Genomic DNA, 55,939 nt, shown 5'->3' on the forward strand with positions numbered 1-55,939 from the left:
CCGCATCGCCCTCGACCTCATCGTCTGGCTGGCCGCACGCAACATTCCAGGGCGGCCAGCCGGACGGATCACCGACTTCCAAAACACGACCTAGTGCCTGCATACCGTTCTCGTCGATGAGGATCACACCGGCCAGATCGTCCACCGCGCAGGCCCGGTCGTAGTCGTCTGGATCGGTGGCGTCTCCCGCCATAAGACCACTCCCCGTACACCCGCCCCAGGAGGGCAGGGCGGAGACGGGGACGACGATCAGAGGGCCGCCCATCGACTCCACCCAGACAAGGGAGGGGCCGGAGGCATCGTCTGTGGTGGATGAAGAGGTGGTCATGCAAGTCAGTGTGCCCTCGCCCACTGACAACTTCCCCGCGCTCATCTGAACCCAACACGGGGAATGGTGGCGACGGCCTGGACAGCGTGGTGGAGGCCGTCTCCTTTCTGGCGGCAGTCGCGGAGAATCTTCCAGTTCTTCATCCGGGCGAAGGTGTGCTCGACGCGGGCACGGACGCGTCGGTGTTCGGCGTTGTCTTCTTCCTGACCGCGCAGGAGGGGGCGTCCGGCTCTCTTGCGGTGGGGAACGATCAGGCCGGTGCCGAGGTAGGCGCCGTCCGCGATGACCGTCGTCCCGGCCGCGGCGGCCGGCAGGCCCGACTCCCGCCACACGTGGGCGTCGGCCTTGTTGCCCGGCGCGGGCCAGGCCGAGGCGATGACCAGGCGGCTGTCCGCGTCGATGATGACCTGCACGTTCGCCGAGAACCGGTAGTTGCGGGAGGAGGCGCCCACCTTCCGGTCACGGACCGGGATCAAGGTTCCGTCCACGATCCACAGCCGGTCCACCTCGGCGACCGGCCGCGGCGCGGGCTCCAGGGCCAGCAAGGGGCGCAGGCGGTGGATGACCCGGCAGACGGTGGCCGGGGAGATCCCGAAGAGCGGGGCGAGCTGCCGCATGGTGAGGTTCGTGCGGTAGTAGACGGCCACCAGCAGCACCCGGTCCGCCAGCGGCAGACACCACGGCCGGCCACCACCGGGACCGTTCCCGCCCCGTTCCTTCACCACTTTCACCAGCTTCGCGAACCGCTCGATCCGCAAACCCGTGAACGTCTCGACCCACACCGACTCAGCCCGCAACACCCCACCCATTCAGGAGAAATGCCCGTAACTGAGCCTTCTGCAACACCCTTTAGTGCGCTGACAGCGAAGTTAGTCGCCGCAGGTTAGCGCGCAGCGGACAGCTGGGTTCGTTGTCCAAGGAAAGAACTGTCCGTTGACGGCGAAGCTGGTCGGCCGGATGCCGCTGACCCGCGACGAACAGCTTCGTCGTCAAAGCGATTCCCGCCCCTGGCCGTGTATAGCATCGGCGCCCTGCGGGAGGGGGGAAGATGAGCTTGTCATCCCCCTACCGTCCGCCACTCACTCCCGGTTCTCTACCTCCCGCCACTGCCGACGCTCACGACGCTTGCGCTCTTGCTCTCGCGCGCACTGCCGCTGCATCAGCAGCTCCTTGCGGTCACTCGATCGCTGCGGCCAGACCGCGCGCAGGACGACCCCCACACCGGTCACGACGATGAACAAGAATGCGATGCCCAAGACAGCCCACCACGGGGCAGAGTCCGGCAGAAAGAACACGACTTGAACCTTCCGACCTACAAGGGTCGGCGGGTCGCTTAAGCAGCTAGTACGGCGCTCCCCAGCACGCTGCGCCCGCCCCGAAGATCGATCATGGGGAAGGCGGGGTTCGGGCCGCGAGGAGCGACTTGGGGTGATGTATCAAGAGGGCGCGGTGCCCAGTTCACGCAGTCGGTCGGCCTCGGCGTCAACGACGCGAGTAGAGCCATCAAGCTGTGGCGCTGAAAGCTCACGTAATAGGCGAGCAGATCTGTTAGGGCAGCAAGATATTCCGATACGAGACTTGGGTCGTGGACACCTTGCGCGTCGCGCAGGGCGTCCGCCGCCTTGGCGAGCCGGGTCTTCGCGCTTCCGACACGCGTGTACGTGAGTGCAGGACCAGCGTGAGCCTTGCGGCCCAGTAGCTGCTCTTCGAAGATCTTCCGGAAGGCGTCAGACTCCCAGCCCAGGACCGCCGCCTCACGAACTCGCGGGTCACGAACTGCTAGCCGAAGCTCATCTTCGAGGATTAACAATTCAACGCCGGTGATGTCGAACCCGACCTCCAGCCGGTTGGTGGCGATCACCATCTCGAGGTCACACGCTCCTGGCGTTGGCCGCTCGGACTCGCTCATCTTCCTCCTCACAGTGTCTCGTTCGTCAAGATCGGCAGAGTCTATCTCGCCGGTCCGACATCACTGCGAAAACGGCCGAGGCGACAGGGTTCGTTGGCAAACGACTCAGTTGGATGCCAACGGACAGGAACTGCCGGGAGCGACTTTCGCGTGACACGGGCAGATGGGCGGGCCACCTATGCGCGGGCCGCCGCCCAGGCTGCCCCAAGCTCCACGAGCCTCCGGCGGAGCTGACCTCGCCGCTCCTCCAGGACCAGCGAGGTGGGCGATAGGACGAAGACGTTGTCTCGGTAGGGGAGGAATCCGAGCCGCTCCCACCCTCTGGCGATCTTGGTCGTGACGCGGTCCCACTCGGCTTCGTTCCGCAGGCGATCCGCGCTCAGGTCGGAAACTCCGGGAGCGGCATGCTACGGCCCTGCATCCGGGCGTCAGCCGGAAGATGGCTTCGGAGGCGAGGATCACGCCCAAGCCTCGCCCTCTCCATTGCTCGTGCAGGGTGACGCGATCCATGATGAGCAGGGCGGAGCTCTAGGATCCGCCTGCCCGTGAGCAGCGGGTGCTGCGGAGACGCCGTATTCCACGCTTCGCGAGCAGCACCGCATTCGCGGCTCAGTGAGCAATCCCGACGTTCCCAACCGCTGACAGCGCGACTCCCTGTAACCGGGCGCCGACAGCGTGGTGAATGTATTGGCGCGGCTGGCCCTTCACCTTCTGCTCAGGGTGCCTGTACCGCTCCTCCGCCCCGGGATCGGGGTTCTGTCGATACGCTACGGGCGTCTCACAGGCCGATGTCGGCAAGCTATTGGTCGGGCCGCAGATGCTCGCCAAGGTAGTGGCCGGTGATGCTCTCGGGGTGTTGGATGATGTCGTCGGGGGTGCCAGTGGCGACGACTGTACCGCCGGATGCGCCGCCGCCCGGGCCCATGTCGATGACGTGGTCGGCGTTGGCGATCATGTCAAGGTCGTGCTCGATGACGAGGACGGTTGCGCCTTTGTCGACCAGACGCTGCAGGACGTCCAGAAGCGTGCGGATGTCCAGGGGGTGGAGGCCGACGCTGGGTTCGTCGAGGACGAACAGGGCGTTTCTCTGGTCGCGGGTCAGTTCGGTGGCGAGCTTGAGGCGCTGGGCCTCGCCGCCGGAGAGGGCGGGGGTGTCCTCGCCGAGGGTGAGGTAGCCGAGCCCGAGGTCGTTAAGAGCGTTGAGGCGGGTGCGTACGGGGCGGATGTCCTCGGTGTGGGCGAGAGCCTGGCGGACGGTGAGGCCCAGCAGATCCGGCAGGCTGATGCCGTCGGATCCCGGGTCTACGGGCGTGGGCCGCAGGATGTCGTGGGCCGCGGGAGCATAGCGGGTGCCATCGCAAGTAGGGCAGGCGATGTCGACGTCGGGCAGGAACTGCACATCCAGGGAGATCTGTCCGGTGCCCTCGCAGCGCGGGCACCGCAGCGAGCCGGTGTTGTACGAGAAGTCCGCGGCCGTCAGGCGCGTTCGACGGCTGCTGGAGTGCCGGCGTATTCACGACGAAGGTCGTCCAGGATGCCGCTGTAAGTGGCGACGGTGGAGCGGACGTTGGTGCCGATGGGAGTGGCGTCGACCATGTTCACCCGGCTGATCCCGGCCGCGTCCAGGGCCTTGACATGCTCCGGCAGCGGCTCGTCGGCGGCCTGCGCCTTGAGGCCGGGGACGAGACTCTCCAGGATCAGGGTGGTCTTGCCGGAGCCGGACACGCCAGTGACAGCGGTCAGCTTGCCCCGCGGGACGTCGACATCCAGGGCGTGCACGGTGTGCAACGGGCGAGTGGCCAGGTGGATGCGGCCGCAGTCGTACACCGTGTCGCGGTCCGCCCGTGTCCGTACGAGCACGGGTTCGCGGCCGGTCAGGAAGCCGCCGATGAGGGAGGCGGAGTCCTTGCCCAGGCCGCGGGGATCGCCGGTGGCCAACACAGTGCCGCCCTCGGCGCCCGAGCCCGGACCGATCTCGATCAGCCAGTCAGCCTCACGCAGGACCTGAACATCGTGGTCGACGAAGACCACCGAATTGCCGTCGCGCAGCAGGTCACGCATCACGCCGAGCAGGCCGTCCACATTCACCGGGTGCAGGCCGATGGACGGCTCGTCCAGGACATACAGCACGCCGGTGGTGCGGTTGCGCACCGCGCGGGCCAGCTGCACGCGCTGCCGCTCGCCGGTGGACAGAGTGGAGCTCGCCCGGTCCAGGGTGAGATAGCCCAAGCCCAGTTCGGTGAGCCGGCGGGCAGCGCCGAGCAGGGTGGCAATCAGGTTGTCCGCCATCTCTCGCATCTCGGGCGGCAGCGCGCCGGGCAGCGTCGGCATCCAGGCGACGAGGTCGTCGAGGGTCTTGGCGGTGGCCTCGGCCAGGTTCGTGCCGTCCAGGAGAGTGCCGCGGGCCGCCTCACTGAGCCGGGCGCCGTGGCAGTCCAGACAGATTTGCGTGGACAGGAACTTGTTCACCCGGCTCAACCCGCGCTCAGTGGCGGCATTGTTCAGGGCTTCTTCGACCGCACGGCGGGCGTTGCGGTAGGTGAAGTCCAGCTCGAACAGCTTGCCGTTCTTCGACCGGACGCTGATGTGCCGCTTCTCCTCAGGGCCGTGCATCACGATCCCCCGCTCGGCCGCGGTCAGGTCCGCGTACGGCATGTCGGTGCGCACCCCGAACTCGGCGACGACCTGCGGCATCACCGTCAGCCCGAACATCGACCACGGTGCCACCGCCCCGTCCGCGATCGACTTCGACGCATCGGGCACCAGCGCCGCCTCGTCGACCTCGCGGACCATGCCGGTGCCGGTGCAGCGCGGGCAGGCACCGTCGGAGTTGAACGCGAACGACTCGGCCCCCGGCGGATACCACACCGCCCCGCACACCGCGCAGGTCAGATCCATGTTGGCGGCCACGTCGACGGTCGGCTCGTGCCGGTGGCCGTTCGGGCACAGATGCGCCCCGAGCCGGGAGAACATCAGCCGCAGCACATTCAGCAACTCGGTCGAGGTGCCGAAGGTCGAGCGCACCCCGGGCACGCCCGGCCGCTGCCGCAGCGCCAGAGCGGCCGGCACATGGTCCACCTCCACCACCGCCGCCCGCGGCGCCTGCGCCATCCGCCGCCGGGTGTACGTCGACAGCGCCTCCAGATAGCGCCGCGAACCCTCCGCGTACAGCACCCCCATGGCCAGGGACGACTTCCCCGACCCCGACACCCCGGCCACCCCGACCAGCCGCCGCAGCGGCACGGTCACGTCGACGTCCTTGAGGTTGTGCACCCTGGCTCCGCGCACCCGGATCGCCAGCGGCTGATCGCCTTCGGCCGTCCCCTCCCACGCCTCAGGCTCTCCAGGTGCCGTCACAGTTTTCTCCCTCCGTCAGGTACACACACTCGGAAGTTGCTTCCATGGAATGTATCTGCTTTCCTGGAAGTGCATCAAGTGAAGATTCGCCCACTTTGCCCCCCAGGGCGACACGCACCAGCGAACGGAGCCACCGCCATGACCGACACAACCAGCGACATCGCCCGCAGCTACTTCCAGGCCATCCAGAGCGGCGACCTGGACACCGTGGGCAAGCTCCTCGCCGACAACGTCGTCTGGCACCAGCCCGGCGGAAATCAGTTCTCCGGCGTCCGCGAGGGCCGTGACGCCGTCTTCGCCCTGCTTGGCGGGATGATGGAGGCCAGCCAGGGCAGCTTCGCCATCGACCAGGTTCACGCTCTGATGGGCAACGGCGACCTCGTTGCCGCCACCATCCACTTCGCGGGACGCACCGACAAGGCATCGATGGCGATGGACGGCGTCGACCTGCTGCGCATCCAGGACGGCAGGATCGTCGAGGTATGGCTGTTCTCCAGCGACCCAGACGCCGAGGACGCCTTCTGGGGCAAGTGAGCCCTGCGGGAGAGGAATGATGACTGACCTGAAGCCACTGTTCGACGCCGTGATCCGCCTCGAGACCGAGGTGTGGAACGGCGTCGATTCGGCCCTGCGGGCCGCCTGCGATCTCCCGATGACCTGGCTCGACATCCTCCGAATGCTCGAGCGGACCGACGGATGCCGGGTCCAGGACATGGCCCAGGAATTCGCCATCACCATCGGTGGCGCCAGCAAGGTCGTCGACCGCGTCGAGAAGGCCGGATACTGCACCCGCCGCGCCAACCCCGAGGACCGCCGTTCCTCCATCGTTGAACTCACCCCTGCCGGACGCCAGATCCTCGACAAGGCCCTGCGGGTCTTCGACGAAGAACTACGCCGCCGCTTCGGCCCGGCGCTCGACGACGGCGAGGCGGAGAAGCTCACCGCCACGCTTACGCGGCTACGGTCTGTCGGCCACACCGGTGACGCAGGAGGCGAAGCCGGGCAGCGACTTCTTCCCGCGATACGCAAGTCGGTTCAGCGCGATCAACCGAGCGCATAGGCGCGGACGCGAACACCGGCGCAGGGCCGGTCCGACATTAACTGCCGCACCCGGCCCTGCCCTCACGGTGTCTCGGAACGGGGTAGTTCGGCGTCGCCCGCGATGCGCAGGATCCGCTGGTCTTCTCGCAGGAAGTCGCGTCCGCGGGGCGTGGGTGCGAGGGGGCGGGTGTCCCGGTCGATGACGCGGAAGCCGGCTCTGTGCTCGATGGCGCGGATGCGGGCGTCGAGGGTGGCGTGCCTGCCCCCCGCAGAAGCTGTCGGCGGCCGCGGGAATACTGTCGTGGTGCCTGAACGGCGGCCTCCGGCTCATGAGCCGGAGGCCGCCCGACCGCTGCCCGGCCTGGCGGTCCGCGGCGACGAGCACGGCGGCGCCATAGAATTCCGGGCCGTTCAGGTTCACGATCACGTTCGCCGGGTTACGGGCGGCGACGATCTCGTGCAGGCACTTCCCGAGCCATTCACGGGTCTCGAAGCCGATTTCGCCCGATAACACCACGACGGGCCAGCCTGGCATCAGCTCTCCGGCCGCGACGCGATCTGCGTGACTCCCCGGCCAGCCGGGGTATACGCGGGAGATCAGCGCATCAGGGCCTTGGGGTGGCCCGGTCTGCTGTACTCGCCTCGGCGAAGCGTGCGATGGCCTCGGCCGCCAGGGCGAGGGATGCGTCGCTTGCCGGGGCGCCGGGGCCGTCGACGATCCTGAGTTCGGCACCGGGCCATTCCTGCGCGAGTTCCCAGGCTGTGACGGGCGGGTGGGCGAGGTCAAGCCTGCCGTGGATGAGGATCCCGGGGATTCCGGCGAGCTTGGCGGCGTCGCGGATGAGGGCGCCCTCGCCGGTCCAGGCGCCGTTGGCGTGGTAGCGGGCGCAGGTGCGGGCGACCGCGGTCTGCTTGTCGAAGGGCAGTTCGCCGAGTGCGGCGACGCCGGGCTGGGTTCCGCCCGCGGTATGAACGGTGTCGTGCCAGCGGCCCCAAGCGCGGACCGCGCGTTCCCGGACGGCGGGGTACGCGTCCTGGGTGTGGCGCTCGTAGGCGCGGACGACGTCGTCGTACGGTCCGGCGTCGACGGCGGCGAGGAACTCCTGCCACTGGCCGGGGAAGAAGCGGTTCAGGCCGCGGTAGGTCCAGTCGGTCTCGGCGCGCCGGGACGTGGTGACGCGGGAGAGCACGATCTCGGTGACGCGCTCGGGGTGCGTCTGGGCGTAGGCGAGGGCGAGGGTGGAGCCCCAGCCCTCCGCGTACAGCAGCCACTGCTCGATGCCGAGATGCTCGCGGAGACGTTCGACGTCGTCCACGAGGGTCCAGGTCTTGTTGTGCCGCATGGCGGTGGCGGGGTTGGCGGCGCTGGGGGTGGAGCGTCCGGCGCCGCGCTGGTCGAGCAGGACGATCCGGTAGCGGTCGGGGTCGAACAGGCGGCGCTGTTCCGGCCGGGTGCCCGCTCCTGGGCCGTCGTGGACGACGAGGGCGGGCTTGCCGCCGGGATGGCCGGAGGTCTCCCAGTGGACGAGGTTGCCGTCGCCGACGTCGAGCATGCCGCTCGCGTACGGCTCGATCGGTGGAAACAGGCTCGTCATGGCGGGGGTGTCCTCTCCGTGCTCATCCGGGCGGGATGCCGGGATCACCCTGCCAAACATCATGGAAAACATAATTATTTCCCGTGATGATCCACAGGTTCAGTCCGCGGTGCCGCTGCGGCGGGCGTAGGCGCGGGCGGCGCGGACACGGTCACCGCAGCGTGTGGAGCACCAGTGGCGCCGGCCGTGGGTGCGCAGGAGGAAGCGGTCGCAGGGAGCTGATCCGCAGGAAGCGAGGATATCGGCGTCGGGGCCGGTGAGCAGGTCGGCGGCGTCGGCGGCGAGGGTCGCCAGTGCGTGGTTGACGGCCTGGTCGGTGGGGTGCGCCTGTATACGGCGTAGTCCCTGGGCCCCGCCCCAGGCGAGGAGGGGTGCGGTGGGCACGGCCGTGAGGGCCTCGTTCACCGCGCGCAGTGATTCCTCGGGCGGGGTGGTGGTGTCGACGCGGGCGGCGAACAGGGCGCGGATGTGATCGCGCAGCGTGCGCATCCGCTGCGCGCACACCTCGTACAGCTGCACGTCCGGGGTCGTCAGGTCGTGGGCGGTAAGCCAGCGCATGGCGGTTTCCGGGGCGGCGAGCAGGTCGTAGCTCTGGCCGGCGGGCAGGGTGGCGGCAGTGTCGGCGAAGTCCAGGGAGCGGTACCGGTCGGCACCCGGTGCCGGGGGCAGAGCGGTCGGGGCAACGTCGGAGGCCAGGGTGTCGTCCATACCTCTCATGGTAGCGCTTGCGTTTTTCCGTGATACCTGCCTAACCTGGTGTCACGTTAACCGCATGTTTTTTTCGTGAGAAATGGAGATGTGATGTCCCAGCTCGACGCCAACCAGTTCCCGGTCCGCACGTTCGGCGGTCCGACCGCCCTGTTCGAGTACGGCGGCCTGCGCTTCCTGACCGACCCGACCTTCGACGGCCCCGGCGACTACCCCGCACCCGGTGGCCCGACCCTGGTCAAGACGGCGCCCTCCACCGCTACGCCCGCCGATGTCGGCCCCGTCGACGTGGTCCTGCTCTCCCACGACGAGCACGCCGACAACCTCGACACCTCCGGCCGCGCCCTGCTCGCCGACGTCCCCCTCACCCTCACCACCCCCGGCGGCGGCAAGCGCCTTGGGGAGAAGGCCAAGGGCCTGGCCGACTGGGAGACGGTCGAACTGGAGCGTCCGGGCGGCGGCACCATCACGGTGACCGGCGTCCCGGCCATCCACGGCCCCGGCGCGCGTGAGGAGATCGAGCCCGTCGCCGGCCAGGTCGTCGGCTTCGTCCTGACGGGCGAGGGCCTGCCGACGGTCTACGTCAGCGGCGACAACGCCTCGCTCGACGCGGTCAGGGAGATCGCCGACCGCTTCGCCCCGATCGACACCGCCCTCCTGTTCGCCGGAGCACCCCGCTTCCCCATGCTCTTCGACGGCAACCTGATCGTCCTGGACAGTGCGCAGGCCGCCGAGGCCACCCGGATTCTTGACGCCCGCCGTGTCGTCCCGGTCCACCACGACAGCTGGGCCCACTTCACCGAGGGCCGCGACGAGCTGGAGGCAGCCTTCGCCGCCGCGGGCCTGACCGACCGCCTGGACCAGGACTGGGCGCAGCGCGCCTGAGCCCGGACCGCAGCTCAGGAACCGAGACCTCCTCCCAGGGCCGGGGCTCCCCTCACACCGAGCCCCGGCGGGTAAGTCCGGTGAGCGGTCCAGCTGCGCAGCCGTATGCGCGCATCACGTTGGTACTGCCCGACGACCAGACCGTCGAGGTGCGCCTATATGAGCGTTTGCAGACCACCGGACGGTTTCCTTGGCGGTTTCGAATTGGCGTCCCGTCATGGGTGGCGACCGAGACGGGGGTGGAGCCCACCGAGTATTCGGTCTGGGTCACGGACCGGCAGCTGCGGCCGATCGACGGGGTTGATCTGTCAGTCGTCCCGACGCATCGACGCCTGGAGGCTCCGCCGCCGACAAAGCCTTCCGGCTGGGTTGTGCGCCCCGATCCTCAACGCCGTTGCGGCAGGCTCGTGCATGATGCCGCGTGTCGCCACGCGGCTGGCGAGGGTCGGGAGTTGGGTTCCCTAGAGGCCCTGGATGCGCTGATGAGCCCCGGAACGAAAGCGTGCCACGACTGCGCTGCCGCCGAAATCCTGCTCCCTGCAATGGAATTGGGGCAGGGGTACGGTTAGCTGCCGCTCTGAGCGACGCGAAGCAGCCGCTCAGAGCGGGGCGCCAGGTCCTCTCGACGTCTGAGCTGGGACGTGACGAAGCCCCCGGAATCGCTAGGCGGATTCCGGGGGCCGTATCAGGGGTGTGTCTGCTAGCTCTCGGTGGAGCCGGCGCTGTCGGAGTCGTCCGTACGGCGTCGGCGGGAAACGATGAGTGCGCCGCCGCCGGCGAGGAGGAGACCGGCGCCGCCCATCAGCCACGGGGTGGCATCGGCGCCGGTGTGGGCGAGGGAACCGTCGGGCTCGGGGGCCGTCGTGCTCGATGCGGTCTCGTCGGGGGCCGGGGAGCCAGTCGGCTTCCCCTTCGTCTCCGGCGTACCGTGGTCACCGGAGCTGCCGGACGTCGGCTTGTCCGAGGGCTTCTCGGTCGGCTTGTCCGAGGGCTTCTCGGTCGGCTTCTCCGAGGGGTCGGGGCTCGGCGGGGTGGTGTGGGTCCTGGCGTTGGTGACGGTCACGGTGACTGGGTCGCCTGGCTTGGCCTTGAAGTCGCGCTGCCTCTTGTAGAGGTCGTATCCCGCGGGCGCCTTCGTCTCCTTGACCCAGAAGTTGGTGCCGGTGCGGTTGTCGACCGGGAGCTTGGCCGTGACAGTGCCCTTGTCGCCGGTGGTGAGGGTGAGGAGGGTCTTGTCTCCGGTGCCGATGTTGACGGTGGCGCCGGGCAGGAGCTTGCCGCTCTTGTCGTCTTTGGCCTTGAGCAGGACGGAGGCGGGCCTGAACGGATCGACGATGGTGAGCGGGGCGTCGGTGCCAGGAGTGACGATGACATCCTGGTCCTCGACGACGTCGTGCAGCGGGCTGCCGCTGGCGGTCTCCTTGAGTCGGTAGACGCCCGGTGCCAGGCCCTTGAAGGCCAGATGGCCCTCGGCGTCGGTCTTGCCGCTCCCGACTTCCTTGCCCGTGGAGTCGTACAGGGTGAAGGACGCGCCGGCCAGGACATCGCCGCCCGCATCCTTCTTGACGATCGCGACGCCTCCGCCCTCTGTGGCATTGCGTGGGGCAGGAGTGGTGGAGGCGAGCGGGGTCTGGGCGGAGGCGTACGGGGCCCAGGCCAGGGATCCGGTCACGGCGGCGGCGACGGTGAAGGCCGCGGTCGGAAGAAGGCGGGCGGATCGGGTGTGCAAGTAGGGACTCTCCAGGAAGGGGGTGGCGTGGGCAAAGGCCACGGGGATGGTTAGCGGGTGCGGCTCGTGCCGGGGAGCGCCGCAGGTGCGGCGACCGGCGGGATGACGGGCACCTGATGCGCCGGGACCGTCGCCGCGACGTATATGTGGCGGCGGGTGTGGAAGGGGATGTCCTTCACCGCGCGAGTCACTGGCTCTGTAGAGACCAGCGAGGCGGTGAAGGAGGCGACCAGTGTGGTTGGGGTGCCCTGGGAGAACCGTGCGCGCCAGTAGGGCTCGCTCGGGTATCCGCCCCAGGCCGACCAGGTGGGCGAGTCGTCGCGGATGGTGGTGGCGTAGCGGTGCTGTACGACACCGAGGGACTCGGGATCGCGGAAGAACTGGCTGCCGTCGGTCTTGACCTGGTGGCTCCAGCCGCGGGCGAGGAGCAGCGTGTACGCCTCCTGCGGCGGGGTGTCGTCCTCGAACAGCCGGTCCTGGCCGCTGTGGCGGTCTTCGAGGTAGAGATCGAGCAGTTCGGTATGGAAGTCGTGCAGCAGCTCGGCGGGGGTGGTGGCGTCGAGGCTGATCTGCCAGGCCGGGGGACCGAACGGCGCGCGGTTGGCGGTGATCGTCCACTTCCCCTTGTGGGGGCTGTCGGAGTCAGGGACCAGGGTAGTGAACAGTCGCAGACACGGGCTGGTGGCGAGGGCCGCGCCGTCCTCGGACTGGTGCACGGTCCAGTCCTCGGGGAAGGGCCAGATCGCATGGAGGTCCATGGGTCCGGGGCCGGCCAGGTGACGGGGCAGGACCTTTACGGACTGGGCCGGGTTGAGGTTGATGAGGGGGTCGGTCGACATGGGCGGGTCCTCAGCGGCGGCGGGCGGGCAGCGCGGCACCGGGCGCGACCGGTGGGAGCGTGGTGGTGCTCCAGCGGGGAACGCTGCGCGTGCCGAGCGCGGGCGGGCGACGGCGGTCGGCGGCGGTCTGCTGGACGTCGAGCGGGGTCGGTGCAGGAGGCTTCGGTGGCTCGATGGGGGTGAGCTGGGCGAGTTGGGCGAGCCGGGGGGCGAGGTTGCTCTTGTAGCGGGCGACGGGGGCGGGGTCGATGAAAGCGGCGGCGGTAGCGGCGATGAGGTGCTTGGGGGTACGCGCGGTGAAGACCGCCTCGGCGCGGGTCCCCCAGCCTTCGGGACCGGCCCACAGCTCCACGGTTTCGCGGTCAGGATCGGTACCGACGACGTCGATGCTTGCTCCGGCCAGCCCGTCAGGGGCGATGATCTCCACCGTGCCGCGGGTCAGCGGGCGGCGTTGCCATCCGGCGTCGAGCAGAGGTTGTATCGCGTCGGTCCAGCGGTACGAGGGATCGGCCAGGAAGCTGTCGGTGTCCGCGCTCCACTCGCGGGCGAGGGCACTGGTGAGGCCGTGGACGATCTCAGGCGGAGTATTCTGGTTGAAGGTGGCCGTCCAGGTAGCACGGGACACGGCGTCCTGGGCTGCGCTGATCCGCCACACGTCGTAGTCGTCGCCCGCCCAGCCGATCTTGATCCGGTGGTCGGGTGAGGTGACAACCGTCTGGAACGGGCCCTCGTCAAGGTGGTGGTGTGGCCAGTGCTTGACGGGCTCGAAGCTCGGATCGGCCTGGCCGGGCAGGCCAGCGAGGTAGCGCGGGGAGACGTAGACATCTCCCTCGATCGGGGTGGGGTCGGTCATAGGCGTATCCGTCGGGGTCGGAGGGAAGGCAGCGGGCAGCCGTCGGGCACAGGGCGGGCGCGGTCGGACGGGGCGGCGTCCTTGGCCAGGCGCCGAATCCAGCGAGCACTCGCGAACCGGCAGGCGGGTGGCCGGAACTGGGGCCGGCTGCCCGGCTCCGTCGGGTTTCGTAACCGCCTCACCGCCTCGGCCCCGGGCCCCCAGCGATGGGCCACCCGAGGCCGGGATCGGGCAGGGAGCCCAGTAGGTCCTCTCCTCAGTGGGTTCGGGGCCGGACTCAGGGGGTGCGCGGGTTACGCCGTGGACGCGGAGGGCTGGGGTTCGACGGTGAGGGTCAGGTGGCGAAGGGCCTCTTCGACGCGGGCCTGGGCGGTTTCGGCCGTGGGCCCGGTGGTGATCAGGAATCCGGCGCGGGCGCTGAATATGTCGCCCTCGGGCGGCAGGACGACCATGTCGCCGACCGTGCGTTGGAAGGCGACCTGCTCCAGCCACGGTGTGCGGGCGGCGAAGTCGGCGTCGAGGTGGCAGTAGGTCAGGGTGTCGGAAGCGTTCGGGAACAGCATCCGGATCGCGGCGGCGCAGTGGCGGGTGCGGGTGAGGTCGGGGGCCTGGCCGCAGGCGGTGTCGGCGGCGGCGCGGGCCAGGTCCACGCCGGTGGCGAGCTGGACGAGATGCCCGATCATGTCGCCGCCGATACGGGCATTGACCTCGATCAGCCGCGGGCGGCCGTTGACGAGGCGCATCTCGACGTGCTGGACGCCGTCGGAGATGCCGAGCGCCTTGATGGCCGCGGCGGCGACGGGTGCGACCTGGTCGAGCAGCGGATCGGCGGCATCGACGCTGTGGGCGATCTCCTCGAAGAACGGCGGGGCGCCGAGGGACTTGCGGGTGACGGCTACCGCGGTGGTGTGACCTCGGTGGGTGACGCACTCGACGGAGACCTCGGGGCCGTCGAGGTACTCCTCCACCAGCACGTTGGTGCTCTCGATACCGTCGCGGGCCCCCGCGGCAGCGAACGCGAAGCCGTGCGGCAGTTCTTCGGCGCGGTCGACGCGGATGACGCCGATACTGCCCGCACGGGCAGCTGGCTTGAGTACGACGGGGTAGCCGATCGTCTCGGCGGCGAGCGCCGCCTCCAACAGCGAGCGGGCGGTCATCGACGCGGCCGAGGGCACGCCGTGGCGGGCGAACAGGGTACGGGCGGTCGCCTTATTGCGGGCGGCTTCCATGACCTCTGGGCTGTTCGTCGGCAGGCCCAGGCGCCGTGCCAAGAGGGCGGTCTGAACGAGATACCACTCGGTCCACGTCGCCACACCGGTCAGCTCGTGCCGCTCGGCCAGGGCTTGGCCGGCGGCGGCCAGCGCCTGGGCGTCGTCGGGATCGGCGATCTCGAAGTCGGTGATGAACTCCCGTTCCCAGGTGGGCGCGGCGGGGGAGATCAGGACGACGTCGTACCGGGCGGCGACGGCTTCGAGGCAGTAGCCCCGGTACACCTCGGCCTCCGCACCGGCGGTCGATGTGACAAGGATCGTGGGCAAGGACTCTCCAAGAAGAAGCAGGTACGCAGCAGTTCAGGCACGGCGGCGAGGTTTCAGGGGGTGCGTCGGCGCCGCAGCTCGAAGAGGGACGCCCACTCGGGGTGGTCCGCGACCAACTTCCGCGCATACAGCGCGGTGTAGTTGTTGTTGAGCCCGCGCAGACCCTGCGGGAGCCGCCAGCGCAAGTCCTCGAACAGATCCTTGAGCCCGATGCGGGTGGCCCCCGCGGCAAGCCGTTCGGCCGTCAGGTTCTCCAGGGCCCGGTAGACGTAGGGGTGCGCGGCGTCGAAGGCCAGGAACTGGTCGGTGAGGGTGGGCCTCGATCCCGCGCGGGAGGAAGGCCGGGCGAGCGGTATGACGGCCTGAGCGGCGGCAGCGGGCATGGGCATCGGGTAGATCTCCAGGGCGAAAAGGGCGGCAGGGCAGGGTGGGTCAGGCGAGATGGGCGCGAAGTGCGGGGAGAGTGCGCAGGCGCAGGAAGGCGAGGCCCAGGCCGAGGGCCTGCACGGCAGCGCAGATGGTGATCACATGGCCGAGCAAGGCGGGCGGCACCGTAGCGACCAGGGCGCCCGCCAGCGGGAACGGGATCAGGAGCAGCAGGATCGTCAGCGAGAGGGTGGCGCCGAACACCTGCTGCGGGATGAGGTGGGAGCGCAGGGTGCGCAGGACCACCGTCATGCCGCCCTCACCAGCCATGAGCACCGCGATCAGCACGAGGTACGCGGTGTAGGTGTGAGTGAGGGAGACGGCCAGGCACGCACCGGCCGCGACGGTGGCGGAGAGCGCACCGACGGGCCACAGACCGAAGCGGTCGATCGCGCGGCGGCACACCGCGACGGTGATCAGGGAGGCGACGGCGGCCACCGACCAGATCAGGCCCACGTCCGCGCTGGAGTGTCCGAACTGCTTCACCACGATCACGGGGGCCGCGGCTTGGCAGGCCGATGGCGAGGTTGGACAGGGTCAGTCCGCAGACCAGCCAGCCGAGCGCGGGCAGCGAGCGCAGGGTCGTCCATCCGGTGCGCAGCCCCGCAAGGGCGGGCTGCGGCATCTCGGTCTTGGTGGCGTAGTGCCGGGGAGCGAGCGCGCACGCCAGGAGCGAGAAGACGGCGATCGTGACAAGCATCCCGGGCGCCCCGGCCCGCTCCAGCAGGAGGCCGGCGATGGCGGGGCCGGCCAGGGTGCCGACCTGGTCGATGCCCAGAAGCACCGACTGCACGCGGTGGGCGCGCTCGCCTGCCTCGCGGCTGGCGATGCCGCCCGCCGTCTCCGCGGCGATGTAGGAGAACTCCGTGAGCACCCCGGCAGAGGCGGCGAGCAACATGACGGCGACCGTGGTGGGCAGTCCGGCCTCCAACTGCGGCAGGGCGAGGGCGGCAGCCACGACCACCGCGGCCCGCAGCGCCGAGGCCGTGCGCAGAACGCGGGCGGTGCCGTGGCGGTCGACCATCGCTCCGGCGACAGCGAACGCGCCCAGGCGCGGCACCCACTCCAGCGCGAACGCCACGCCGGTCAGAGCTGCGGAGTTGGTGGTGGCGAGCACCAGCAGCGGGATGCCGTACGTCGTCATCGCGAAGGCGCCGGCGTCCATGCTGCGGGGCAGGTAGATACCGCGCAGCAGGGTGGGGACCGGCCGGCGGGCATGCCGGGGCCCGACACTCGATCTCACGCAGCGCGCTCCAACTCGTGTGCCGTGTGGGCGGTGTGGAGGACCATGTCGCGCCGGACACCCACGTTCACCTGAAGCCAGGCGGTCAGGGCGGCCTGCGGGCCGTTAAGGTCCGAGATGGCCTGCGGGCTGAGGACCACTCCCCCGGGTAGCAGCAGTCCGCCGGCGTTACCGAGCCGGGCGACACCGCGGGCCAGGGCCGGGCCCTGACCGAGCAGGGTGAGGGTGTACTGGACCCGGGTGACGAAGTCGCTGGCCTCGGTGGGGAACTGGTGGGTGCGGGCCCAGCGTGCGGCCGCGTCGTAGACGTCGGCGAGGTCCTCGCCGCAGCCGGTGAGCCGGTAGCGGACTCGTTCGTGCTCGTCGCCGTACACGAGGCCGAAGTCGCGGGCCCGGTCGACGGCGTAACCGAGCTGATTGACCGTCAGGTCACCGAATGCGGCCTGCAGGCTGCCGCGGCGGCGGTTGATGGGGCCGTTGTCGGCGATTTCGCTGACGAGGCGGATCAGGCCCGGCAGGGACAGCACTCGGATGGCCTGGCGCTCGTTCAAGCGGTCGGTCGGATATCTGGTCATCGCCGGTTGCCCCCTGCCTGCGGAAGCGCGATGGGGCGCGCCGGTATCTGGTGCGAGAAGAGGTCGCCGTGCTTCCAGGCCGTGTGCGGCGTGGTCTGCGCCGGGGTGGACGACGGCTGGGTGGTAAGGGCCGGGGTGGTCGCGGCGGGAGCGGGGGTGGCGGGTGCCGGTACGCGGGGCTGGGTGGTCAGCCACGGCCCGGACTGGGTCTGCGTCGCGGCCGGGGCCTCACCCCACACGGGGTGGGTGTCGGCGAGCGGGCGCCCGGCGGCCCAGGCGGCGAGGGCCCGGTAGACGGGGGCGAGCGCATGCCCGTTGGAGGTCAGTTCGTAGGCCGGGCCGTCCTTGCGGACCAGGCCGTCGGCGACCAGGCGGTCCACCTGGGGGTAGATGTTGCTGAGGCGGTAGCCCGGCATCGCCGCGGCGGACAGGGCCTTGGCACTGGTGGCGCCGCGGGCCTTGAGCACCCACAGGATCGAGGTGGCGTGACGGGGGCCGATCAGCGCGAGGCTGTCTTCGATGTTTTGCGCGGGCGCGACCGTGGTGAGCGGCTCCAGCTTCCCGGTGTCCTTGTTCTTCACCAGGGGCTTTTCCAGATGCGCCTCGCCCCAGGCGGCGATCACCGTCAGGACGGGCATGAGGTCGGCGCCGCGGCCGGTCAGGCCGTAGGTCACATGGCCCTGGGCGACCTCGGTGCGCTCGACCAGTCCGGCGTCGGTGAGCCTGCGCAGTTTGGGGTGGAGCGTGCCGTCATTGAGCCAGGGCAGGCGCGGCTTGATCTCCGCGTAGCGCAGCAGCTGCGCGGACAGCGTCATCAGGATCCACACGCTCCACAACGGGGTGATCATCTCCAGCGACTCGGTGACGCGGGCGACGTCGCCTTGGGTCGAGCGGGACAGACCGGTGGTGGCCAAGGGGGTGACTCCTAGGGTGGGGCGGGCGTATCAGCGGCTGTGGGTGGCGGCGGGATCCGCTGGCCTCGTCGGCACGGAGGTGGTGAGATCCGATGCCGTCGAAGCCGTGGGCGGCGCGGGGTGCGGTGCAGGCTGGACAGGACGGCGCTGACGGTCTTGGCGTGGGCGTCCCGGGTGGCAACGGATTCAGCAATCCGGCGGGCGCAATCGAGCAGATGACCGGCTTCGAACGTGCCGATCTGCCGTTCCGGGGAGGCCAGTTCGCGCAGCCGCTGGAGCTGGAAGGCGATGGTGCGCTCGGCGAGCTCCAGATCACTGTGGCTGCTCGTCAGGGCGGCGAGCATGGTGCCGGTCGGGTTCGTCTCGGCGTGGGCTTCGAGGGCGGCCATCGGCTGGCCGTACAGGTTCTCGATGCGTTCGCCGATGGTCTCGGACGTGGAGTGGGGCAATCGGGGGCTTTCACGGTCGGCGCCACCGCGCCGCCCCGGCACGGGCGGGTGCCGGGGCGGGCGGGAGCATGGTGGTGAGCTGGGGCCCGGTGAGCTGTACCGGCCGCCCGGGGTGGGCTCCGGGCGGCGGCATGGTGCGCAGCAGCTCGCCGAGCGCCGTGGCGTATCCATCACGGGCGGACAGGGCCGCCTCCACCCACTGCGCGTCGAACCGCAGGTCATCGGCGGGCAGTTCACCCATGTCGCGGCCGGCGGCGGTGGCGTCGTGGATGCGGTCGCGGACCCGGGCGACCTGTTCCTCGGCCAGAGCCAGCCAGGAGCGCAGCTCCAGGGCGCGCATCAGGGCAGCGGATGCATCGGGGGCCGCGGCCCGCGCGTACAGTTCGCTCAGCGAGGCATCGAAGGCTTGGGTTAGGGCCTCGTCCTGGCTGGTCGGCTTGAGTGCGACGCTCACCGCACCGCTCCTCGCACCGGCACGGACGGCGTGTGCGCGGCGCTCGGTACCGGTGCGGTCTGAAGGGCCGGGGACCAGCGGGGGGCCGCTGCCGCTCCGCGCCAGGCTCCCGGCCCCCTGCGGCCAAGGGAATTGGGGTCGGTGTAGTGGCGTACGACCATCGCCCGCCCGTCGCGGACCGCCACGGCGGCGTTGACGCTGTGGGCCAACTCCATGACCGGGTCGTCCAGCACCTCACCGGGAACGCGATCGAGAGCCGCGACGAGGGCGTCTTCGGCCTTCTCCAGCACCTCCTGGGCCTCGGCGAGCATGCCGTACCACTTCACGACGACGGTGGCGTCGCTGGAGGCGTGCGGGGCCGCAGCCACCGCCCGACGCAGGTCGGCCAGCGGCATCTGGAAGCGGGCCTCGATCTGCTGGGTGATGACGCCCATCACGTCATCGGCGTCGTCGGACACGACACGGCTCCTTTCCATAGAAGTGCGTGAGCGAGAGAAGAGCGCGCGCTGCGCTGGTCAGCGGCGACGACCGAGAGAAAGTGCCGGGATCCGGCGAACTCGCTTCCGTGCAGCGCCTAGTGGAGGCACGTGTACACCTCGCGATAGACGTATGAGCCAGAGACCCAGCCCTTTACGCCCGTGTCCTTGTCGGTGATGTAGCGCCAATTGCCGCTGGTCTTGTGGACCGTGAACTTGTGGCCGGCATAGAGCACGCCGATTGCGGCGGGCTTGGCCGATGCATTGGAGCGGATCGTCACGGCGTTCGTGCCGACCTGCAACGGGCCAAGCCGGTCACATTGGCCGCGGACCAGCCCAGCGGCAGGAGCCTGCGAAGGGGAGGCGCTCGCGGACGTGGCGGCAACGATCGGGAGAGCGAGCGCGCCGAGAACAGCCGCGGAGACGGCTATGCGGGTTGAGCACATGAGGAATTCACCTCCAGCGGAGAAAGAAGGAAGGCGGAAGCACATTCGGACTGAGACCGGCGGGCAGTGGTTCAAGAGTCCGGAGAATCCCCGGTTTCGCTAACCGGGGATGTGCTGCTATGTTTCGCACTTCGCGGGCACCGGGCCCTCAAGGATTCACTTCGGAAGAGATTCCGCATGAAGGCAAATTCATGGTGCAGTCAGCGAGTTGGGCCGGTTCGCGGCGCAGGAGCGGCGGGCACGGCGGGCCCAGCGGAGGCTGCGGTGTACCGGGTCGCCGGCGCGGTGGTCGGCAGAGGAACGTCCTCGCCCGACCAGTGGGCGTGCCACCAGGCGGTGGCCTGCTCATAGGTCGAGAAGCCGCCTTCGCGCAGGGTGTGCGTCCAGCACTCGGTGTCGACCTCGTGCAGCAGTACCCGGAAACGCAGCGGTGCCTTCTCCTCGATCGCGGCCAGGAGCACCGTGATCTGCATGCGGGCCGGATCGTCGTCGGTGTAGCTGGTGACGAGGGCGAAGTGGTCGCCATCGGCGGTGAGGCGGTCCTCCAGTGCCTTGGTGGCCTCGTCGGCGGCATCGGTTCCGAGGCCAGGGGAAAGGACGATGGCCTCCTTGGGGCAGCCGCGGGCGATCAGCCAGCTCTGCGCCATAGGTACCAGGGCCAGCCTCTCGTGCTGGAAGCGGAAAGTGCAGGCTTCCACGTCCCGTTGAAGGTGGAGGGCCACCAGCTGCGGCTCGCCGGGGATACCCCAGGTCACCGCGCCGTTGTGCAAGACGTAGTAGCTGTGCCGCTGGTCGTCGGTGTGGTGCTCGGCGAGCACGGCGAGTTCAGTGGATTCGATGTCGATGTGCTGCCAGAACTGCTCGGCGACACGGTCGTTGACGGCGTCGTAGCCGTCGAGGCGGAAGTCCGGGGATGAAGGCATAGGGCTTTCGGGAGCGGGGCGCACGGGATTCGGGGTTCAGCGGCGGGCGGGGGCGGCCGCGGGCCAGGTGCCGGGGCGGGGCACGGGAGCGGTCTCGGGCGCCTTGGGCGAGCGCGGAGCGGTCAGGGCCGCACGGCCGGTGTCGGTCAGGGTGACGGGCTGGCCCGCCGTGACCAGGTGGGAGGTGTCGCGTACCACCAGGCGGCCCTCTTCGAGGCGTTGCAGCTGGCTGTAGGGGATGCGGGTGCCGGAAGCGGTGACGACGTACAGCTGCTGCGTCAGCAGGTTTCGGTGGAGCTTGGCGCCCTGGGTGATGGCGAGCAGCGCCGCGATGTCGGGCGCCCGGAGGTTCGGCACGTCGCGTCGAGCCTTGTCCCGGGCCGCGGCTTCGACGGGCTCGAGCGCAGCGACGGCCTGGGCCTGTCGCTGATCACGGGTGCGGGCCGCGTCCTTCAGCAGGCCGACGGTCCGGTCGATGCGCTCAAACAGCGCGTCATTGACCGGGTGCTCGCCGGAGGAGAGGTTGTTGAGCTGGGACCGGTAGAAGGTCACGTTGGTCTCGGCCTGGACGAGGGACCGGTGGGCGTCGACCAGGTGCGCGTGCTGTTCGTCGAGCAAATCGCGGTCGCGGTACTGGCACAGCCGGTCGATGCTGTGGCCCACGGCCGCTTCGATGCGGTGATCAAGCTGGGTCAGAGCCTTCCTCACCGGTGCGTTGCGGAACATATAGGGGGTTCCTTGAGGTGTCATGAGGGCCGGTGCGCGGGGCCGCTTACGCCAAGCGGCAGGCGCACGTCGAGGTGCGCTCCGTGCCGCGTCTCACGGACGGGGTGCAGGTGGCGAAGGAGGCGGAGCATCGGCTGGTTCGACGCCTCGGCGTAGGTGCTCAGGGTGTGGGCGCCCCGACCCTGGGCGTGCCGGGTGGGGTGCCAGGCCAGCGCGGTGCCGATGCCGTGGCGCTGCTGGGCATCGGCGACCTCAAGCCCAAGGTCGAAGACACCCGGCTCCCGACTTACGGGACCGGCGCAGGCCAGTGCGAGCGACTCGTCGCCAGCGACGAAACCCGTGCGGCGCGGCAGGTGTGTACGCCCCCAGCGGTGCATTAACTGACCGAAGGAACAGCGCTGACGGAAGATATGGACGAGCGAAACGTCCTCGGTCCTCACACGGCGAAGGGCAGCGAGGGCGGGGTGCCTCAGCAGGAGCAGTCAGGTAGCGCGGCCGTCAGGGAACTGCGCAGGTACCCCTTGAGCTGGTGGATGCCGAAGCGGACGTTGCGGGGCCGGGCGCCATACAGTGCCAGCAGACGGGCCAGGCGCAACGGCGTGAGTTCGGCGTACGACCAGCGGCCTTCCGCCATGCCGGGCAGCTGATGCAGGTGGTCGGTGAGATCGGCCGAGGACATGGCGGCCGGATCGCCCTCGGCAGCGAAGGCGTCGAGGCACGCGTGAACGGTCGTGTGTTCGGCGGCCGGGCAGGAGCGGCAGTCGACCTCCTCCTCGGCGGTGTCCGCTTCGCTGTCGCCGCCGATCTGGGAGCCGCAGCCCTGGATGCTCAGCAGGCGGGTGAGCTCGTAGCCGGCCAACAGGCGCAGGATCAGGACGTGGGTGAGCTGCTCCCGCTGTTCGTGAGGGTCGGCGAGGCAGCCGGGCGGCCCGTCGCCGGCTCCGGTGAGGAGATGCGCGTCCAGCTGCTGAACTCGGCGGTGGGCATCCAGAATTGCCCGATGGTGCGGGTTCTCCTGCGGGATGTCGAGTCCAGCGAGGGCGGCTGTGAGGTCGTCGAGGCAGGCGGGGAAATGGGTCGTCAAAGAGTGTGGTCCTTCGGGGTCGGGGACAGGGCGGGGCGCGGAAGACCAGGCACCCCGTACGGGGGCGGACCCGGCTTGGGGACGTCGCGGCGCGCCTCCAGCTGCGGGGAGCGGGAGCGGGCGGCATGGGCGAGCGCGCTCACCGGTCGGCGGGTGATACCCAGGCGTTTGCGAGCGACGTTGTACACCTCGTGGCGGTCGCGCGGGCGTACGGCCACCACATGGATCTCGGCGCGGTGCGCCGATCCCGGCGGAGCCGGGCGCTGGGCGTAGACGATGCGCCAGGCTTTGCGGTGATCGACGTAGAGCTTGCGGTAGTTGGCCAGTTCGCCGAGCAATTTGGGGCCGAACTGCTGGGCGCTGACGACCTCCTGAAGCTGGGCGAGGGCCAGGTCCCGGATGTCGACGGGGGCCGCCAGGAGGTCGGTCAGGGCGCGCGGGTCGAAGGAGAGGCCGAAGGCGGGCCGCTGCTCGGACTCGCTCATGCGGCCTGGTCCGGCTCGCCCGGCTCCGGCGGTCCCACGGAGGCCGAGCGTGCGGAGCGGATGGAGGATGCCGGGCCGGGCAGCAGGCGGTGCGCGTCGCGGTCGGGGTCGGTCTGGCAGGCTGAGAGCGGTCCGCCCGGTGCGCGCACATGGGCCAGGCAGTGGGTGAGGAAGTCGCGGTGCCACACGAACATCCCGGACGGCCCGGCTTCGGGGTCTTTGTGCTGCTGATAGGCCATCCACAGGGCGTGGAGCCAGGCGACGACATCGTCGTGCTCCTGCCACTGCTTGCACCACGGGGCCGCGGTGGTGACCTCGGCGCCGTAGATACGGATGAGGAAGCCGTCGACCCAGTCGGAGAGTGCATCCAGTTCGTCCTCGTACTCCTCGCCCTCCAGCTCCAGGATCGGGCGCGGCTCGGGCGGCGCCGGGATCGGCGCTCCGGCCATCCCCGGAAGGCTGGGCATGCCGAACGCCGGGAAGGGCGAGGGGTCCGGAGGGGCGGAGAGGCTGTCGAGCTGCCGGGCCTGCTCGGCCTGCTGCTCCATGAGCTTGCGGACGCTGGCCTCAACGCTCTCCAGATTCGAGTCAGGCAGCCGGACAGGTTCCAATTCCCCGCCGTCGGGGAGATCTATGGATTCAGGCACGAAAGGGGGTCTCCTTGGAGCCGCGGCCGGTGAACGGGAATGACGGCTCCACGATCCAGAGAATCCCCGGTTTCGCTAACCGGGGATCCGGTGCTATAACGCAACGCGCACCACGGGGAAAGACGGACGAGACAGCCGCTATCGCCCCGTGCCGGGCGGCGGAAAGCACTTAGGCGGACAGCACGAAGTCGTCCTGGGAGTGGATCTGCTGCACGGTCTCGGTGAGCCGGTCCGCCGCGACTTCGGCGTACTGCCGGGTCTTCTCGATACCGATGAAGTCGCGGCCCTCCAGGAGCGCGGCGACTCCGGTGGAGCCCGACCCGGCGCAGAAATCGAGCACTGTGCCCCGTTCCGGGCAGATCTTCACCAGTTCGCGCATCACTTCGACGGGCTTCTGCGTGATGTGCGCGCGGGCCTTACCGGAGGGCTGTGACGCGCTGTAGAAACCCGGCAGATACACCGGATTACGAGCGGCGTCGATCTTGCCCTTGGCACCCCACACGATGTACTCGCAGTCCTGGCGGAACTTACCCTTCTGCGGCCTGGCCTGCGGCTTGTGCCAGGTCAGGACACCCAGCCACAGCCAGCCGGCGGCCTGGAACGCGTCGGTGGTGGCCGGCAGCTGCCGCCAGTCGGTGAACAGCAGGGCGGTCCCACCGCTCTTCGTGGCGCGGTGAGCCTCGGTCATGATCTGGGTGAGCCAGAAGGTGTACGACCTCTGGTCCATGTTCTCGCCGGTGAAGTCGGGCAGCGCGTGCTTCGCATCGGCGGAGACATACTTCTGCCGCGCGCTGCGACTGGTGCGCTCCTTCGCCGTCCGGCCGCCCGAGTTGTACGGCGGGTCGGTGATGACGGAGTCAACGCAGCCGTCCGGCAGCGTCGCAAGCACGCTCAGCGCGTCGCCCTGGTGAAGGGAAAAAGGCAAGGGGATACCCCAGTTCGGTTCGGGTGAGGGTGGGTTGTTGCACTCCGGCTCGCGCACAGAACCCGGCGGAAAAGCCGCGGGCATGACGATGCCCGCGGCCCGCAAATGCGGGGTGCGAGGGGGAGGAGCCAAAACTGTAGGGCATGATCCCCGGTGGAACGGTGTCGCCGTCAAAATTCCCAGAATCAAGCCTTGATCACGGTTGATTTCGGAGACCGGGGATCTGGGCTTACTGTTTTGGAGCTGCCCGGCGGGCACCGCCGTTGGCCAACTCCCCCTCCCCCGCCCTCACCGAGGTAGCTCCTTGCTCGAACCCACCTGAACCCGACCGACGCAGGCACCGCGAGGTGCAACTCGCAGCATGCGTCGGGGCCCCGATCTACCCACCACCGGCTGCCGCGGCCTCCCGCCCACACGCCCGCGCGGCCGGAACTTCACCTCCAAGGACGCCCTTGTGACAACTCCCTACCCGCCCCTGCCTGAAACGCCACCGCCGGGAAGCATGCCGGATTGAAGGCGATAGCCGCCGGCATCGGCGTCGTCTTCCTCTCCCCCCTGCTGCTCGCGGGCACGGCCATGATGATGGCCGCCGCCTCCAGCGAAGCCGCCGAAACCACCAGCGGGTTCAGCGGATGCCTGCATGACGTCGACACGGACGCCGTCACCAAGCAGGTGACGAAGATCCTCGACGGAGCGTCCGGCAAGGACGTGAAGGTCGAGGGTCTGTCCCTGCCCGCCGAGCAGGTCCCCAACGCCCAGACCATCGTCGCCACCGGTCTCTCTCTCGACGTGCCCAGGCGCGGGCAGATCGTCGCGCTCGCCACCGCTATGCAGGAATCACGTCTGCGCAACCTCGGCTCCGGGGACCGCGACTCACTGGGCCTCTTCCAGCAGCGGCCGAGCCAGGGCTGGGGCACCGCCTCGCAGATCCGCGACCCGGTCTACGCCTCGGACCGGTTCTACAAGGCACTGCTCAAGGTCAACGGCTGGCAGCAGATGACCATCACCCAGGCCGCCCAGGCCGTGCAGAAGTCGGGCCTGCCCGATGCGTACGCACAGTGGGAACCGCTGGCCACCGCCCTGCAGAAGGCCATCGCCACCACGTTCCCCGGCGGGCAGAAGGACAAGCCCGCCAAGGACGGCGACACGTCGAAGGAGACCAAGGCCCCGGCCTCCGGCTGCGGTCCGGCCGAGGACGGCTCCTCCTACGGACGCATCCCCGAGGGCAGCGTGCCCAAGAACTACACGATCCCCAAGGACGCCGACCCCAAGGCCCGCAAAGCCATCGACTGGGCGATGCACCAGCTCGGCACGATGTACCAGTGGGGCGGGAGCTGCACCGCCGCGCACGGCCCTGACCCGATGGGCCGCTGCGACTGCAGCTCACTCATGCAGCAGGCGTACGCCAAGGCCGGGATCAAGCTCACCCGCACCACGTACACCCAGGTCAACGAAGGCAAGGCCGTCTCACCCGGCAAGCTGCAGCCCGGCGACCTGATCTTCAGCCGCGGCACGGCCCAACGCCCGGAACACGTCGGCATGTTCATGGGGGCAGGACTCGTCATCGAGGCCCCCAGGACCGGCAAGCCGGTACGCATCACTCCTCTGAAGGACTGGGCGATTCTCGCCGCCCGCCGCGTCCTCTGACGCCGCCCCTGCCCAGGTCCCGCCCCTGGCTGGCCGGGCCGGCCCCTATCGGCGTCATCACGCCACTCCCCCTTCTTCTCTCTTCCCCCTTTCGCCGGGCCGCCATCGGCCTGCGCATGCAAGGAGTCCGCCACACGCATGCCCATACCTCTCGCTGACCGTGCCATCCAGCTCGCCTACGACCCAGGTGTCTCCCCCAAGGGCGGCGGCCTGCCCGGCCTCGCCGTCCTGAAGAACGTCGTCAACTCGATCAACCTCTTCGGCATCGTCGCTGTCGTCGGGGCCCTGGCCGTCTCCCTCGCCGTGTGGGCCTGGGGCCATCACACCGGCGGCCACCAGGCCGAAGCCAACGGCAAGAAGGGCGCAACCGTGGCCGCCGGCGCAGCCCTCGGCCTCGGCGCCGCCAACGGCATCGTGGCGTTCTTCAGCGCTCTGGGGTCGCAGGTCCACTGATGAAACGATTCCCCTCCTTCTCTCTGTCCTCCTACGGCACCGGCTGGTCGGCCTCGTCCAACCGTCGCATCGCCACCCTCACGGTGGCCGTCGCCGCCCTGCTCGCTCTCGCCGCTACCGTCGCGTTCTTCACCGGACGCGGCAAGGACGGCCACCACAGCGAGTCCGGCCCGCCGTCCACCGCGGGCAGCTCCGCTCCTTCTCAAGCCGCCCCGAAGCCGGGCGGAAAGGAGGCGGGGTCCGTTCCCCGGCCACCGCAGATCGCCGATCCGGTCGCCTACGCCAAGGCCGCGGCCCGAATGCTGTGGTCCTACGACACCCGCGACACCAGCCGTGACCAGCAGCTCGCCGGCATGAGCGCGTGGATGTCGAAGGAGACCAAGTACGCCGACTGGAACTCCGTAGCCGCTCAGGTGCCGGATCCGACTCTGTGGTCGCGCATGGCCGACAACGACCAGCACGCCACCGCCACGGCCACCGAAGGCCACTTCCCCTCCGCCTTCAAGACAGCCCTGGCCGAGGACCCCTCCGCGATCACCAAGGCATATATCTACGTCGTCACCGTCAACGGCAAACAGACGCTGGCCTGGAGGAAGGGAGGCGGCGGAGCTGAGGAACGCGCCGTGACCCTGGCTGTTCAGTGCCGGCCCAGCCACGACTGCGCGCTGTCCGCCATCGCCCCCAACGTCACGCAGTGACCCACGCCTAAGAGCAGAAAGGAGCCCAACTCCCTGTGGGTTTCTGTGACTATCCCCTGGCCGACAAGCTCTGCTCCATCGGCGGCGCCGCTAAAGGCGCGGTCGACTTCGCCAGTGACCCGGGCAAGGTCATCGGCGACTGGATGGCCAAGTCGGCCGGTGAACTCGCCGCCGCCTCGGCCGATCTGGCCGCCAAGGCCGTGAACAAGACGACCAAGGTCGACCTGAATGCGGGCTGGTTCCGCGACAACTACGAGATGATCTTGCCCATCGGTTTGATCATCCTGGTCGCCACCTTCTGCGCCCAACTCATACGGGCCGCAATGAAACGCGACGGTCAAGCATTGACCCAGGCGTTCACCGGCACCGCTTCCGGAGTGCTCTTCGCTTTCAGCGCCATCGCGCTGACCACCGTCGCGATCGAAGTGGTCGACGCGTTGTCCGACGGCCTGTTCAAGGCAGCACACCTGTCGATCGAATCCGCAGTGCGGCGCATGGTCAAGGTGAACCAGATTCCCGGCCTGGCCGGGATGGGTTGGCTCGTCGCCGTCTTCGCCGCCATCGGAGCTGCCATCGGAGCGGTTCTGTACTGGTGCGTGATGATGGTCCGCAAGGTCGGCATCCTGGTCATGGTCACCCTGGCCGTGTTCGCCGGAGCCGGCGGCGGCTGGGAAGCCGCCCGCCGCTGGCGGCGCGGCTGGATCGAAGCCACCGCCACCCTCGTCGTCAGCAAATTGCTGATGACCGTGATCTTCGTGCTCGGGATCGCCGCGATGGGCAAGACGGAGGCCAAGGACGGCCTCGGTGCCCTCGCCGACGTCATGTCCGGCATCGTGATCATGGTCTTGGTGCTGCTGTGCCCGTACGCGACCTTCAAGTTCGTTCACTGGGCCGCAGAAGGCACGGACGGCGAATCGATTCACCGGGCCGGTGGCGCCGGCGCCCAGCTCGCCAAGCAGCACACCGAACGCGCCGGCCGCAAGGCCGCCGCCATGGCGGCTACAGCCGGAACCGGCGGCGCGGCAGCCGCAGCGGGCGCCGCCCCGCAGGGACCTGACTCGGTCCCCGGCGGCTTCCCCGGCGACATCGCCGCCAACCCCACCGGCAGCGGCCAGAAATCCAGCGGCTCCGGTAATTCCTCCGGCGGCCAGGGCATGAACGAGGGGCTGGAGAAGGCCGTCCAGCCTCCGCCCACGCACCCCAGCGATGACACCGGCGGCCAGTTCGGCGGCGGTCCCGGCCAGGGCGGACCCGGCTCAGGCTCGGGCGCCCCGTCCGGCGGCGGGTTCATGTCGAACCCGGCGGGCTCGACCACGCCTCCGCCGCAGGGCGCGCCCCCGGCCCCGAACTCCGCTTCCTCGCCGGGTGCCAACGACGCCGGAGCGCCTCCTCCGCCGCCACCGCCCACCGGCATCTGACCCCGCCCCGTTCACGCCGGAGCGGCACGTGCCACGCAACCTCGCGCTGCGTGCCGCTCCGGCCCCGCCCGCGCACCACCGGAACGGCCCTTGTCTGAACTCTCCATCACCCCCCTGACGGTCAAATTCCCCCACAGGTCGAAGCGCGGCATCCTGCTCGGCCTCACTCTCGCCCAACTCGTCCTGGTCTCCTCGGCGTTGGCGCTGTTGCTGGTCACGGTCGTCAGCACCGGACTGCTCGGCGCGATCGTGCTCGCCCCCCTGTGGGCCGCGGTCGCCGCTCTGGTCGCCATCCGCCGCAACGGCCGGTCCCTGATCGACTGGGCGCCGATCGTCGTCCGCTTCGCCCGACGCCGACGCAGCGGCCAGACCCTGTGGCTAGCACGGCCCGTCACCCGACCCCGCCACGACGGCACCCTCCACCTGCCCGGCACCGCCGCCTCCCTGCGCGTCGTCACGCCCTCGGACTCGGCCAACGGCGCCGCCGCGGTCCACGACCCTCACCACCAGACGCTGACCGCCGTCGCCCGGGTCTCCTCCCGTGCTTTCGCTCTGCTCGACCCCGCCACGCAGAACCACAATGTTTCCGGCTGGGGACGCGCGCTGGCGGGCATCGCACGGACCGGGCACGTCGCCTCCGTGCAGGTCCTGGAGCGCACCGTGCCCGACAGCGGCGACACCCTCACCCGCCACTGGGCCCAGCAGGGCCGCCCCGAGACCCCGGTCGCCGGGCAGGTGTACTCCGAACTAGTCGCCTCCGCGGGCCCGGCCGCCGCCCCGCACGAGGCGTACCTGGCCATCTCCCTGGACCTCAAGGCCGCCAAGCGCCTCATCTCCCAGGCCGGCGGCGGCTTCCCCGGTGCGTTCACGGTGATGGAACAGACCACCAGCGCCATCGCCCAGGCCGCCCGCAGCGCCGGGCTGATGGTGACCGGCTGGCTGACCGCCCGCGAAATCGCCGCCGTCATCCGCACCGCCTACGACCCCAAGGCGCTCTCCGGCCTGCAGCAGTGGTCCCAGAGCGGACGGGCCGAGGCCGATCCGGCCGCCGCCGGGCCCGTCGTCCAGGTCGAGGAGTACGACCGCGTGGCCACCGACTCCGCGCGGCATGCGACCTACTGGGTCGAGGACTGGCCTCGGACGGAGACCGGCGCCGGATTCCTCCACGGGTTGATGTTCACCGCCGGCGTGCGGCGAAGCCTGTCCCTTATATACGTGCCCCAGGGGCTCGAGTCCGCGATGCGCGACGTCCAGCGCAAGAAGGCCGCGATCATCTCGGATGCCGCCGAGCGCTCGCGGCGCGGCCAGGTCGACTCCGAGGCCGACAGCATCGAGTACGCCGACGTCAAAACCCGCGAACGCCAGCTGATCGCTGGCCACGCGGATGTCGCGCTGACCGGCCTGCTCACCGTCTCCGCCGAGACCGACGCCCTGCTCGATGCCGCATGCGCGCAGATCGAGACCGCCGCCGTCACCGCCCAAGTCGACCTGCGGCGCCTCTTCTACCAGCAGCCCGACGCCTTCACCCTCAGCGCGCTGCCTCTGGCCCGCACGGCCCTGTAGTCCACCCGGCCCCGCCTCATGGGGCCCGCCCCCTGCCGCATCGGCAGGAAGGATCCTCCCCTTTGACCTCAGCCACCCCCGTCGGTGACGCGCACCCCTACCTGCGGGCCGCCAGCGCCGGAGTCCGCCATCACACCCGCGCCCTCGCCACCGAAACGACCTCCGCTCCGGTACCCGCGGACCGCACGCACCTGAACGTGCTGCACGCGCACCTGGTCGCCCTGCACCACCTCCTCGACCAGCTCCAGACGGCCACCCGGCCGCCACACCCGGCGGCAGGACGGCATCTAGCCACAGCCGGAACCCGGCTGTGGCAGGCCGGCGCCGCCGTCCACGATGCGTTCCACCTCCTTCCCACCCATCACGCGGCCTCTGCGGACGAGGAGGAGTGCCATCCCGAGCGGCTCCCCGAAGGCCCACCGGTACTGACCATCTGCCAGCGCCACCTCGCCGCCGGCCACCACATACGGCGCACCACCACCCCCACCGACCTCAACCGCCCCCTACACGGCCACACCACCGCATGCGCCCAATAACTGCCCTTCACCGAAAGGCCCTTGCCTTGCGCACGCTCAAGCGCGCCTCCTCCACGGCCGTCATACTCTCCGCCCTCGCGGGCACCACCGCGCTCGCCACCGCCGCCCCGGCGGCCGCGGCCAGCTACCGCTGCAAGACCAGCACCGAGTCCGTCGGTGCCACCGCCTACGACGTGTCGCCCGCCGCCCCGACCGCCGTCACCTGAAAGCCACTCCGTCATGAGCCACCGGCCCGCCCGGCGCGCCCGCCGCGCCTCGGCCTCCCCCCTTTTCACCCCGCACGGCACCGACCGCGCCAGCCGCAAGGCGGCCCGCCGCCAGCTCGCCGAAGCCGCCGCCAAGGCCCGCGCCGAAGCCGCCCTGTACCCAGCCGGCACCGAACCGGCCGAGCAGGAGATGCCCCTCCCCCTCTTTTCGCCCGGCGGTCGTCCCGGCCCCGCCTCCGCCCGCGGCGGCAAGCTGAAACTGCCCGCGCACCGCATGACCACCGCGACCGTCGCGGGCGCCTATCCCTTCCTCGCCGAAGGCGGACTCGGCGCCGAAGGCATCTACATCGGCCGAGACGTCCACGCCGAAGCGAGCTTCTGCTTCGATCCGTTCGCCCTGTACGGCAAGATCGAAGGATTCACGAACCCCAACGTCCTGTTGGCCGGCGTGATCGGCCAGGGCAAGAGCGCCCTGGCGAAGTCCTTCGCCCTGCGGTCGGTGGCCTTCGGGTACCGCGTGTACGTGCCGTGTGACCCCAAAGGCGAATGGACCCCGGTGGCCGCAGCCCTCGGCGGAACCTCCATCGCGCTAGGCCCCGGCCTGCCCGGCAAGCTCAACCCTCTGGACGCGGCCCCGCGCCCGCCGTCGGTCTCCGAAACGGACTGGGCCAGCGAGATCCGCAAACGACGCTTGCTGCTGCTCGGCTCCCTGGCCCGCACCGTCCTCGGGCGGGACCTGCTGCCGATGGAGCACACCGGACTCGATGTCGCCCTGGACGCCGTGGTCACCCGAGCCACCGCCACCGGCCGCACCCCGCTGCTCGGCGACATCGCCACCATGCTCAACAGCCCCGACGACCTCGACCAGGCCGGTGGCCTGATGTCCGGCCGCCTCGGCGACGCCTCCCGCGACCTCGCCCACGCCATGCGCCGCCTCGTGCACGGCGACCTCGCCGGAATGTTCGACGCCCCCTCCACCGTGGCGTTCGACCCCAGCAGCCCGATGCTCACCATCGACCTGTCCCGCCTGGGCGGCTCCGGTGACGACACCGCCCTCGTCCTCGCCATGACCTGCGCCTCAGCCTGGATGGAATCCGCGCTCTCCGACCCCGGCGGCGGCCGACGCTGGATCGTCTACGACGAAGCGTGGCGCCTGATGCGCCACCCCGGCCTGCTCCAACGCATGCAGTCCCAGTGGAAGCTCAGCCGCGGCCTGGGCATCTCCAACCTCATGGTCATCCACCGGCTGTCCGACCTGCTCACCGCCGGCGACGCCGGATCCCGCGGACGGGCGCTCGCCGAGGGCCTGCTCGCCGACTGCTCCACCCGCATCATCTACCGCCAGGAGACAGACCAACTCCATGCCGCCGCAGCACTCTTGGGCCTCACATCCGTGGAGAGCGACGCCATCGCCCACCTCAACCGCGGTCGCGGCCTGTGGAAGGTCGCCGGACGATCTTTCATCGTCCAACATCTGCTCCATCCGCACGAATTGTTGCTGTTCGACACAGATGCCCGAATGCATTAGATTTCCGGGAAGCGCATGAATTTCGATGCCCGGCACGAACGCATACAGCGCGAACTGATACCTCGCGACGACACCCTCCGGATGATCGGTGCCCTCAACGACCTGGAGGCCAGACTCGTCGCCGCCGCCGAGAGATATCAGCTGCTGGACGACTCCGGCCGTGTACCGGCCGCGCCGTCCTACGCCGAACTGCTCCAGCATGCCGCCGGCGCGCAGGCCCTTTCTTACGATGTCGTCCAGATGACTGTCGAATTCGCCCGGAGCCTCCACAGCACGAACCGCGTCGGCAGCAGGGTCCTCGCTCACCTCGCGACGGCAGCCACCATGTCGAGCCAGGCAGTACCCAACTTTGCCGAGACCGCAGAGAACGCGCTTTCCCTGCCCCGCTCCTCCGGTCCGCCTGACCGGCAGTACCGGGACAATCGCATGGTCATCGATCACGCCACGGCGCGCGCCTACCTGCGGCGCGCGTCGGAATCTCTGCGCGACGCGGCCAAGGAACTCGACGCCCACCTCGACTTCCACCGCTTCTTCCCCGCTCAGGCCCGACAGCAGAGCCCAGCGCCCCCGCCGCCCCGGCCGAGCGCACGCCACCGTTAGGGCATACCGAAGCGGCCGAGACAGGCGCGTCCACCATCCCTCCCAACTCCCTGGACCCCACCCCCTGATGGAACCCCCTCCCAGCGCTCCGCCCTCTTCCGCCGTCGGCTCCCAGATGGCCAGCGAGGCGCTCGGCGCCTCGCCGCGGCAGCTCGAACGGCTCCACACCCCCGACAGCCCCGCGGACGTTCTCGCCCAGGTCGTGTTCATGGCCGCGCGCCACCTGGACCACCTGCACGGGGAATTCGCCGACGCCGCCCGGTACGCAGCCTCCAACCTGACGCGCGCCGCCACTGGGAAGACGCCGATCAATTCGCTCGGCGTCCTGCAGAACAGCGCCACGCAGATCGACATTTTGGCCGCGCGCCGCGCGGATGCCGTCGAGCACCTAAAGACCCTGATCCGTGCCTACCGGCAGGTTGCGGCGGCCGGCCACGCCGCCCCATCCCCAGCGCGCCGTCCAGCCATTGCCCCGATCCGCCCAGAGGCAGCTAGCGCGACGCCCGCCCGCGCGACGCGCAGCCGGTAGCCCTGCCGCCCACCTTCAAGGAGCCCATGCGCGCCTCCCGCGCTGGACCTCGCCTCCTTCGCCGATGCGCTCGCCACCCGCCTGCCCGGTGACTGGTACAGCACGTGCCACCAACACGGCGCGTACAGCCACCAGTTCCCTCTCGACGAGGAGGTCTGGGACCACGGCCACGTCCACTGGGTCGTCGGCGGATTCGTCCTGGCCACGACGCCCCGCTGTCCGGCCCCGGCAGTCCGCAGCTGTGCGTCATCGACCGTCCCCTTCATCGCGGCCAGTCCTCGTGGTCCCCCTCGCCCCAGGCGAGGGCTTCAAGCCCCACCACTTCGCCGCGTGGACGAGCCCAACGGCATCAAGGTCGGCAACGACCCGGTCCGTGCGGCCGTCGCGGTCAGCCGCCGCGTCCTACCCCGCTACCAAAGCGCCCTGGCCGCCGTGCGCCACAACGCGCAGGTGCAGCCCGAGCCCCCGCTGCGGCCCGCGCCGCCCGAGGCCGACCAGGTCCTCATTCTGACCCGGTACGCCGACGGCGCTTTCGACACGCCGTACGCGACCGTCCCCGCCGATGCCCACACCACGCTCTATGTCCACGGCTTCCAGTACTACCCGCACCAAGGCGCCTTCCTCCTGCCCGCCGCGTACGGCAGGGCCGGTCAGGCCCTGCGCATCCAGCCGGCGGCCCAGCAGCTCGCCGTCCACGGCATCGGCGTCGACCTCCGTCACAGCCCGTCACGCGACTTGCGGGGAACACCCACGCCGTGCTACCGGGTTCGGCACCCGCCGCCCACCACCGTTAGCCCATCGCCGGGCATTACTGCCCAGCCCCTTCTCTCAGGAGATCCCACCTGACCGCCCCTTCCACCATGCCCACGGTTCCTGCCCCTCCGGGGGTTGTCACACCCACCGATCCCCACGGTCGCTACGTCTACGGCCGCCAGGTCCTCGCGCTCACCGACCAGCTCAACGGCACCTCGTCCTACGAGCAGGCCGCCGCCCTCGCCGACCAGGTTCTCGAACCGACCGACGGCCTGCTGGAGCGGCTCGCCGAGTTCTTCGAGGCGGCGGCCGAGAAGGCCAAAGAATCCGATCACGACGACGGGTTCGACCTCCACTACGACCTGGAGGACGCCGCAGCCACCCTGCGTGGGCTCGGTGAGGACCTGCACGTTGCCGTCGACAGAATGCGTGCCCTGACCCCCAGTTCCCCCACGTGCCCGGCCAGGAGAGCAACGGTGCCGGGCACGAGCATCGGGCGCCCGGCGTCGGCACATCCCGCCCCAGGTCGTACTCGGTGAACACACCAAAGCCTCCCGATCCGCTCGCCGGCCTGGAGCAGGCAGCACACCTGCACTCGCTGGCCGAGCGCATCCACCATGCCGCCGACGATCTCCCGGCCCCGGAGTCCACGCACTCGCTCGCCAGCATCAGCGAGGAGATCGAGGACCAAGTCCGCGTCATAGCGGGCCTTTTCACTTCACTCGCGAGTAAGGCCGCCTGCCACAGCCGCGCGGTGAATCGACACCCCGGCGCGGCCGATGCTCTCGCCCGCCACAAGATCGCCCTGATGACACGTGCAGCTGATCCCCTCGGCTGGGCCCTGGCCAAGCTGGGCGAAGCCGTCGCCCAGATCGGCCACCTCCAGCAGATCAGCGCCACCCCGCAGACCCCCGAACGAGCCAAGGCCATCGGCACCGCCCGCGCGGCCCTCGACAACCGGCTCGCCAGCGCCCATGCGCACCTAAGCACCGCAGCCAGCAACCTGCACCGGGACGCCGACCGGCTCATCGCCTCGGCGGCCGGCACCCGACGTGCGCCAGATCCACCGTCCGCTGAACGGAACCGCCCGCCGACCGCGCAGCCCCTACCACCCACCGTATCCAGAACCCTCCGCTGAACTGGGCAGACGCCGGGCACGATGGCCTAGCTCAGGGCGGCTTCGCGCCCGGCGTCTCCGCACGGAAAAGGCGGCAACATAGCGGGCAATCCCCGGTTAGCGAAACCGGGAATTGCCCGGACTCTAGAGGCGGATCACCCACCCCCCTTCTTTCAGGAGCACCTCATCCGCCGCGCTCTCCCCCGCCTCCCCCTGGTCATAGCCACCGCCTGCGTGGCCCTAGCCGCTACCGCCTGCAACAACGGCGACAGTCCCGGGGCCAAGAACACCGCTCCGTCCGTGAGTGCCGACAAGAAGCGCGAGCTGCCGCCCGCACTCACCAAGCAGCAGGCACTTGCCGCGATCGACCGCTACGCGACGGTCAACAACAAGGCCAACGCCGATCGCGACCGCGACCTGCTCGACACCATCGAGGACGGCCCGCTGTATGCCATGTCGGTCTCCGAGTACAAGGAGACCGAGGGCCTGACCAAGTCCGAGCGCAAACCGTACAAGCCGTGGGCGTACGACACGCCAAACTCCAAGCTGTACATCCCGCGGATCGCCCCCGGCCAGCCGCGCTGGTTCGCCGCCGCGCTCTCCGGCACCAAGGGCAAGGCCCCCAACCGGCTCGCTGTCTTCGCCGAAGAGCCGCAACACAAGCGGTGGGAGATGGTCTCCGTCGCCGATCTGTACGGCAAGGATCTACCCAAGGTCGCCCTGGACGCCGACGGATATGCCAGCGCCGTCGCGGCCAACGGCAACAAGGACGTCGCGGCGGGAGCCGACCTGCTGCGCAGCGGCGTCCTGGACAACTTCGCCACCGGCGGCCAGAACTCCGGGAAGAAGGTCTTCGCGGCGAGCAAGGCGAGCAAGCAGCAGATCAAGGTCCACGACGAGACCGGCAAGCAGTACGGCAGCCAGGGCACCAGCAAGTTCGCCGGCGGCACCAACCGCTACCGCGAGGCGTACGCGCTCAAGACCAGCGACGGTGGCGCGCTGGTCTTCTTCTCCCACACTCACACCCAGACCGACGCGGTGGCCCGCTCCGGGCTGCAGATCAATCCCGGCAAGGACGACCGGGCCTGGCTGCACGACATCCCCCGCCGCTCGATCCAGTACACGTTCGTCTGCAACGACGCCGCCACCGTCCCTGCGAAGGCGGCACCCTCCACGCTGCTGGCCTACACCTGCGCCCGCACCGACGCTTCGGGGCCGCCCGTGAACTCCGCGCCCCTGCCTCGCGTGTAGCACGCCTACCGCCCGCACCGCACCTGGAACATCCCCTGCCGATCCCGACTTCGAGCTGTACGACAACGTCGGCCGCGACGCGGACCAGATCATCGTCGCCCGCTCCGGCATCGGCACCGACCGCGACCTGCTGCGCTGGATGAAATGAGACGCCGAGCCCTTCCTGACCCAGCACCCGCTGCGGGACACGCCCCTGTCAAGCCCGGACCTCGCCCCGTATCACGAAGCACTCGCCGCCGCCGAGACACCAGCGCAGGTCAGCGCCGTCACCCAGCACCTCCTGGACGTTGCCGAACCCGTGCTCCAGGCGGTCAGCGACTACCTTCTGGCTGCGGCCCGATGGCGCGGCCGGAACCGCGGAGCGGAGCTACAGTCCCCGCCCAAGATGCTGATGGCAGCGGCCAGCCGGAGCCTCGACGCGCTGGCCCTCGCGCAGCGAGCTGACTTGGCCATTCTGTGCGCGCCTACGCCCCCGCGCCCGCACCGAAGGTACTGGCCGGCGCCCCGGCCAGCACCGCGTCCCCTCCCTCTCCCCCCGGCTCCGCCGCACACCCCTCCCACCGGACCGGCCCTCGGCGGGTAACTAGCACTCCTGCAAGGCCACTTGTCCGCAGGGTCCTGCATCGCCCGCGACATCGAGGCCATGAGGGCCCACCTCATCGTCCGGGTGACCATCGCCTGGGCCGAGTTGGGCACCGACCTCCTAGACGGCGTCCCCAAGTCGCTGCTCAAGCAACTGACCGGCGGGGAGAGATGGCCGGGCCGCGAGATGGACAACATCATCCCTCGGACGGCGCCCCGCCCGGGCGCGGGATCATCGCCGAGCACCCAACTCCAGTTCCCTGTCCTGGGGTTACGTCCTGCATCCCGCCGACATCGAGGTCATCAGCCTGTACGCGGCCGACCGCGGACCGATCTTCGGCTGGAACACCGACCCGCGCACGCGGTTCTGCGACCGCCCCTACCTGCGGTTCCCCGGACAACCGGTGCCCGCCACGCGGCCGCCTCGCACCACACCGGCGTCCGCCGCCCCGGCGCCCACTCCCCGGCCGCACGGCCCGTCACCCACCGCTAACCTCACATATTTCGTCTCTGGAGAACTTCCTGTCCCCGCACTCCCGTCCCGACATCACGGTCGTCATCGCCACCCGGCTGCTGCCCGAACGCCTGGGGTACCTCGCCGAACTGCACGCCAGCCTGATGCGGCAGACCGTTCCGTGGGAGGCCATCCTCGTCCTCGATGGGGCCGGCCGCGCACTGCTGCCCGAACGGCTCGCCGCTGATGCCCGCATCCGCGTGGTCGAACTGCCGCACCCGGTCGGCGCTGCCGCCGCCCGCAACCTGGGCCTGCGCATGGTTCGCACCCCTTTGGTGTGCTACATGGACGACGACGACCTGGTGCCAGACGACAGCCTCGCCATCCGGCACCGGCGAATCACTGAGACCGGGTTGGGCTGGGTGGCGGGCTGGAGCGCCGACCTGCACCCGGACGGCTCCACCACGATCTGGCGCTGCCCGACACCCCCCGGCGTGCACCAGCCCGGTGACGTGACCGGGTACTGGGCCAGCCCGGAGGCTGAGATCCCGCTCGGCCAGACCATGCTGCTGGCTCGGACCGACCTCGTCGTCGCGGCGGGCGGACACGGTGGGCTCTCCGTCGGGGAAGACTTTTTGATGGTCAACGGCGTGACCAATCTCGCCGCGGGTGAACTACTTTCGCACGTCGTCTATTTCTATCGGCAGCATGATCACCAGATGAGTGCTGGTGGTGCCGGCGCCTACCGGGATCTTCGGGGCCCTTCGCGCGAGTTCGCCTTCCAGCACGGGCGGGCACTGCGCGCCGCGCTGCGGCGCATACGAACGGGTGGGCAGGAGCTGGTGTCCCGATGACCTCCGGCGTCACCCAGGCCACCTTGGACTACCTCGCCCGCCGGCTCGACGACGTCGCAGCGCAACTTCCCACTGCTCCTGCGGAGGTGGACCCGACGGTGCTCACCGACGACATCGCCCTGGCCTGTGTGTCCACCGGCCTCTACCGCCATGCCATCCCCGGGGCGGAGACCTCACACCTTCGCGGCGACACCAAGGTTCTGCGGATTATCGCGGCCGAGAAGTGCAGCACGGCCCGGACCCTGCTGCTCGCCGCCGCGGCACAGCTGCACCCCGAGGCAGGCAGCAGAGCTCAGCGGCCCCGGTGACACCTCCGCCCGCTCATCGTCCTTCCCCCGCGGTCCCCATGTCGCGGACTGCGCGCTGACCATCAGGAACACATGTCGCCCGCACCTCCCACGCAGATCATCCTCAGCACCAGCCGCGCCCACGGGCTGGTCGCCGTCCCGTACGGCGAGGAACACCTCCGGGCCACCCATGCCTTGGAAGAAGCCGGCTTCCAGCGGATCCCGGGCGGCGCTTTCGCCGTGCCACTGACCGATGGAGCGGCCACCCGCCAGATGGCCAGTGCCCTGGTGCACCGCGCCCACGAGCACGGCGCGAGCATCACCACCAGCCCCCGGCCCTTCCTCGGGGACTTCGGCGAGGACCTCGCCGCCCGGCTGCCCGGCACCTGGAGCGCGCGGCTGGAGCTCCACTACAACCCCCTGGTGCAGAAGGACCTCAGCGGCTCGCTGTGGGACAGCGGAGACCTTCTCCAGGCTGTGCTCCACGAGCCCGTTCCCGCCGCGGTCGTCCTCACAAACGGGGCGGGCACGGAACTGGCGCTGATCGAACGTCCCGGGCACGGCAGCGGTTACCTCCTGGGCGCCTTCGCCACCGAGGAGTTCGAAGACAACTGGGAGGAGCCGAACGCGCCGCGCAGCATCGTGCTGCCCGGCGAACCGGACCTTGCCGCCCGCGCAGTCACCACCACGTTCCTGCCCACCTACAGCCGGGCCCTGCACCACCGCCGACTCGATACGGTGCTGCGCGCGTTGGAGCGTATCCGGGCCGAGTACGAGACCCTGCAAACCATCAAGGCGTCCGGCCACTACAGCGACGGTGTGCCGCTCGCCGACGCCCGGATGATTCGCGAGATGGAGCGCACCTTCGCCGACTACGCCTGGCTCTCCTTCCGTGACGTCCTTGAGCACGCCCCCGTCCTGCTCAGCCGGTGCCGCCCCGCCGCGACCCCCTGGCCCCACGACGCCGCCGCGCTGGGCCGCCTACGCGCGGCACTCACCGACAGCCAGGGAACACGGAACGAGGACAAGGAACTGCACGCCACCCTCTTCTCCTTCGACGGGTGGAAGCAGGCGCGCAGCCGCTTCGGGCTCGCCACCCTGCCCGCGATCGAGACCTGGCTCACCGACAGCGAAGCATTCGAGCGCCAGGCCCGTGCCGCCGTCCCCGGCGGACCCGTGGCGCTGTCGGCTCCAAGCCCGCGCCTGCTCACCGCCCGCCCGGCACCCCTCGCCACGCCCAGGTCTTCGGCGGCACACCGCTGACCCCGCAGAAAGGATCCGCCTTCTGTCCGATCAATTCCATTTCACCGTTCATCCTGAGAACGGCTTTGTCGCCGCCCCCACGGCCACGGCCACCCCGCCCCTGACCGAATGGCCTCTTACCCGCGAGCAGTTCGCGCCCGTCCCCGGACTGGCGGGCGTGTACCGCCTCACCCAGCCGGCGCAGGACGGCAAGTACCACTCCCGCCAGAGCGTCCCGGGCCTGCGTGCCCACGGATTCCGGGTGCAGGCCGATTACTCGCTCGACCCCGCGCTCACCCTCGAGCCCGCTCGCCCGTACGCACGTAACGGGTTGCCCGTTGCCGGGCGCGCCCATGGGCCAGATCCGGCACGGGGGTGGTGAGTATGAGCACCGAGCCCATCCGCATTGCCCGCAAACGCGGCGGCGAGGTCGAAGTCGAAGGACCGGTCGACGAGTTCGCTGCCCAGATCCTGGACCGCGCGGGGTTCATCTTCCGCCCGACCCTGGGCGGCGTGTGGATCCGGCTGTACTTCGACACCGGCCAGGAGCGCGAGAACCAGAAGGCCACCTACGCGGCCCGGATGCTCAGCGCCGCGGGCTACCGGGTCGATCTCGACCCGAACCTGCTCCCCGCCGCCGGGCACCGCGCGCCGGTGAACTGGTGGCCGCCGAGATTGCCCGCAACGCCGACGATGCCCGCGCCCAACTCCTCACAGCGGCCCCAGCGCTGACCCCTCGTGAACGCAAGGCACCATGACCCCATCCGCCAAGATCACGCTGTACCTCAGCGCCCGCGACAAGATCATCGCTCTGCCGAGCGGCACGGGCCGCAGGTGGGCCGAGACCGCTCTGGACCTGGCCGACTTCGCCAAGAGTCACGACCAGACTCGCACCCTGGCGCTGGATGACCAGGCCCGAGCGCGTCAGGCGCTCACGCATCTCCACCAAGCCGCCCGCGACTGCCAGGTGGCCATCGCCACCCACCCCCGCCCCTATCTGGGGGACATCGCCGAGGCGATCGTGGCGGCACTGCCTGGCCACTGGAGGGCAGACGTTGAGCCCCTGTCTCAGGAACAAGACCCGCACTATCTGCGGGACTTCTTGTGGGAAACAGGCGAGATCTACGACCTCCTGGACAAAACTCGACTGGGCTTCACGGCTATTCTCCGTGATGGCGGCGGCACCGAGCTGCTGCTGGTCGAGCGCCCCTCGGACGGTGCGTACATGGTTGGTGCTCTGATACCGAGCCCTGATTACGTCGAGGTGACGGCCCCGGCTCCGCGCAGCATCATCGCGTCCGATGCCCGGCTCGCCGCCCGGTTCACCGAGACTCGCCTGCTGCCCGACTACAAACGAGCCGTCCATCTCTCACGACTGGACGAAGCGGAGCGGGACCTGCGCTGGGCGCGGGAAGACCACGAGCCGGGGGCGTATGACGCCGTGGACCTGCAGCGGCGCTGTACCGCTTCCGCACCCACGCCACCGCGTTCATCGCCACCCTGCGCGACAACCCGCCGCTCTCGGTCGAACAGACCGCCTTCCTCGATCGCATGCAGGACGGTCTGAACCTCGACGCACTGGATGCCCCCGATCCCGAGGCCCTCGCCGATGCGGGGGCGGTATGGCTCATCGACGGCGAGGAGCTGATCGAGATGGCCCGCGCCGCCACGCCTGCGCCCGTCACCCCACCCGCGAGGCCCAAGAGGCTGGCCACAGCCCCACCGCCACCAGGGACCGTGGTCTTCAACGTCCCCGGCCCGCGCCGCTGAACCCCACACGCAGCCACCACGCCCCTGTACCGGAGCACCTCATCACCGACATCCCCTTCGAAGACCTCAGTGCCGCCCTCGACGAACTACGTGTATTTCAGCAAGAGTTCGCCCTGATGCACCGGCGCTACGAGCCCGCCTGGTCCCAAGCAACCGCCGCAGATGCCCCACAGGCCGCAGCAGTCATTACGCAGAGCCGACGTCGAGACGGCGCCGCGCTGTTTGAGCGCCATGTAGCGCCGCACGCGAATACCCTGCTGGCCGCCGCACGGAGTGCCGTGGCGGCCATGCCGCCGGCCCGACATCATGCCGCGTGGCGGGAGCTGATCGACGACATGGCCCACGCCGCGGACCACATCGTCCGCATCCAGACCGCGCCCGACAACCAGCCCGAGCCCGATGCCACCCGCGCCCGTCACCTCCAGCTGTGGCCCTACGTTCTGGCCTGGGCCGAACGTTCCTTCATCATCAGCGGCCTTGCCGAGCAGCACCGCCCCACCGCTCCGCCACTGGCCTCCGAAGAACAGTGGCTCTGGACGGACCTCGCACTGGCAGCGTGGCGGCGGGGCGCCTTGGACGTCGACGACGTCTGGTACAGCGCCGACAACGAACTCATCACCCTGGCCGACCTCGTCGAGCCCGACGACCAGACGGTGGTGGTGCTGGCGGGCGAACTCGGCAGCGACCAGGTCCGCGTGCTCGGCCACTACGACACGGTGCAGGAGGCTGTCGAAGCGTCCCCACCCCCGGTCCCCGCCGGGGTCCTGCGCCCGGACTTCGCGCCCTTCGCACCCCAGGCGCCCGCGGCGGAGGCCCCGGTCGCGAAGCTGGTCCGGCAGATCGAGGAGGCACGGCACACCGGGGACGTCTACATGGCGCTGCTCGATGCCGTGGACGACTCGGGGTTCTCCCGCGGGCCTCTGCCCCGCCTGGCCGAACTCCTTGACCGGGCTGCGACGTTCGCTGACGCGCTGGAGACGAAGCAGGGTCAGCGCTCCGCTGCCCGCCTGTCCGTCCTCGCAAGGCAGCTGGGCGCGCTGAGAGAGGAAATCGAGTCCGCCATGGAGGGCCTCGGTGCCGGCGTACTGCCACCGCACCGCACGCCCCGCCCCGTATTCCACGTCGCCCCCGCACCACGGGCGCCGCCGCCCACACCGTCTGCCGTTCCGGCCGCACCCCGCGCCCCCGGCACTGCCCGCGGCCGCTACCCCCCCCCCGCACCGGGGTGTCTCACCCGCAGAAAGCACGCGTTGACCTCCACCACCGGCTCCGGCCCGCTGCTCGCGCAACGCCACGTCGCCCGCCTGCTGTTCGGCACGCTGATCGGACGCCTTCCAGGCGGCATGGCGCCCGTCGCGATCCTCCTGCTCGTCACCGACCAGGGCGGACCACTGAAGACGGGCGGGCTGTTGTGCGCCCTGTACGGACTGGCCTCCGCCATCGGGCAGCCGGTCCTGGGCCGGATGGTCGACCGGCGCGGCCAGGGCCTGGTCACCGCCGCGGCAGTGCTGCTCACCACGGTCTGCCTGCTTGCCCTGGCCGTGGTCGAAGTCGCCGCCCGGCCGGGCCTGGCCGCCACTCTCGTCGCGCTCGCCGGACTGAGCACCCCGCCGCTGGAAGCAGGGCTGCGGGCCCTGTGGCCCTTGGTCCTGCCCGACGAGGCGCGGCGCCGGACCGCGCTCGCGCTCGACACCGGCGCCCAGGGGCTGATCTACGTCACCGGCCCCCCGCTGGTCGCGGCGCTGTCCACGACGGCCGGGCCGCGCACCGCGATGGTGGTGAGCGCCGCGCTCGGACTGCTCGGCGCCGCCGTGGTGCTGAGTGCCGAGCCGTCGCGCCGTTGGCGCCCGGCTCCCACGCTCCAGCGCACCGGGGCGCTCGGGCCCCTCGCGCACGCGGGGCTGCGCTGGTTGTTCGTGGCGGTGAGCGGCGTCGGTTTTGCCCTGGGAGCGATGAACGTGTGGGCCGTGGCCCTTGCCGAGGATCTCGGGATGGACCTGTTGTCCGGGCTCATCCCGGCCGCGCTGTCCACCGGCAGCCTCATCGGCGGCATCTTCTACGGGCGCCGCACCTGGCCCGGCACCCTCACCAGGCAACTCCTCACGGCAGCAGCCCTGTTCGTTGCCGGATGGCTGCCGCTGATGGCGGTCGCCGGCCCCGCCTCCGCAGTCGTGCTGACGGCAGTGCCGGGCCTAGCGCTGACCGCCGTGATCACCTCCGCGTTCCTGACCGTGGATGCCCTCGCCCCGGCCGGCACCACCACCGAGGCGTACGCCTGGCTGATCGCCTCCGTCGGCACCGGCCAGGCCGCCGGGACCGCCCTGGCCGGAATGTTCGCCGACCACCCTCACCTCGGTGCGGCCCTGCCCGCCGCCGGCGCCGCGCTCACCCTCACCGTCCTGCTCGCTGCCCACCGACACCTCGCCGTGCCCGGCGCCACCACCCGGCGCCGGGGACGGCACCGCCGCACACCGGTTCACGCCTCGCGTGAACGCCCGCTACTCACAAGGAAATTCACCCATGGCTGTCCGTACATCCTTCGAAGTTGTCCACACCTGTGGACACGCCGTGACGCATAACCTGTCCGACCGGCCCGCCGACCGGCGTGCCTCCTTCGCCCGCTGGCTTGCCTCCAAGGACTGCACCGACTGCTGGAAGGCCGCCCGCGACAACGACAGTGCCAGCAAGGAAGAGTGGCTCGCCGCCAAGCGCGCCGCCGAACAACAGGCCGCCGCCGGCTGGGCCACCCAGTTCGAGATGCCTCCGCTCGAAGGCCCCGAGAAGGCTCTGGACTGGGGCGAACGCTCCCGGCACCAGCTGGTCACCACCTCCTATACCTCGCTGGTCACCGAAGGAACCTGGGACGAGGCGGACTGGGCCGCCCTCGAAGAGAAGATCCGCACGATCACCCGTGCCGGGTGGTGGATCGACCAGCGGGACGCTGAAGGCACTGATCTTCCCGAGCTTCTCGACGCCGCCACGGAGGCCGATCGCGGCACGGAGAACCCCTTCCGCTAGCCCGGCGGGGCGGACGCGGGGATGCCTTATACCCGACGATGCCCGGTTAGCGAAACCGGGGATCCTCCGGACCATTGTCCTTCCACCGCCGCCCGTGCCGTTCGTGGAAGGACCCCGTTGTGCCCCAGGCCGCCCGCCCGCCGTACGTGCCCGATGACATCCTCACGCCCAAGAGGGACATGCCCCATGGCCACTTCCGGCCCGGTGACCGGGTCGTCGTTCTCAAGGGTGTGGCCGGCGGGGAGCTGTGGGGGGATGCCATGACGGTGGTGACTTCATCCTGGCACACGCCCACCGACGAGGATGGTTGGCGACTGCGCGACCCTAACGGCGGGCAGCAGACCTTCGTCACCGCCCACCCCCGCTACCTCGTCCACCTCTCGCGGCGCTGCCCTGACTGCCTCATCTACCTGCGCGCCCTGGAGGACTACCTGATCCCGAAGTTCGCCGACGCGGACACCGTGATCGACTGCGGCTGGTACTCCACCACCGCCCTGAACCAGCTCGTGCACATCGCAGACACCCGGGGCGGCCGGTGATCCCGTACATCCAGGAGGCGGAGTTCTCCCCCTCCATCCCGCTCACTGCAGCCCTGGACCATCCGATCGCCGAACAGGACGTGCTGGGTGATCTCGTGGTGGCCAGCGCGCCCCTGGACTCCAGCGTCGCCGAGGGCAGCTCGCAGGAGTGGATGTTCGCCGACTGGGAGGAATACCTCCTCGCGCCGCAGAGCCCCCACCCCTACGCTGCCGGGCCGAACGCCAACGACCCCGAGATTTTCCATATGACGGTCCGGCTTCACCCCGCCGACCGAGAACTGAGCACGCCGGAGTGGGCAGAGATCGCCCAGCGCTTGTCCCGCATCGCCGGTCTCGCACCATCCGGGGATGAGCAGGCGTGCCGCTGGGTGGCGCTGCAGGCCCGGCCTGGCCGACTCGATGCGATCGCCAACCTCATTCGCGGCGACGGCGTCTGGGCCCGGCAGCCCTACCCCCTCGTCCGGGCACTCATGGAGGAGTGCCGCCGCATCGAGGCCGACCTGAGCCTTGTGCCCGCCCAGCCCCAAGGCGGGCGACCGCTGACCGCGCGCCTACCGCCCCAACGCCCGGCGCTGCCAAGGCCGGTGGCGGGCCAGGCACCTCCCGCGGCGGCCGCGCAGCTCGCCACGCTGATGTGCCAGCTCGCCGACGAGAACACCGGGCCGATCGCCTCGGTGCGCGGCCTGGTCGAGCAGGCCGCCCACCAGCTGGAGGAGCTTCCCCACTCCTACGGGCCCGAAGCGGGGCACCGGCTGGAGTGGATCGCCCGGCGCCTGTACGGCATCCAACAGGACCTGAAGGTCACCGCCGCGGATCTGCCCGGAGCCAATCAGCGCGCCGCACTGACCACCCGCGCGCCTGCCGCACCTCACCCGGCGCCCGCGCGCCGTTCCCGCTGAACACCCGGAGAGATCCCCGCCCTTGGCCCTTGCCGACCGTTACCTGACCCTGCAACGCGACGTGCACTCGGGCGAAGTCCTCGCCCGCGGCGGTGACCCGGAAGCGCACAGCATCCTTCAGCGGACCGGCTTCGTCCCCGTCGTCCGCGTGCACGAGCACGATCACCGGCTGCCCACCGGCCTCGACGAGACCGAGGAGGAACGTCTCGCCACCCGGGCCGTGGCGCGGCTGCGCGCGGTCCGGTACCACGTCGCCTGCGACGAGGCGTTCGAGACCGAACTGCGCGAGGCCCACTACCTCCCCCTCGGCGCCTCCGTCGCCCACCAGGCCGAACGCATCCGCCAGGCGACCAGCACCGAGGAAGTCGCAGACGCGCTGACTGAACTCACCGCCGACCACGACGGCGTCCTGGCCGCCCTGGACGAGATCCTCACGGCACCGATCGAGTTCCACCTGGGACTTGGCGGACCAGCCGACATCGCCACCACCTCCCGGCCGCGCCACCTCTCCGAAGGCAGCCTGGACGTCATCCGTGCCGACCTGGCCGCCGTACGCGCCGACCTCGCCGACCGGCACGAGCCTCACCCGCAGCGCAGCGTGTGCAGCGCTGAAGTCGGCCCGCACGAGCGCGAAGCCTCCGCCGTCTGCGGCTGCCTGCCCCCGCCCCGGCCCACCACCGCATCCAGCCCGCCGCCCCCTGCCCCGGCCCCCGCTGGGCGGCGGCGCTGACCCCCATCCCCGAGGAATCCATGCACGATCCCACCCCTGATCTCGCGTCCTTCGCCATCGCCCTCGCCGACGAACTCCCCGGCAACTGGACCAGCGAGCACCAGATCCTTGTGCAGTACCCCGACCAGTTCGCCCGCGCCGAACACGTCTGGGACATGAACCTGGTCGCCCACGCCATCGCTGAGCACGTCCTGGACCAGGACGCAGTCCTCACCCGCGACGACGGCACCCGCCTGTACGTCATCGCGCGCCCCCGCAGCGGCGAGGAGTTCCTCGTCGGCGCCATCGCCCCGGCCGACATCCCTGCGGAAGCTTTCCGAACCGTACGGGAGCCCGACGGCATCACCGTCCCCGACGACCCGGCCCAGGCCGCCGCGGACATCACGACCACCCTCCTCCCCCGCTACGACAAGGCCCTCGCCCAAGTCCGCGACCATGCCGCCCGCCTCGTCCCGGCGCTGCCCCCGGAACTCGTGGTGATCACGTTGAGCGGCCGGGACTTCCACGTCACCAAGCCCGACCGGGTCGATGCCGCCCAGATCCTCACCGATAACGGCTGCGTCTACGACAAGGACCACGACACCTTCGTGCTGCCCGGTGAGGACACCGCAGCCCAGGCCCAGGCCATCCAGCGGGCAGCGCAGCTCGTCCAGCTCGGCATCGGCATCAGCGTGCGACTCCCGCAGGCCAAGTCCGCCCTGGACACCGCCCCGGTCGCGGCCCCGACCCCAGCGGCCCCTGCGGCGCGGACTCGGTGAACAGGTCCACGGACGACGAGCCGCCGCGCGTCGTCCTCGACTACATGTCCATCCCGCGGGATCCGAAGACCTAGTTGGTCCTCGCGGTCGGCGGTGACGAACGTGCCAAGGGAAGCCTGCAGACCGTCGGCAGCTTCATCTCCGCCGCCGGACCCCGCGCCCCCTATCAGCGCCATCCGCACACCATGCCCGTCGAGCAGCAGCGCAAGGGTGCGCACCAGTGCACCCGCGCTGACCACCGGACCGGCAACCACCTCGTCCAAGTCGACTGCCCTGCGGGGATCCCCGCGAAAGAACCGCCTCGCCATCGACACCGTCTTCGGCGGCACCGCCCACCAGGCCGCCCGTGCCGCCGCACGACCGTCGCCACCGGTGAAACCACCTGACGCAGGCAGCCACCGCTCCCGCCGCTCCCTATAACCGTCCCCGGCCAGCTCCCGCCACGGAGGCCGGCCCCCGCCACCCAAGAGATGCAGCACATCCCCGTGCCCGACCGCACGCCCCCGCCCATCACCCCCAGCCGAAGCCCGCGCCTGGCCGGTGCCCTGTTCCGCCACTACCTGCGCGCCGTCGCTGTCGGCAGCTGCGAACGGTCCATCCCTCTGGCCGTCGCCCGGCCAGAGGCCGTCCTCAGCGAAGCCCGCCGCCTCGGCCGACGCAGTTGACCGCCCCGTTCCTTCGCCCCAGGAGGCCCATGACCGACCTGTCGTCCTATCCCGTAAGCCTCGCCGAGGACATCGCCAGCCTCATCAAGACCCTGGACGACCACCTCGACCAAGCCACCCCGCGCCAAGCGGCCGAAATCCTCGCCAAAGTCCTCGACACCGAGGGGGGCGTCCTGACCCGGATCACCGATCTGGTCGGCACCGGCTCCCGGTTCGCCCAGAACCAGGCCCACCGCGGGATGCTCCCGCCCGAGGTCTGGCTGGCCATGGGCCGGGCCTCCCACGAACTGCACAGCGTCGGAATGGATCTTGACGAGCACGCCCACGCCATCAAGCAGCTCGGGACACCGCCCACTACGGCAAGCACTCTGCCGCCCAAGCCCGTCGCCTCCGCCATGGTCGTCAGGAGGAGCCGGTGAAACAGCAGCAGTGGGCCGGCTGGGCCCCCGGCGCCCAACAAGCCGAACAGCACTACCTGACCGAGCCCCGCTACCTCGCCGGCGGCGGCGACATCCGCTTCGTCAGCGAGTTCCTGCGCGCCTCCGGCTGGAACGACAAGTCCAAGACCGGCGGGCCACTGGTCTTCGACAGCCCGGACAAGTCCGTGCGCATCGGATACGACCCCTTCACTCAGCCCGGCGGCTGGACGATCTCCGGCAAGGTCGCCCCCGGCCAGGAAGCCTGGCACGCGACCTTCACCCGCCAGGTGCCCGTCGAGATCGTCGCCGGATTCACCGACGCGCTCACCCGCCCCCGCTCCGCGCACGCCCCCAACGTGTGGGCGCCGCTGCAGGAGCAGCGCTGGACGACCGAGCAGGGTCAGCACTTCACCGCGATGAGTCCCGATGGCGGCGCCTGGATGCAGTTCCACCAGTCCAAGCCCGGCGAGGCGCTGTGGTGGGCCGGGGCCCGCAATGAGCACGGCCGGATCTGGGACGCCTCCTTCACCGCTTCCACGCCGGTGCACCTCGTCCAGGCGTTCAGCACTGCGCTGGCCGACCCGCAGCAGGTCATGCGCCCGCGCGGGCACGTACCGCCCTCCACCCGTATCCGCACCACCTCGGTGTCCGTGCGGCCCGAGGAGCTGTCCGCCTGGCAGCAGGCCCGTGTCCGAGCCGCCCGCGCCGCCACCTGGGCCCGCAACTCCTGGGCCTCCACCCGGCCCCGACGCCAGACGCCCACCGCCGGCCCGTACGCCCAGGCAGGCTCCCGTGCCCGCCGCTGACCCGCTGCCCCCTCGCCTCGTACCGAAAGCTCACGCCTTGCCCCACCACGCACCCGATGCCCCCACCTCCGACCAGGTCCGTCAGGCCACGAGCACCCTCGCCGACCTCGCCGCCTACCTACGGACGCATCCCCCGCTCGACGACGTACTGCCGCTGCTCGCGCCGCTGCTCGACGCGGACGACGGCGTCCCGATCCTGCTCGGCGATGCCCTGCGCTGCACCGAGCACCTCATCGGCCAGCAGGCCGCGTTCCCTGTGCCCGACGAGACCCGCCTGGTCATGGACGCCTTTCGCGAAGCCGCCCAGGAGGTCACGGACTGGCATGTTCTGCACTGGGACGTACAGCGGCTCCGCAGGCACACCGGCGCCCCGGAGTGACGCCCGACCACTACCTGCCCACCCGCGCCAACTCCCCGCACGGCACCATCTGGTTCGAGACCCAGCCCCGTCACCTGGCCGGACGCGGCGACCCGCGGCACATCACCCAGGCGCTACGAGCCGCTGGCTGGGCGAACCGCTCCGACCCCGACTTCCCCCACGTCCTGCTGGCCAGCCCCGACTACCGGCACACCGTGGTGCTGGAACCTGACCCCGAGCCCTCCGGGGCATGGTGGCGCATCCGCGGCCAGGAAGCAGACGGTCGGCGCTGGTACACCGAGTTCGGCGCGCACACCCCCGTGGAGATCCTCGCCCACCTCACCGACGCGCTGCTCGAGCCTGCTCCCGAGCAGACGCCGCCGATCTGGTCGCCGCTGACCGCGGCGGGCTGGTCCTACGAGCGTGACGAGCACGGCAATGAGATGGCCCGCCATCCCGACGGCATCCTCAGCCTGGAGCGGTGGGCGGTCGAACCGGGTGAGACCTTCCGCTGGCGGGCCCAGGCTGCCGTGCCCAATGGCGGGGGTGGCTTGAACCGCATCTGGCACGCCTACCTCGACGAGCAGACGCTGCCCCACCTGATCGCCGGATTCACCACTGCCCTGGCCGACACCGAGGCCGTGCAGCGCGCGATGTACGACGTGCCGCACTCCCACCTGGTCACCCAGGAGCAGCGCGGCCCGCAGGGCGAGCAGCTCGCCGAAGAACACAGGGTGCGGCTCAAGGCGATGCGTGCCGCCGGTCGCAAGGCGCGCCGCACGGCCGCACTCACCACGGGCTCACCGGCGTCTCGCGCCGCGTCGGCCGCGCTCGCCTCCGGCCGGGCCCGTTGAACGCGCCGGGCGGCGGTACTCCCGCCCGGCTCACCGCCCCCCCCTTGTTCGATCCTTCGTTTGAGAGCGCTCTTGTCCCCAACTGCCCACGCCCCCGATGTGATCCACCGCGAACATTTGAACCAGCTCGCCGCCTTCCTGCGCGAGAGCGAGCGGATTCTCGCCGACTTCGATGCCTGGCGCGAGGAGCACAGTGACCTCGACGGCTGGCCCCTCGACGACGCCGAGCACAGCCGTCATGCCGTCAAGCGCGACGCGGACACCTGGCGGTCCTTCAACCGCGTCCGGTCCTTCGCCAAGGACCTGCTGGCTACCGCCGAGGTACAGATACAGCAGCTCAACCCCGCGCACATCCAGTCCCGCTGGCCCTGGCAGCTGAGCGTCCTCGATCACGCCCTGGGGCAGCTCGGCGCGCTGCAGCGCGAATGGCTCGAAACCCGAGACGCCTTGCCCCCGAGTGCCCGGCCGGGCAGTTTCGCGTACGACGACGCGCTCGCCGAGCGCAACGAGGAAGCCTGGTCCTACCTCGATGACTGGGCCAGCCACGGCAGGGTTCTCCTGGAGATCCAGGCCGCCGTCCAGGACCTTCCGCCACGCTCACCGGCCCTGACCTCGGCCAACACATACGCACGCCCAGCGGCTCCCGTGCCGGCGCCGTCGCCCGTTGCCCGGAGGTGACCGGCGTGCCGTACGACATCGACATCGCGCTGGTCGCGCCCCGCTATCTCGCCGGCCCGGGCGACCCGGCCTGGGTCACCGTCCCGCTCCACCGCGCCTGCCGCTGGAGCACCGCCCGGGACCCGCTCGTGCCCCGGGTCATCCTGACCAGCCCGGACCAGCTCGCCCAGCTGCGTATCATCCCCGATCCGGACCCGGCCGAACCGTGGTGGACCCTGCGTCACGCACACCACGGCGACCAGCGGGCCTGGTCGGTCACCTTCGACGCCCCCACACCGGTCGAGATCATCGCCGCGGTCACCGACACCCTCACCGACCCCGCTACGCCGAGGGTCGCGCCCGACGATCCCTACGAGACGCTGCGCGCTGCAGGCTGGCACGCTCCCCGCCACCACGACGGTCGCACCTCACCTGAGGGCATGACCTCCCCCGACGGCCTGGCCCGCGTCGACCGCCTCCTCCATGAACACCGCGCCGCCGGCTGGGTCGTCGAGACGTCCGTCCATCATCTGCCCACCCTGTGGCGCGCCTACCTGGACGGTGACGCCCCGCCCCACTTGGTCGCCGCGCTCTTCGGGGCGCTGGCCGACGAGACACCCCTGGTCCGCGAACCGCACCGCGTCCCGCACCTGGCAGCCACCCACGGCCGCACCACCACCGGTCGAGTGAGCGCCGAGAGCGTCGCCTTCGCGCTGGAGCACCGCACCACCGCCCTCGCACAGCGCAGCACCCCGACGCCTCCTGCCTCATCCACCCCCGGACCGCATGTGCCCAAGCAGCGCCGGGCCCGCTGACCGACACCCCCATTTCCTCCTGGATCCGCCCTCTTGCCCCAGCCCTCCTCCAACCAGTCCACCGACGCCACGGACATCGCCTTCAAGGTCCTTCTTGGCGTCCTCGCCGTCGCGGTTCCCTTGTCCAATCTCGCCTGGCTCGGCGGGCAGATCACCGCTCGGGCCACCGACTCCGGGCCCGGCGCCCCCTACCAGCCCGTTCAGGCCCTCCTGCACCCCGACCAGCTCTGGCCGGGCCTGGGAGAAACGTCCCTCCTGATCGGCACGCGCATCCTGCCTGGCGCCGTGCTGCTCGCCCTCGGCTTCACCGCCGCCGTGCTCTACAAGCGGCACAAGGGCACCAGCGACGGGCGCAAGAAACGCATCGAGGGCATGGCCAAACGCTCCGACATTGAGCCGCTGATGTCCAGGGCGATCACCTCCAAAGCCCGCTCGCTGCGCCCGAGCCTCAAGGACGCCAAGCACATCGACGCCAGAGACACAGGCGTCCTCCTGGGCAACCTCCAGGGAACGAAGTACGAGGTGCGCATGGGGTACGAGGACGTCGCCGTGGCGATCATGGCGCCGCGCTCCGGCAAGACCACCTCCCTGGCGATCCCCTCCATCCTCAACGCGCCCGGTCCGGTCCTGCTGACCTCCAACAAGGCAGCCGGTGATGCTTTTACCGCCACGCTCGACGCGCGGGCGGACGTCGGCCGGACCTGGTCGATGGACCCGCAGCAGATCGCGCACGCCAAGCGCGAAATGTGGTGGAACCCCCTGGCCACCGCCAAGACCCTCGACGGGGCCGGCAGGCTCGCCGGGCACTTCCTCGCCGCCTCGGTCGACGCCTCCCGGCAGGGCGACTTCTGGTCGAAGGCCGGCAGCAACATCTTGAGCCAGTTGTTCCTGGCCGCGGCCCTCGACGAGCGCCCCATCACCGACGTGATGCAGTGGCTGGCCTTCCCCGCCGACCGCACACCGCTCGACATCCTTCGCGACCACGGCTTCACCGCGGTCGCTGCCCAGCTCAAGGGCACCGTCGAAGGGCCGCCGGAGACCCGCGACGGCATCTACGAGACCGCCCGACAGTACGCCGCCGCACTGCTGAACTCGGAGATCGCCGCGTGGGTGACCCCGCAGAAGGACGCCGAGGAGTTCCGGCCGGAGTCGTTCGTCACCTCGACCGACACCTTGTACCTGCTCTCCAAGGACGGCGGCGGCGGAGCCAGCGCACTGATCGCGGCGTGCGCGGACTCGGTGATGCGGGCCGCGACCGCCCAGGCCGAGCGCGCCGGCGGACGCCTGGACCCGCCGATGCTCGCGATCCTGGATGAGGCCGCGAACGTGTGCAAGATCAGCGATCTTCCGGACCTGTACTCCCACCTCGGCAGCCGCGGGATCATTCCCATCACGATCCTGCAGTCCTACCGCCAGGGCCAGAAAGTCTGGGGGGACGCGGGCATGGACGCCATGTGGTCCGCCTCCACGATCAAAGTCATCGGCTCCGGCATCGACGACCCCGACTTCGCCGACAAGCTCTCCCGCCTGATCGGCGACCACGACGTGGAGACCACCTCCACCTCGCACTCGGAGTCCGGAAAGAGCACCTCGGTGTCGATGCGCCAGGAGCGCATCCTGGCCGCCGACGCCATCCGCGCCCTGCCCAAGGGCACCGCCCTGTGCTTTGCCACCGGCATGCGCGCAGCGATGCTCGACCTGCGCCCCTGGTATCTCGAGCCCGGCGCCGACGAGTTGTCCGTCGCCTCCGCCCGCGCGTCCAAGGGCATCACCGAGCGGGCCGTCGCCAAGGCCGCCCCCAAGCAGGCCGACTTCGACACCGCCGCATAGAACTCGCCTTCTCCCTCGTTCTGTTCGGCCTCACAGGCCACTCATCCCCACCTGCACGCACCGTGCGTCAGCACACCTGGAACCTCCTATGACACAGATCCACGACGTCCCCGACGACTGGAACCCCCGCCACCGTTGCTGCCTGGAGTGCGGCAACAGTGACCCCGAAGTCACGCTGCGCGCCATCACCCACACCTCAACGGACCAACAGGCTCTCGCCTGCACCAGGCACATCGCGGACGTTGTCACCGTCCTCGAATCCTTCGCAGGCGCGACGCACACTCCTGCCGAGCAGCCGCCGAAGCCCGCCACCGCGCCAGCGCCGTCCTCGCCAGCCGCCCCTCGACACCGCTCCCGGGCATGACACAACCCCCCTCCGCTGAGCTGCTGTTCGATGTGCCGCCACCCCCCCACGCCCGTCGAGCGTCTGCTCGCCCTCGCCGACCGCTACACCCAGCACAACGACATGCTCGACCTCGTGCTCGCCGACAACAGCGAGCCCGATCCGGCAACGCACATCGCCTCCGCGCAACAGCTGACCTTCAGAACGCTGTACGCCATCAAGGCGATCTACGACCAACAGCTCTACGAGAACGCGGACTTGTCCGACGCAGTAGTTCGGCTCAGACAGCTCGCCTACCTCAGCACAGCATCCGAAGCCGAACGCCCACAACTGGCACGCGAGTTGACCGCACTGGCCCCCGAGGCCGTCCTGGACAGCGCGTCGCGCGTAGCCGCTGAGATACAGCGACGGCGCTGGAGCGACGTCGCGGCGCCCGGTGAATCATTCTCCACCGCGCAGCACATGGCTCTGCATGAGATCGCCCGCGGCCACGTTGTGGTCACCGGCTCCGCAGACCGGCAGTACGTTCACCACCGCACGGCACGCGTCCTGATCAGCACGCTGCGGTCACTGGAAGCCAAGGACCTCATCGCGCGCAAGGCCAAGTCCGCCGCGCCCGCATACATCGGAGGACAACCGCAGGACCGTGTGCACCTCACACCCGCCGGCGTCACGGCCCTGGCCACCGTCCTCGCCCTGCCCCCAGGCACCACGACGGGCCCCTCCCGTGGGCCCGCGCCCCGTACGCAGGCGGCCGCCCGAGGCCGCTGAACCTCTCCCGGAGCCCCATGCCCCCGCCCGGCCTGAGCGAACAGTCACAGCAACTCCGCTCCTTGGTACGGAGCTTCGAGGATCTATAGGAGCGCGTGCTCAACCTCTCCTACGCCCCTGGCACCGACGCGCTACACAAGATCACTCCGCTTCTGCTCGCGGCCCAGGAGCTGACCGTAACCGCGCTGGGGTGCCTGAGGACCCTGGACGACAGCGCGTACACCAGCATCACCGGCAGCCGCCCCGGGCGGGAGACCCTGTCCGCCACCGCCGCTAACGCCTCCCTGGCCTGCACCGACCTCGCCGAGGCCATCTCCGTCAACCCGCACGAGGGAGCGCCCTTCGCCGGGAACCCGGCTGACGATGCCCCGGTCCACGCGGCGCGTCACGCCGAGGCCATCCCCCGCATGAACAGCCACATCAATGACGCTGCC

65 protein-coding genes and 1 pseudogene (1 of these 66 cut by a window edge) are annotated in these 55,939 nt (G+C 70.2%); 39 read left to right on the forward strand and 27 right to left on the reverse strand.

The window, feature by feature from the left end:
• The 6 genes from ACFYO9_RS38105 to ACFYO9_RS38130 all read right to left on the reverse strand — a co-directional run.
• On the reverse strand, positions 1–328 hold a 328-nt coding region (locus ACFYO9_RS38105), incomplete at its 3' end, for an Imm21 family immunity protein (RefSeq protein WP_358779387.1).
• A 41-nt stretch (positions 329–369) separates the two neighbouring features.
• Positions 370–1,137 (reverse strand): transposase, encoded by a 768-nt coding sequence (locus ACFYO9_RS38110; RefSeq protein WP_358779386.1) that lies wholly within the window; start codon positions 1,135–1,137, stop codon positions 370–372.
• Between the two features lie 270 nt (positions 1,138–1,407).
• The gene (locus ACFYO9_RS38115) at positions 1,408–1,584 is read right to left on the reverse strand and encodes a hypothetical protein (protein ID WP_359324331.1); all 177 of its coding nucleotides are present in this window, start codon (positions 1,582–1,584) and stop codon (positions 1,408–1,410) included.
• A gap of 77 nt (positions 1,585–1,661) precedes the next feature.
• Entirely contained in the window at positions 1,662–2,237 is a 576-nt protein-coding gene (locus ACFYO9_RS38120) for a hypothetical protein (RefSeq protein ID WP_358779384.1), read from the reverse strand.
• 799 nt (positions 2,238–3,036) lie between these two features.
• Complete coding sequence (locus ACFYO9_RS38125; RefSeq protein WP_358779383.1) at positions 3,037–3,636, reverse strand: hypothetical protein; 600 nt, start codon at positions 3,634–3,636, stop codon at positions 3,037–3,039.
• 77 nt (positions 3,637–3,713) lie between these two features.
• Entirely contained in the window at positions 3,714–5,594 is a 1,881-nt protein-coding gene (locus ACFYO9_RS38130; RefSeq protein ID WP_358779382.1) for an excinuclease ABC subunit UvrA, read from the reverse strand.
• Positions 5,595–5,732: 138 nt separating this feature from the next.
• Here ACFYO9_RS38130 and ACFYO9_RS38135 point away from each other — a divergent pair, with 138 nt between their 5' ends.
• Both ACFYO9_RS38135 and ACFYO9_RS38140 read left to right on the forward strand, forming a co-directional pair.
• Positions 5,733–6,128: a nuclear transport factor 2 family protein gene (locus ACFYO9_RS38135; protein ID WP_358779381.1), complete on the forward strand. Its 396-nt coding sequence runs from the start codon at positions 5,733–5,735 to the stop codon at positions 6,126–6,128.
• 16 nt (positions 6,129–6,144) lie between these two features.
• Positions 6,145–6,654, forward strand: coding sequence for a MarR family transcriptional regulator (locus ACFYO9_RS38140; protein WP_358779380.1), 510 nt, complete (start codon positions 6,145–6,147; stop codon positions 6,652–6,654).
• Between the two features lie 586 nt (positions 6,655–7,240).
• On the opposite strand, the gene pip is transcribed toward ACFYO9_RS38140, so the two are convergent.
• On the reverse strand, positions 7,241–8,230 hold the full coding sequence (gene pip, locus ACFYO9_RS38145) for a prolyl aminopeptidase (protein ID WP_358778142.1): 990 nt from the start codon (positions 8,228–8,230) through the stop codon (positions 7,241–7,243).
• Positions 8,231–8,329: 99 nt separating this feature from the next.
• On the reverse strand, positions 8,330–8,938 hold the full coding sequence (locus ACFYO9_RS38150) for an ABATE domain-containing protein (protein ID WP_358778143.1): 609 nt from the start codon (positions 8,936–8,938) through the stop codon (positions 8,330–8,332).
• 93 nt (positions 8,939–9,031) lie between these two features.
• Between ACFYO9_RS38150 and ACFYO9_RS38155 the strand changes: the two genes are divergently transcribed.
• Together ACFYO9_RS38155 and ACFYO9_RS38160 are read left to right on the forward strand one after the other, a co-directional pair.
• Entirely contained in the window at positions 9,032–9,823 is a 792-nt protein-coding gene (locus tag ACFYO9_RS38155) for an MBL fold metallo-hydrolase (protein ID WP_358778144.1), read from the forward strand.
• A gap of 371 nt (positions 9,824–10,194) precedes the next feature.
• Positions 10,195–10,392 (forward strand): DUF6233 domain-containing protein, encoded by a 198-nt coding sequence (locus ACFYO9_RS38160; protein WP_358778229.1) that lies wholly within the window; start codon positions 10,195–10,197, stop codon positions 10,390–10,392.
• 131 nt (positions 10,393–10,523) lie between these two features.
• Here ACFYO9_RS38160 and ACFYO9_RS38165 read toward each other — a convergent pair whose 3' ends face one another.
• The 19 genes and pseudogenes from ACFYO9_RS38165 to ACFYO9_RS38255 form a co-directional block, all read right to left on the reverse strand.
• Entirely contained in the window at positions 10,524–11,552 is a 1,029-nt protein-coding gene (locus ACFYO9_RS38165) for a SpaA isopeptide-forming pilin-related protein (RefSeq protein ID WP_358778145.1), read from the reverse strand.
• A gap of 50 nt (positions 11,553–11,602) precedes the next feature.
• Positions 11,603–12,391 (reverse strand): DUF317 domain-containing protein, encoded by a 789-nt coding sequence (locus ACFYO9_RS38170; protein ID WP_358778146.1) that lies wholly within the window; start codon positions 12,389–12,391, stop codon positions 11,603–11,605.
• A gap of 10 nt (positions 12,392–12,401) precedes the next feature.
• The gene (locus tag ACFYO9_RS38175) at positions 12,402–13,244 is read right to left on the reverse strand and encodes a DUF317 domain-containing protein (protein ID WP_358778147.1); all 843 of its coding nucleotides are present in this window, start codon (positions 13,242–13,244) and stop codon (positions 12,402–12,404) included.
• A gap of 293 nt (positions 13,245–13,537) precedes the next feature.
• On the reverse strand, positions 13,538–14,782 hold the full coding sequence (locus ACFYO9_RS38180; RefSeq protein WP_358778148.1) for an ATP-grasp domain-containing protein: 1,245 nt from the start codon (positions 14,780–14,782) through the stop codon (positions 13,538–13,540).
• Between the two features lie 53 nt (positions 14,783–14,835).
• On the reverse strand, positions 14,836–15,171 hold the full coding sequence (locus ACFYO9_RS38185) for a hypothetical protein (protein WP_358778149.1): 336 nt from the start codon (positions 15,169–15,171) through the stop codon (positions 14,836–14,838).
• 43 nt (positions 15,172–15,214) lie between these two features.
• A pseudogene (locus ACFYO9_RS38190) lies at positions 15,215–16,451 on the reverse strand (MFS transporter).
• On the reverse strand, positions 16,448–17,026 hold the full coding sequence (locus tag ACFYO9_RS38195) for a hypothetical protein (RefSeq protein ID WP_358778150.1): 579 nt from the start codon (positions 17,024–17,026) through the stop codon (positions 16,448–16,450). The pseudogene ACFYO9_RS38190 and the gene ACFYO9_RS38195 overlap by 4 nt, the downstream one beginning before the upstream one ends.
• Positions 17,023–17,940 (reverse strand): winged helix-turn-helix transcriptional regulator, encoded by a 918-nt coding sequence (locus tag ACFYO9_RS38200; protein WP_358778151.1) that lies wholly within the window; start codon positions 17,938–17,940, stop codon positions 17,023–17,025. The genes ACFYO9_RS38195 and ACFYO9_RS38200 overlap by 4 nt, the downstream gene beginning before the upstream one ends.
• Positions 17,941–17,951: 11 nt before the next feature.
• Positions 17,952–18,389 carry a hypothetical protein gene (locus tag ACFYO9_RS38205; protein WP_358778152.1) on the reverse strand — a complete coding sequence of 146 codons (438 nt, stop codon included), beginning with the start codon at positions 18,387–18,389 and terminating at the stop codon, positions 17,952–17,954.
• A gap of 10 nt (positions 18,390–18,399) precedes the next feature.
• Positions 18,400–18,843: a hypothetical protein gene (locus tag ACFYO9_RS38210; protein ID WP_358778153.1), complete on the reverse strand. Its 444-nt coding sequence runs from the start codon at positions 18,841–18,843 to the stop codon at positions 18,400–18,402.
• Positions 18,840–19,301 (reverse strand): hypothetical protein, encoded by a 462-nt coding sequence (locus ACFYO9_RS38215; RefSeq protein ID WP_358778154.1) that lies wholly within the window; start codon positions 19,299–19,301, stop codon positions 18,840–18,842. The genes ACFYO9_RS38210 and ACFYO9_RS38215 overlap by 4 nt, the downstream gene beginning before the upstream one ends.
• Positions 19,302–19,417: 116 nt before the next feature.
• Positions 19,418–19,765, reverse strand: a complete 348-nt coding sequence (locus tag ACFYO9_RS38220) for an SH3 domain-containing protein (RefSeq protein ID WP_358778155.1) — start codon at positions 19,763–19,765, stop codon at positions 19,418–19,420.
• A gap of 200 nt (positions 19,766–19,965) precedes the next feature.
• Positions 19,966–20,688 (reverse strand): hypothetical protein, encoded by a 723-nt coding sequence (locus ACFYO9_RS38225; protein WP_358778156.1) that lies wholly within the window; start codon positions 20,686–20,688, stop codon positions 19,966–19,968.
• A 36-nt stretch (positions 20,689–20,724) separates the two neighbouring features.
• Positions 20,725–21,414, reverse strand: a complete 690-nt coding sequence (locus ACFYO9_RS38230) for a hypothetical protein (protein ID WP_358778157.1) — start codon at positions 21,412–21,414, stop codon at positions 20,725–20,727.
• 20 nt (positions 21,415–21,434) lie between these two features.
• The gene (locus ACFYO9_RS38235) at positions 21,435–21,854 is read right to left on the reverse strand and encodes a GNAT family N-acetyltransferase (protein WP_358778158.1); all 420 of its coding nucleotides are present in this window, start codon (positions 21,852–21,854) and stop codon (positions 21,435–21,437) included.
• A 29-nt stretch (positions 21,855–21,883) separates the two neighbouring features.
• Positions 21,884–22,498 (reverse strand): DUF3631 domain-containing protein, encoded by a 615-nt coding sequence (locus ACFYO9_RS38240; RefSeq protein ID WP_358778159.1) that lies wholly within the window; start codon positions 22,496–22,498, stop codon positions 21,884–21,886.
• The gene (locus ACFYO9_RS38245) at positions 22,495–22,983 is read right to left on the reverse strand and encodes a hypothetical protein (protein WP_358778160.1); all 489 of its coding nucleotides are present in this window, start codon (positions 22,981–22,983) and stop codon (positions 22,495–22,497) included. Before ACFYO9_RS38245 ends, ACFYO9_RS38240 begins: the two co-directional genes overlap by 4 nt.
• Entirely contained in the window at positions 22,980–23,630 is a 651-nt protein-coding gene (locus tag ACFYO9_RS38250; RefSeq protein WP_358778161.1) for a DUF4913 domain-containing protein, read from the reverse strand. Before ACFYO9_RS38250 ends, ACFYO9_RS38245 begins: the two co-directional genes overlap by 4 nt.
• 169 nt (positions 23,631–23,799) lie before the next feature.
• On the reverse strand, positions 23,800–24,555 hold the full coding sequence (locus tag ACFYO9_RS38255) for a site-specific DNA-methyltransferase (protein ID WP_358778162.1): 756 nt from the start codon (positions 24,553–24,555) through the stop codon (positions 23,800–23,802).
• 510 nt (positions 24,556–25,065) lie between these two features.
• On the opposite strand from ACFYO9_RS38255, the gene ACFYO9_RS38260 reads away from it, so the two are divergent.
• From ACFYO9_RS38260 to ACFYO9_RS38430, 35 genes are all read left to right on the forward strand, one after another.
• Entirely contained in the window at positions 25,066–26,202 is a 1,137-nt protein-coding gene (locus ACFYO9_RS38260) for an NlpC/P60 family protein (RefSeq protein WP_358778163.1), read from the forward strand.
• A 138-nt stretch (positions 26,203–26,340) separates the two neighbouring features.
• Positions 26,341–26,655, forward strand: a complete 315-nt coding sequence (locus ACFYO9_RS38265; RefSeq protein WP_358778164.1) for a DUF6112 family protein — start codon at positions 26,341–26,343, stop codon at positions 26,653–26,655.
• Entirely contained in the window at positions 26,652–27,353 is a 702-nt protein-coding gene (locus ACFYO9_RS38270) for a hypothetical protein (RefSeq protein ID WP_358778230.1), read from the forward strand. Before ACFYO9_RS38265 ends, ACFYO9_RS38270 begins: the two co-directional genes overlap by 4 nt.
• A 35-nt stretch (positions 27,354–27,388) precedes the next feature.
• Complete coding sequence (locus ACFYO9_RS38275) at positions 27,389–28,771, forward strand: ATP-binding protein (RefSeq protein ID WP_358778165.1); 1,383 nt, start codon at positions 27,389–27,391, stop codon at positions 28,769–28,771.
• A 90-nt stretch (positions 28,772–28,861) separates the two neighbouring features.
• On the forward strand, positions 28,862–30,334 hold the full coding sequence (locus ACFYO9_RS38280) for an SCO6880 family protein (RefSeq protein WP_358778166.1): 1,473 nt from the start codon (positions 28,862–28,864) through the stop codon (positions 30,332–30,334).
• A gap of 62 nt (positions 30,335–30,396) precedes the next feature.
• A complete protein-coding gene (locus ACFYO9_RS38285) occupies positions 30,397–30,870 on the forward strand; it encodes a DUF6238 family protein (RefSeq protein ID WP_358778167.1) in 474 nt (157 codons plus the stop codon).
• Between the two features lie 26 nt (positions 30,871–30,896).
• A complete protein-coding gene (locus ACFYO9_RS38290) occupies positions 30,897–31,076 on the forward strand; it encodes a hypothetical protein (RefSeq protein ID WP_358778168.1) in 180 nt (59 codons plus the stop codon).
• A gap of 13 nt (positions 31,077–31,089) precedes the next feature.
• Complete coding sequence (locus ACFYO9_RS38295) at positions 31,090–32,604, forward strand: ATP-binding protein (RefSeq protein ID WP_358778169.1); 1,515 nt, start codon at positions 31,090–31,092, stop codon at positions 32,602–32,604.
• A 15-nt stretch (positions 32,605–32,619) separates the two neighbouring features.
• Entirely contained in the window at positions 32,620–33,204 is a 585-nt protein-coding gene (locus ACFYO9_RS38300) for a hypothetical protein (protein ID WP_358778170.1), read from the forward strand.
• Between the two features lie 115 nt (positions 33,205–33,319).
• Positions 33,320–33,733: a hypothetical protein gene (locus tag ACFYO9_RS38305; RefSeq protein WP_358778171.1), complete on the forward strand. Its 414-nt coding sequence runs from the start codon at positions 33,320–33,322 to the stop codon at positions 33,731–33,733.
• Between the two features lie 330 nt (positions 33,734–34,063).
• Positions 34,064–34,579: a hypothetical protein gene (locus ACFYO9_RS38310; protein ID WP_358778172.1), complete on the forward strand. Its 516-nt coding sequence runs from the start codon at positions 34,064–34,066 to the stop codon at positions 34,577–34,579.
• Between the two features lie 14 nt (positions 34,580–34,593).
• Positions 34,594–35,025, forward strand: a complete 432-nt coding sequence (locus tag ACFYO9_RS38315) for a hypothetical protein (RefSeq protein WP_358778173.1) — start codon at positions 34,594–34,596, stop codon at positions 35,023–35,025.
• Positions 35,022–35,624, forward strand: a complete 603-nt coding sequence (locus tag ACFYO9_RS38320; RefSeq protein WP_358778174.1) for a hypothetical protein — start codon at positions 35,022–35,024, stop codon at positions 35,622–35,624. The genes ACFYO9_RS38315 and ACFYO9_RS38320 overlap by 4 nt, the downstream gene beginning before the upstream one ends.
• A gap of 213 nt (positions 35,625–35,837) precedes the next feature.
• The gene (locus ACFYO9_RS38325; protein WP_388667326.1) at positions 35,838–36,854 is read left to right on the forward strand and encodes a hypothetical protein; all 1,017 of its coding nucleotides are present in this window, start codon (positions 35,838–35,840) and stop codon (positions 36,852–36,854) included.
• A gap of 1,167 nt (positions 36,855–38,021) precedes the next feature.
• The gene (locus ACFYO9_RS38330; protein ID WP_358778231.1) at positions 38,022–38,744 is read left to right on the forward strand and encodes a glycosyltransferase; all 723 of its coding nucleotides are present in this window, start codon (positions 38,022–38,024) and stop codon (positions 38,742–38,744) included.
• Entirely contained in the window at positions 38,741–39,052 is a 312-nt protein-coding gene (locus ACFYO9_RS38335; RefSeq protein WP_358778176.1) for a hypothetical protein, read from the forward strand. The genes ACFYO9_RS38330 and ACFYO9_RS38335 overlap by 4 nt, the downstream gene beginning before the upstream one ends.
• Before the next feature lie 72 nt (positions 39,053–39,124).
• Positions 39,125–40,294, forward strand: a complete 1,170-nt coding sequence (locus tag ACFYO9_RS38340) for a hypothetical protein (protein WP_358778177.1) — start codon at positions 39,125–39,127, stop codon at positions 40,292–40,294.
• 363 nt (positions 40,295–40,657) lie between these two features.
• Positions 40,658–41,005 carry a hypothetical protein gene (locus tag ACFYO9_RS38345; RefSeq protein ID WP_358778178.1) on the forward strand — a complete coding sequence of 116 codons (348 nt, stop codon included), beginning with the start codon at positions 40,658–40,660 and terminating at the stop codon, positions 41,003–41,005.
• A gap of 22 nt (positions 41,006–41,027) precedes the next feature.
• Positions 41,028–41,840, forward strand: coding sequence for a hypothetical protein (locus tag ACFYO9_RS38350; protein WP_358778179.1), 813 nt, complete (start codon positions 41,028–41,030; stop codon positions 41,838–41,840).
• Complete coding sequence (locus ACFYO9_RS38355) at positions 41,825–42,043, forward strand: hypothetical protein (protein WP_358778180.1); 219 nt, start codon at positions 41,825–41,827, stop codon at positions 42,041–42,043. Before ACFYO9_RS38350 ends, ACFYO9_RS38355 begins: the two co-directional genes overlap by 16 nt.
• A 287-nt stretch (positions 42,044–42,330) precedes the next feature.
• Positions 42,331–44,622 carry an MFS transporter gene (locus tag ACFYO9_RS38360; RefSeq protein ID WP_358778181.1) on the forward strand — a complete coding sequence of 764 codons (2,292 nt, stop codon included), beginning with the start codon at positions 42,331–42,333 and terminating at the stop codon, positions 44,620–44,622.
• Positions 44,612–45,061 carry a hypothetical protein gene (locus tag ACFYO9_RS38365; RefSeq protein ID WP_358778182.1) on the forward strand — a complete coding sequence of 150 codons (450 nt, stop codon included), beginning with the start codon at positions 44,612–44,614 and terminating at the stop codon, positions 45,059–45,061. The genes ACFYO9_RS38360 and ACFYO9_RS38365 overlap by 11 nt, the downstream gene beginning before the upstream one ends.
• A 179-nt stretch (positions 45,062–45,240) precedes the next feature.
• Positions 45,241–45,600: a hypothetical protein gene (locus tag ACFYO9_RS38370; protein WP_358778232.1), complete on the forward strand. Its 360-nt coding sequence runs from the start codon at positions 45,241–45,243 to the stop codon at positions 45,598–45,600.
• Positions 45,597–46,499: a hypothetical protein gene (locus ACFYO9_RS38375; RefSeq protein WP_358778183.1), complete on the forward strand. Its 903-nt coding sequence runs from the start codon at positions 45,597–45,599 to the stop codon at positions 46,497–46,499. Before ACFYO9_RS38370 ends, ACFYO9_RS38375 begins: the two co-directional genes overlap by 4 nt.
• Before the next feature lie 22 nt (positions 46,500–46,521).
• The gene (locus tag ACFYO9_RS38380; RefSeq protein ID WP_358778184.1) at positions 46,522–47,229 is read left to right on the forward strand and encodes a hypothetical protein; all 708 of its coding nucleotides are present in this window, start codon (positions 46,522–46,524) and stop codon (positions 47,227–47,229) included.
• A 20-nt stretch (positions 47,230–47,249) separates the two neighbouring features.
• A complete protein-coding gene (locus ACFYO9_RS38385; RefSeq protein ID WP_358778185.1) occupies positions 47,250–47,987 on the forward strand; it encodes a hypothetical protein in 738 nt (245 codons plus the stop codon).
• 694 nt (positions 47,988–48,681) lie between these two features.
• Entirely contained in the window at positions 48,682–49,071 is a 390-nt protein-coding gene (locus tag ACFYO9_RS38390) for a hypothetical protein (protein WP_358778186.1), read from the forward strand.
• Positions 49,068–49,877: a DUF317 domain-containing protein gene (locus tag ACFYO9_RS38395; protein ID WP_358778187.1), complete on the forward strand. Its 810-nt coding sequence runs from the start codon at positions 49,068–49,070 to the stop codon at positions 49,875–49,877. Before ACFYO9_RS38390 ends, ACFYO9_RS38395 begins: the two co-directional genes overlap by 4 nt.
• Positions 49,878–49,914: 37 nt before the next feature.
• Positions 49,915–50,256: a hypothetical protein gene (locus ACFYO9_RS38400; RefSeq protein ID WP_358778188.1), complete on the forward strand. Its 342-nt coding sequence runs from the start codon at positions 49,915–49,917 to the stop codon at positions 50,254–50,256.
• Complete coding sequence (locus ACFYO9_RS38405) at positions 50,253–51,089, forward strand: DUF317 domain-containing protein (RefSeq protein WP_358778189.1); 837 nt, start codon at positions 50,253–50,255, stop codon at positions 51,087–51,089. The genes ACFYO9_RS38400 and ACFYO9_RS38405 overlap by 4 nt, the downstream gene beginning before the upstream one ends.
• Before the next feature lie 72 nt (positions 51,090–51,161).
• The gene (locus ACFYO9_RS38410) at positions 51,162–51,767 is read left to right on the forward strand and encodes a hypothetical protein (protein WP_358778190.1); all 606 of its coding nucleotides are present in this window, start codon (positions 51,162–51,164) and stop codon (positions 51,765–51,767) included.
• A gap of 5 nt (positions 51,768–51,772) precedes the next feature.
• Positions 51,773–52,561 (forward strand): DUF317 domain-containing protein, encoded by a 789-nt coding sequence (locus ACFYO9_RS38415; protein WP_358778191.1) that lies wholly within the window; start codon positions 51,773–51,775, stop codon positions 52,559–52,561.
• 33 nt (positions 52,562–52,594) lie between these two features.
• The gene (locus tag ACFYO9_RS38420; protein WP_358778192.1) at positions 52,595–54,391 is read left to right on the forward strand and encodes a TraM recognition domain-containing protein; all 1,797 of its coding nucleotides are present in this window, start codon (positions 52,595–52,597) and stop codon (positions 54,389–54,391) included.
• A 394-nt stretch (positions 54,392–54,785) separates the two neighbouring features.
• Positions 54,786–55,505 (forward strand): hypothetical protein, encoded by a 720-nt coding sequence (locus tag ACFYO9_RS38425; RefSeq protein WP_358778193.1) that lies wholly within the window; start codon positions 54,786–54,788, stop codon positions 55,503–55,505.
• Between the two features lie 95 nt (positions 55,506–55,600).
• A protein-coding gene (locus ACFYO9_RS38430) for a hypothetical protein (protein ID WP_358778194.1) crosses the window boundary here: on the forward strand, positions 55,601–55,939 show its 5' portion. The gene runs 198 nt beyond the window's last position; only the first 339 of its 537 coding nucleotides appear in the window; the start codon lies at positions 55,601–55,603; its stop codon lies beyond the right edge, outside the window.

It is taken from the genome of Streptomyces sp. NPDC005863 (genome assembly GCF_042871345.1).
GTDB lineage: Bacteria > Actinomycetota > Actinomycetes > Streptomycetales > Streptomycetaceae > Streptomyces.

Bases quoted from the DNA above. Each gene is read 5' to 3' on its own strand.
- ACFYO9_RS38110 (WP_358779386.1), bottom strand. From the start codon at position 1,137: ATGGGTGGGGTGTTGCGGGCTGAGTCGGTGTGGGTCGAGACGTTCACG.
- ACFYO9_RS38120 (WP_358779384.1), bottom strand. From the start codon at position 2,237: ATGAGCGAGTCCGAGCGGCCAACGCCAGGAGCGTGTGACCTCGAGATG.
- ACFYO9_RS38135 (WP_358779381.1), top strand. From the start codon at position 5,733: ATGACCGACACAACCAGCGACATCGCCCGCAGCTACTTCCAGGCCATC.
- ACFYO9_RS38140 (WP_358779380.1), top strand. From the start codon at position 6,145: ATGATGACTGACCTGAAGCCACTGTTCGACGCCGTGATCCGCCTCGAG.
- pip (WP_358778142.1), bottom strand. From the start codon at position 8,230: ATGACGAGCCTGTTTCCACCGATCGAGCCGTACGCGAGCGGCATGCTC.
- ACFYO9_RS38150 (WP_358778143.1), bottom strand. From the start codon at position 8,938: ATGGACGACACCCTGGCCTCCGACGTTGCCCCGACCGCTCTGCCCCCG.
- ACFYO9_RS38155 (WP_358778144.1), top strand. From the start codon at position 9,032: ATGTCCCAGCTCGACGCCAACCAGTTCCCGGTCCGCACGTTCGGCGGT.
- ACFYO9_RS38170 (WP_358778146.1), bottom strand. From the start codon at position 12,391: ATGTCGACCGACCCCCTCATCAACCTCAACCCGGCCCAGTCCGTAAAG.
- ACFYO9_RS38175 (WP_358778147.1), bottom strand. From the start codon at position 13,244: ATGACCGACCCCACCCCGATCGAGGGAGATGTCTACGTCTCCCCGCGC.
- ACFYO9_RS38185 (WP_358778149.1), bottom strand. From the start codon at position 15,171: ATGCCCATGCCCGCTGCCGCCGCTCAGGCCGTCATACCGCTCGCCCGG.
- ACFYO9_RS38195 (WP_358778150.1), bottom strand. From the start codon at position 17,026: ATGACCAGATATCCGACCGACCGCTTGAACGAGCGCCAGGCCATCCGA.
- ACFYO9_RS38220 (WP_358778155.1), bottom strand. From the start codon at position 19,765: ATGTGCTCAACCCGCATAGCCGTCTCCGCGGCTGTTCTCGGCGCGCTC.
- ACFYO9_RS38225 (WP_358778156.1), bottom strand. From the start codon at position 20,688: ATGCCTTCATCCCCGGACTTCCGCCTCGACGGCTACGACGCCGTCAAC.
- ACFYO9_RS38230 (WP_358778157.1), bottom strand. From the start codon at position 21,414: ATGTTCCGCAACGCACCGGTGAGGAAGGCTCTGACCCAGCTTGATCAC.
- ACFYO9_RS38245 (WP_358778160.1), bottom strand. From the start codon at position 22,983: ATGAGCGAGTCCGAGCAGCGGCCCGCCTTCGGCCTCTCCTTCGACCCG.
- ACFYO9_RS38265 (WP_358778164.1), top strand. From the start codon at position 26,341: ATGCCCATACCTCTCGCTGACCGTGCCATCCAGCTCGCCTACGACCCA.
- ACFYO9_RS38295 (WP_358778169.1), top strand. From the start codon at position 31,090: ATGAGCCACCGGCCCGCCCGGCGCGCCCGCCGCGCCTCGGCCTCCCCC.
- ACFYO9_RS38300 (WP_358778170.1), top strand. From the start codon at position 32,620: ATGAATTTCGATGCCCGGCACGAACGCATACAGCGCGAACTGATACCT.
- ACFYO9_RS38305 (WP_358778171.1), top strand. From the start codon at position 33,320: ATGGCCAGCGAGGCGCTCGGCGCCTCGCCGCGGCAGCTCGAACGGCTC.
- ACFYO9_RS38315 (WP_358778173.1), top strand. From the start codon at position 34,594: ATGCCCACGGTTCCTGCCCCTCCGGGGGTTGTCACACCCACCGATCCC.
- ACFYO9_RS38335 (WP_358778176.1), top strand. From the start codon at position 38,741: ATGACCTCCGGCGTCACCCAGGCCACCTTGGACTACCTCGCCCGCCGG.
- ACFYO9_RS38340 (WP_358778177.1), top strand. From the start codon at position 39,125: ATGTCGCCCGCACCTCCCACGCAGATCATCCTCAGCACCAGCCGCGCC.
- ACFYO9_RS38345 (WP_358778178.1), top strand. From the start codon at position 40,658: ATGAGCACCGAGCCCATCCGCATTGCCCGCAAACGCGGCGGCGAGGTC.
- ACFYO9_RS38350 (WP_358778179.1), top strand. From the start codon at position 41,028: ATGACCCCATCCGCCAAGATCACGCTGTACCTCAGCGCCCGCGACAAG.
- ACFYO9_RS38355 (WP_358778180.1), top strand. From the start codon at position 41,825: ATGCAGGACGGTCTGAACCTCGACGCACTGGATGCCCCCGATCCCGAG.
- ACFYO9_RS38360 (WP_358778181.1), top strand. From the start codon at position 42,331: ATGCCGCCGGCCCGACATCATGCCGCGTGGCGGGAGCTGATCGACGAC.
- ACFYO9_RS38370 (WP_358778232.1), top strand. From the start codon at position 45,241: ATGCCCCATGGCCACTTCCGGCCCGGTGACCGGGTCGTCGTTCTCAAG.
- ACFYO9_RS38385 (WP_358778185.1), top strand. From the start codon at position 47,250: ATGCACGATCCCACCCCTGATCTCGCGTCCTTCGCCATCGCCCTCGCC.
- ACFYO9_RS38390 (WP_358778186.1), top strand. From the start codon at position 48,682: ATGACCGACCTGTCGTCCTATCCCGTAAGCCTCGCCGAGGACATCGCC.
- ACFYO9_RS38425 (WP_358778193.1), top strand. From the start codon at position 54,786: ATGTGCCGCCACCCCCCCACGCCCGTCGAGCGTCTGCTCGCCCTCGCC.